We start from the raw sequence: 57,671 nt of genomic DNA on the forward strand, positions 1-57,671 counted from the left end.
AAAAAGCCAAAACACAGAGGTACTGGACAACGAGTTGAAACTCCTAAATTTCATATCACTAATCAGTTTTTCAGCCTTAACTGAACCGTATTGATCGATAATCACCATTTTACCGATGTTTTCTTCTCGTTCTACTTGTTGACGAATGCTATTTTCATATAATTCTTTCGCACGTCGTCCAACTTCTTCGCGGCTTAAAAGTATGCTTTGCACGTCCTTGCTCCTTTGTTCATGTTGTGTCCTAATTCTACTACCAAGCTATAATACAAGGCGGTTTAGTAAACGATATACTAACGCAGACCGAAAAAAACGGTAGAGCAATAAATACTCTACCGTTTTCTAATTTTTTATTTGAGATTTAAATCTCAAACCTTAAATCTTACTCAACACCTTGGGGTAACAATTCCCGGCTCTGTTGAGAACTAACTTGCACAACGCCATTTTCATCCACATCAACTAAGGCTGTATCGCCATCCTTGATACGACCAGACAGAATTTCTTCTGCTAGGCTATCTTCTAACAGGCGCATAATTGCCCGACGTAATGGCCTTGCGCCGTAGCTGGGACTGTAACCTTCTTGGATCAAACGATCCTTGAAGCGGTCTGTGACTTCTAAGGTGATACCCTTTTCGGTCAGGCGACCAAATACTTCCTTGAGCATAATTTCGGCGATTTGGGTCACTTCTGGCTTGCTCAACTGACGGAAGACGATAATTTCATCAAGTCGGTTGAGGAACTCTGGACGGAAGTACTGTTTGAGTTCTTCGTTAACCAAAGAGCGAATCCGGTTGTAAGTTGACTCGCTGGCATCTTCGGAGAATTCAAAGCCGATACCGCTACCGCCTTTTTCAATTACCTTAGAACCAATATTGGAAGTTAATATCAGCAAGGTGTTCTTGAAGTCCACCGTGCGACCTTTGGCATCAGTTAACCGTCCGTCTTCCAAAATTTGCAGCAGCATGTTGAATACATCGGGGTGTGCTTTTTCGATTTCGTCGAACAACACCACGGTGTAAGGACGCCGCCGCACGGCTTCAGTCAGCTGACCACCTTCGTTATAACCAACATAACCTGGAGGGGAACCAATCAGCTTGCTGACGGTGTGACGCTCCATGTATTCGGACATATCTAAGCGGATCATCGCTTCTTCGGAACCGAAGAAGTAAGCAGCTAAGGATTTCGCCAACTCGGTTTTACCTACACCAGTAGGCCCAGAGAAGACAAAGCTAGCTATGGGTCGATTGGGATTCTTCAAACCGACACGAGCGCGGCGAATTGCCCGTGAAACTGCCTTCACAGCTTCGTCTTGACCAATTAAACGCTGGTGCAAGGTGTCTTCCATGTGCAGCAGCTTTTCAGATTCAGATTCGGTGAGTTTGTTCACCGGTACACCTGTCCAAGAAGCGACAATGTGGGCAATGTCTTCTTCTGTAACTACAGGTTCTTCATGTTCTGTGCCAGTTGCATTGGTCTTGCTTTGAGCGATCGCCCGGATTTCGGCTTTGATTTCCATTTCGCGATCGCGCAATTCTCCAGCTTTGTCAAAGTCTTGAGAGCGCACCGCGTCATCTTTTTCTTTTAATATCTGACGCAGTTCTTTATCTAACTCTTTGGCTGCGGGTGGCAGTTGAGAGTTAATCAAGCGCACTCTAGAACCAGCTTCATCAACTAAGTCGATGGCTTTATCTGGGAGGTAGCGATCGCTAATGTAACGGTCTGACAATTTCGCCGCCGCTACTAATGCTTCGTCGGAGATTTTCAGTTTATGGTGTTGCTCGTAGCGTTCGCGCAGACCATATAAAATTTCAATTGTTTCATCAACTGTAGGTTCACCAACCATTACTGGCTGGAAACGTCGCTCTAGCGCTGCATCTCGCTCGATGTGCTTCCGGTATTCATCTAAGGTTGTAGCACCGATGCACTGCAACTCACCTCTGGCCAAAGCTGGCTTGAGGATATTTGCTGCGTCAATCGCACCTTCTGCTGCACCCGCACCAATTAAGGTGTGTACCTCATCAATCACGAGAATGACATTACCCGCCGAGCGGATTTCATCCATGATTTTTTTCAAGCGTTCTTCAAATTCACCCCGATACTTGGTTCCTGCTACGAGCAAACCAATATCCAAGGTGACGACGCGTTTATCTTCGAGGATGTCAGGGACATCTTTGGTGGCAATGCGTGAAGCTAAACCTTCAGCGATCGCAGTTTTACCAACCCCTGGTTCCCCAATCAGCACTGGGTTATTTTTAGTCCGGCGACCCAATATTTGGATCACCCGCTCAATTTCTTTAGCGCGTCCCACCACTGGATCGAGCTTATTGTCTATTGCCATCTGAGTCAGGTTTGAGCCAAATTCATCCAGAGTCGGGGTTTTTGTGCGCCCGGATGAACCGCCTGGTGAAACTTCGGCAGTTTCTCCCAACATGCGGATGACTTGGGTTCTTACCTTAGATAGATCCACACCGAGGTTTTCTAGCACCCTGGCTGCGACGCCTTCCCCTTCGCGGATTAGGCCCAACAGCAGATGCTCGGTGCCAATGTAGTTATGCCCCAGTTGGCGTGCTTCCTCCAAGGAGAGTTCTAAAACTCGCTTCGCCCGTGGCGTAAACGGAATTTCCACGGCAACGAAGCCCGATCCCCGTCCTATAATTTTTTCAACTTCAATTCGGGCATCTTTGAGATTGACGCCCATTGATTTCAGCACCTTGGCAGCCACTCCAGTGCCTTCGCCAATCAGACCCAGGAGGATCTGCTCGGTTCCGACAAAGTTGTGACCTAAACGGCGGGCCTCTTCTTGGGCCAGCATGATTACCTTAATGGCTTTTTCTGTGAAGCGCTCAAACATGGCTTTATCCCATCATCTGCGGTCGTGCCGGTATGCTGATTTTAGCACAGGCAAAGCTTTTGGATGCCTGTATAACAGATTATAGACATCCTGAAGCTATGACTTGAGTTGATGGGCTAATTGTTAACTATTGACGACTCTTATCTGGCTAGTGTACTGAGGAGCTTGAGTTCACCAGCCTTTTTGGGATTTATTACAAACAGTTCACTGCTTAGATTAAGGGTTTCTTGACTCAATCCCAAACATTTATATTTAACATATATATTTTTTAATATCAAGCAAAAAATATTGATATAAAATTTACTTATACAATACATTTTTTATATAAAACATTTGAATAAAAATAAGCGCGGTAAAGTTACATTTTTTTGCTGAAGGCGATCGCAAGCCCCAATAATTCAAAATTAATCATGCCCAACTCATGTAAGGCACAAATAAACCTAACCATATAACAAAATATAAAAATTTCCAAATCCTTCCGATTGCTTCACTTAGAGAGGCTGCGCCAACGGGAACGCCAGGGGCGAACGCAATCACAATAATTATAAATTTTCTCGCCTACGTACTTACTTAAAAAGCAAGTGCCAAGAGGATTTTTCAAGGCGATCGCTAACCATAGAATACCATTGCTCTAAAGTTGTCTTAAATTTGCGGTGTTGTAAATCTGGGAGCCAAAGGATTAAAGCATCCTCATCATTATCTTGGTAGTAGCGCCGCCGCCGCCCTGCTGTTTTGAAGCCAAATTTTTGATATAAAGATATAGCCCCCAAGTTGGAAGCTCGGACTTCGAGGGTAGCTCGCTCCATTTTGCGATCGCAAGCTGTCTTAATAAGTGAATATAATAAAGCCGCACCCAAACCTTGACGGTGATATTGAGGATGAACCGCCAAAATTGTAATGTGGGCTTCATCTAAAATTGACCAAAAGCAACCCATTCCTAACAAACTTGTGCTGGAAGAGGGGGAAAATAAACCGAGTAAATCGCTGTTGGGACTATCTAATTCTCGCTTGTAGCCCTCCAGAGTCCAAAGTCCGCCAAAACAGGCTCGATCGAGTTCCAGAATAGCACTGAGATTTTCTAGTGTCAGTAATTTAATTTCTAAGTCTAATGCGATCACATTTATTGAATAACGTTACAAACCCTTTGTACACTGGGAATCGGGAGACAAACTCAAAGCCCGTAATTTAAACAAGGAAAACTTTTATAGTTATGGTATCGACTCACCCCACTGGGGTTCAACATTCTGGAAGTCAATATTTACCTCAAAGTTGGGACACCAACACAAATTCATCGCCTAATCAAGAACTTTTACCCTTGACTGCCAGAGTTCACGATCATGACCTCTTGGAAATTGGTGGGTGTGATGTTACGACCCTAGTTGAGCAGTTTGGTTCACCTTTATATATTTTAGATGAAGAAACCCTGCGTTCGGCTTGTCAGCAATACCGAGATGCTTTCAAGCAATACTACAAGGGTGAATCTCAAGTATTGTATGCCTCAAAAGCTTGGAATTGTTTAGCAGTTTGTGCGATCGCCGCCTCTGAAGGACTGGGTATCGATGTCGTTTCTGGGGGCGAACTTTACACCGCCTTGCAAGCGGGTGTCAGTCCCGATAAAATTTATCTTCACGGAAATAATAAATCTCGTGAAGAATTAATTTTAGCGATCGAGTCAGGTGTTACCGTTGTGGCGGATAACTGGTATGAGTTACATACCCTTGTGGAAATCGCACAACCCGACGATCGAGCAATCCGCATTATGCTACGGTTAACTCCCGGTATTGAGTGCCATACTCACGAATATATTCGCACGGGGCACTTAGATAGCAAATTCGGTTTTGATCCCAATGATTTAGATGAAGTTTTTACCTTTGTCAGCCAACAACCTGCCCTTAATTGTGTAGGAGTACACGCTCATATCGGTTCCCAAATTTTTGAGCGCCAACCGCATCAAGATTTGGCCGCCGTTATGGTGCAGTGGCTCCGGGATGCCGGGAAGTATGGTTTAAAGATTACAGAGTTAAATGTTGGTGGCGGTTTAGGGATTAAGTATATAGAATCAGACGATCCCCCTAGTATTGAAGAGTGGGTGAAGGCGATTTGTGAAGTAATTCAAGCAGCTTGTGCAGCCGAAAATCTGCCTTTGCCAAAATTACTGAGTGAACCGGGGCGATCGCTAATTGCCACGGCTTGCGTCACTGCTTATACTATTGGTTCATCCAAAGTTATCCCAGAAATTCGTACCTATGTAGCGATCGATGGGGGAATGTCTGATAATCCCCGCCCGATTACTTACCAATCAGTTTATCGGGCAGTAGTTGCCAATAAAATGTCTTCACCTTTAACCCAAACAGTCACAATTGCTGGTAAACATTGTGAATCAGGAGATATTCTGATTCACAATGCTCTACTCCCAAAGACTGAACCAGGGGATATTCTCGTAGTTATGGGAACTGGTGCGTACAATTACAGTATGGCATCTAACTACAACCGCTTGCCTCGACCGGCAGCAGTCGTAGTGGCGAATGGCGAAGCAAATTTAATTTTGCAACGTGAAACTTATGAAGATTTAATTCGACAAGATCGCCTACCAGAAAGACTAAAGAAATAGTCATTTGTCTTTGGTCATTGGTCATTAGCCAGAAACTAATAACTAATGACTAATGACTAATGACCAACTGTAAATTAGAGGCAAAAGTTTAATCCAGATGTCATGAGAGATTGGTGGAAGCAATGGCTGACAAACCTGGGGTGGTCACAGTCCTTGCTACTTGGGACTCTGGATATTGTGTTAGTGCTGGCGCTGACGTACATGATACTAGTTATTATTAGTGAGCGTCGGACACTATGGATGGTGCGGGGATTCATTATCTTAATGCTAGCCTCAGCACTAAGTGGCAGATTCGGACTACCTCTGCTAAGTTTTGTACTAGAAAAATTGGTGATTGGTTGTGCTGTGGCGATGGCAGTTGCTCTACAGTCAGAATTTCGGCGTTTTTTGGAGCAATTAGGGCGTGGCGAATTCCGTCAGCTGTTTCAACCCGACCGTCTGGCAATCCCCAAATCTGATAGTGTAATTGATGAAATTGTTGAGGCTGTTAAAGAATTGTCAAAAAACCGTATTGGAGCTTTACTAATTGTGGAAACCACAGGGCCAATTGATGAGCGAGATTTTTCTGTGCCAGGAGTAAAGCTAAATGCGGAGGTTTCTAAAGAACTAATCCAGACAATTTTTCAGCCGAAAACTTTGTTACACGATGGGGCAACATTGATTCGCGGATCGCGGATCGTGTCATCAGGTATAATTTTACCACTTTCGGGACGCACAGCCTCGCGCCAGTTGGGAACACGCCACCGGGCAGCAATGGGAATTACTGAGCGGGTCGAAAATTGCATTTGTGTCGTTGTCTCTGAAGAAACGGGTTCCATTTCCTTAGCGGAACGGGGAACCCTAAATAGACCGCTGACGATTAAGAAACTAAAAGAGTCATTAGAGGCTCTTTTATCACCAACCGTCGATAGGGAAGCTGTTGCTCCTGGTCTGTTGAGTTTTATTCGTCGGATAGGTGGGAAGACACTAGCACTAGTTTCACGTTTACTCAGATTACCATCGACCGCTTCTCGAGATAAAAAATGACAGCACAACAAACTAAACTGCAAGATTTACCTACTGATTTAAAACGAGAATTATTGCCGCACCACGTTGCGGTAATTATGGATGGTAATGGTCGATGGGCTAAACGTCAGGGTCTACCCCGAATTATGGGTCATAAACGAGGAGTAGATGCTCTTAAGGATTTACTTCGCTGTTGTCAGGATTGGGGAATTCAGGCGCTGACAGCTTATGCTTTTTCAACGGAGAACTGGAAAAGACCGCAGGAAGAAGTAGATTTTTTGATGACTCTGTTTCAAAGAGTTTTGCGCCAAGAACTGCGGGAAATGGTCGAAGAAAATGTTCAAATTAAGTTTGTAGGAAATTTGCAAGACCTACCGCGATCGCTTCAACAAGAAATTTCCCGTTCAATGGAAGAAACTAAGAATAATCGTGGTATCCGGTTTTCAGTAGCAACTAATTATGGCGGACGGCAAGAGATTTTACAAGCTTGTCAGGCGATCGCAAAGCAAGTCCAGCAAGGTATGCTACAACCCAATGAAATTAATGAACAGGTGTTTGAGAGCCACTTGTACACAGCCGGAATTACTGACCCAGATTTATTAATTCGCACCAGTGGAGAAATGCGCCTCTCAAATTTCCTGCTCTGGCAAATGGCTTATGGAGAAATTTATATTACCGATGCTCTCTGGCCCGATTTTGACCGTGCCGAATTTCACCGCGCCTTGTGTGCTTACCAGCAACGGGAGCGGCGATTTGGGAAAGTCTAAATTTATTTACGCAATTATGACTATAAAAACAATACCTAATTAGTATAAAACAGTAGTTAAATAAAATAAAATCAACTATTTTTCGGTCGTCGCAGTTTCTTGGAATTCATTGGGCCGAGAATTTGATTCAGGCTACGCAATTGCTCTGCTGTACCCATACCAATTAGCCGATCTCCCGGCATTAAAATTGTATCGCCAGTGGGGCCGCCGATTAAAGTTCCATCAACGCGGCGAATTGCCAAAACTAACGCTCCAGATTGCGATCGCAATCTCGCTTTTTGTAAAGTTTGACCGACAAAAGGACAGAAAGACGGTTCGAGTAAAAATTCTTCCATATACAACTGGCGGTCTGCACCTGTCAAAATCCCGTCTACAAAGTCCAAAACCTGGGGTCTGAGTGCGGCAGCAGCCATCCGCTTCCCACCAGTAATATAGGGGGATATCACTTCATCTGCGCCACCGCGTCGTAACTTCTGCAAGGCTTCTTCTGTACTTGCCCGTGCGATCACCCGAATTCCCGAATTCAGTGTTTTAGCTGATAATACGATGTATAAATTTTCAGCATCAGAAGGAAGGGCTGCAACGATACAAACCGCTCGCTCAATACCAACTTTCAAAAGTGTGTCATCTAATGTAGCGTCGCCTTGGTATGCTGTGTAACCTTCAGTCTGCGCCCTTTGTACTGATTCAATCTCCGAATCAATCACCACAAAAGGTGCCTCTTCTGCCCGAAATTCCTTGGCAATTTGGCGACCAGTCCGACTAAATCCACAGATAATGTAATGTTCTGATAGGGATTCCATTAACCGCCTCTGTTGCTGTAGCCGAATTCCTTCTTGAAAGTACCCTTGAATAATCGCTTCTGTAAATCTGTTGACAATGTAACCGATATTGACTACACCCAACAAAATCAGGGCAATTGTAAATAATCGTCCTCGACTACCGAGTGGATGCGTCTCTCCGTATCCCACAGTGGCTAAAGTGATAACTGTCATGTAAGCTGCATCTTCCCATGACCAGCCCTCCACTAACCAGTACCACAAAGTGCCAATAAAGAACACACCGCCAAGAGCGATCGCCCCAGCCATCAACTCTTTTTGGATACGTTGATATTTTTGCTCAAGTGTTGAGAATGAGGTAAAAATAGTACTTTAAACCTAATTTTTCTAGTTTTCTAGTAACTTTTTAATATTCGTCCTTTTTAGTATATTTAATCTAAGTAAGTGGGCAAGAATAAATCAAACTAAGTTACACCATGTAAAATTAATTTGTCTCTTAGTACAGCTTTGCGCGGAAAAATCAAGGTTTAATTTTTTTCACCACCGCCAGGCCTTTGAGGTTATATAAGCGTTAGCCTAAGAAGAAGTACGAGTTGTGCTAAATAAAAAGTATTTTTTAGGGATTTCTAGGAAACTAGTAAATAACTATATAATGAAAAACTTTCAGGAGGAGCGGTAGTGAGCCTACAAACTCTCGTTGACCAAGCCACCATCCCCCCAGATTCAGGGTCTGTAGCATCTAGTCCCTTTGATACAGATAGCTTTAATGAAGCTGTCATGTCTACCTACGCCCGGTTTCCCTTAGCCCTAGAACGGGGTGCTGGATGCCGGGTTTGGGATACGCAAGGGCGGGAATATCTGGACTTTGTAGCGGGAATTGCTACTTGTACTTTAGGACATGCCCACTCAGCGATGGTAGCAGCGGTAACACGCCAAATCCAAAAGCTGCACCATGTCTCTAATTTGTATTACATTCCTGAGCAAGGTGAATTGGCAAAATGGCTTGTCGATCATTCCTGTGCCGATCGCGTATTTTTCTGCAACTCTGGAGCTGAAGCTAACGAAGCCGCAATTAAACTGGCGCGGAAATACGCCCACACAGTATTAGACATTGAAAAACCGATTATTTTAACCGCCAACGCCAGTTTCCACGGACGGACTTTGGCAACCATTACCGCTACAGCACAACCGAAGTATCAAAAGTACTTCGATCCTTTAGTTCCTGGGTTCCACTACGTAAATTACAACGATATTAACGCTGTGGAAGTAGCGATTAGCGAGTTAGATGAAGGCGATTATCGGGTAGCAGCAATTCTGATCGAGCCATTACAGGGAGAAGGCGGTGTTCGTCCAGGAGATATTGCCTATTTCAAAAAGCTCCGGCAAATTTGCGATGAAACTGGCGTTTTGTTGATTTTTGACGAAGTGCAAGTTGGTATGGGACGCAGCGGCAAATTATGGGCTTACGAACATCTCGGCGTTGAACCCGATATTTTCACCAGTGCCAAAGGCTTAGGTGGAGGTGTCCCCATCGGTGCAATGATGAGCAAGAAATTTTGCGATGTTTTTCAACCAGGGGAACACGCTAGCACCTTTGGCGGAAATCCTTTTGTGTGTGGTGTAGCACTCAGTGTTTGCCAGACATTGGAACGGGAAAATATTTTGCAGAATGTCCAAGACAGGGGCGAACAGTTGCGATCTGGATTGAAGGCGATCGCTGCAAAATATCCTCAGCACATTGGCGAAGTTCGGGGTTGGGGTTTAATCAACGGTTTGGAGTTACGAGCCGACATCGAGATAACCGCAGCCGATGTCGTCAATGCTGCCATCAAGGAGGGTGTATTGCTGGTACCAGCCGGGCCAAAAGTAATTCGGTTTGTGCCACCGTTAATTGTTACAGAGGCAGAAGTCAATGCTGCCTTGCAAGCTGTGGACAAGGCGATCGCAATTCTCACCAAATAAAATATTGTTTATTTTGTGTAGAGACGTTGCATTGCAACGTCTCTTTTTCATTCTGGGGAAATTTCTCGATAAGCTTGCCGACACTGCTGATAATTGTCTGGCAAAATCTCAGCATTACCAAAACATAATTGCTCGTGAGTAGTAATTAAAGTTTCATAAGGCTGTATGGGAGTCACAGAAGATCGCAGCAATTGCAAATATTCTCCATCAGTACGGCTGAGTTTGTGGGGTGCGATCGCACTTTTATCCAACTGCTGCAACATCGCTAAATAAATACAACGGCAAGCCTCACGGTAGTTACCCTGACGATAAAATTCTTGCGATCGCTCCAACAAAATGGCTATGGATGACTCATTGGAGCGAGTTTTGACGCGAAAATCAGTGAGATTGCCACTTCTATTTAGCCAAGAATATATATAGGGACTGAATTCTCGCCATAATCGCCAACCCACCCACGTTATAAATAATCCCAGTACCAGCCAAAATAGGAATTTCAGCAATTCACCAAGCCAAGGACTAATTGACCATCCAGTAGGCAATTCTGGTAGAGCTTTTTCAAAGCGGTAAAACTGGTATTCCCACCATTCACCCGCTTGTTGTTGGAATTGAGACAAATGCCAACTCCAGCTAGTTTTTTCAAAAGTATCTGTCATAGGAGGGAGTGGGGGAGCAGGGGAGTGGGGGAGCAGGGGAGCGGGGGAGAAGTTGCAGTAAGTTTTTTCCCGTCTGCCCCCGCTCCCTGCCTCTCTGCTTCTAATGACCAATGACTAATGACTAATGACTCTTGACTCTTTTTTTATCATTAGCCAGCCGATGGCAACAAGTAGCGCACCGAATGCCAGAAATCCTAGATCCCAAGCTAACTCATTTGGGCCTGGTTTGACATGATGGACACCGAGAATTTGGTGGTCAATTAAACCTTCAACCAAGTCGAATAACCCAGTCCCAATCAGTATCGATCCAATAAAGGTTTGTGATGACCAAGGAACATCATCACGTCTTCCAGCACGCCATAATAACACAAGTCCTGCCACGGTGAATACCCAATTTAAGGTATGAAAGAACCCATCCCACACCATGTTCAAATCTATATTCGCCCTGTTTGTCAGAGGTCTAATGTTACTGAGCATGTGATGCCACTGGAGGATTTGATGCAGTAAAATTCCATCAATAAACCCTCCAAGACCCACACCAAGAAAAATTCCAGCAGTAATTAGTGGTGCGCGTCGGTTGAGGGTTTCACTTTTCGCCTCCATTGTCAACCTCATAGATAGGCTTTCTTACCAAAATACAACTCTTTTGAGAGAAATATCTTCTATCTTGAGGCAAGTACCATATTTAACTTAAATTAATCAATCTTCAAATTTAATCTGCATACCCGCTTTCACCGGGTCGAAATCTTGGGGAAAATGGGTATTGCGATCGCAGTCTGCTTTTTCTAGGTTTGCTCCTTTAAGAGCGGCTTGGCGGAGATTTGCTGACATCAATAATGCTCCCCTAAGATCGGCATCCTTCAGATTAGCTTGACTAAGATCGGCAAAGCTCAAATCAGTTCCTCTTAAATTAGCGCTACTCAGGTTAGCTTCACTCAGGTCAGCATAACTTAGGTCAGATCCTTTTAAGTTAATGCCTTGCAAATCAGCATTACCCAGTTCTGCTTTACTAAAGTTCCGTTTTCCTGCTGCATAACTCTCCACGAGAGTAGAGGCACTATTTATAGGCTGTTGAAAATTGACTTCAGGCATATAACAGCGTCACAGGTTGTCTCGTCATTACTTTCACGTATCCTTTCTAATTACGAATTAGTAATTATACTTCCTAAATGTAATACATTAGTTCCTTCTGTTGTCGGATCGATCTTCGTTCACAAAGGTCTTGGAGTGTATATTTTTCCAAAACAGAGTTAGCAGCCTGACGTGCTTCTTGCCAAACTTCCTGAATTAGCTCACCTTCTACTGTATTAGGAGTCGGCTCAGAAGAAGAGACAACAATATCTGACCCTTCCATGCAGCTAAAAGCATCCAACACTGTAATTTTTCCGGGATCTCGTGCTAGAACATAGCCACCTTTGGCTCCGCGTATACTCTTAATTAAACCTCCACGTCTTAATGTTGCCAGGAGTTGTTCTAAATAGCGGTTGGGGATGTCTTGCAATGCCGCTATCTCTCGAATTTGAAGGGCTTCACCGTTAGGGTAGCAGGTTGCCAACTCTAACAGGGCTAGGAGTGCGTATTCTGATTTGTTAGAGATTACCACAGGCGTAATATTTTAAGCTCATATTTAAAGATACAAAGTCTTTGAGTTTGTTTCCCTAAGCTACTGCGAAGAAAAACTTTACAATCAACTCATTGTTGACCGGCTTACTCCACTTTAAAGACCTTCTAGCATACAAGCAATTACTTTTGTTTTTAAATTCGATAAATAAAAGTGATTGGTTAACTATACATGGAACTTGAAAATGGCAGAATGACTGTAAAGGTAGTTCCCGCATCGATCGCACTTTCAACTGTAATTTCGCCGCCGTGTAAATCTACAGCCTGCTTGACAATGGACATCCCTAATCCCATTCCTGGGATATTGGCTGTATTACTAGCGCGATGGAAGGGTTCAAAGATGTGTTCAATGTCAGCAGCGGGAATGCCAATACCAGAGTCTTGAGTCTGAAATATAGCTTGCTCGTTGGCAGTGGTTAGAGAAAACCTAACTGTACTGCCAATGGGAGAGTATTTTAGACAATTTGAGAATAAATTACTCAAGATTTGGCGCAGTAGTTTCGCGTCTAAGTTAGCTTCTGTGCATTGGCACTCACTGCTAAAAACGATCGCATGTTGTGAGCGATCGCTCTGTTGTAATTCTTCTAATAAATCGCGGCAAAATTCCACTAAATTTATCGGTGTTGGATTAAACTCTAATTTGCCTGTTTCATCCTGACTGACCACCAATACATCATTTAATAAGTGGGTTATATGCATAACTGATTTTTGAATGCGATGTAGGTGGGTCTGTTGTCGCTGTTCGCTCCAGAGGTGGCGATAATGTTCTAGTAATTCCGCAGAAGAGTGGATAGTAGCCAAAGGGGTGCGAAACTCATGGGAAGTGATGGTGAGCAAGCGGGATTTAAGTTCGCTAAACTCCCTTTCTTTGGCAAGTGCTTGTCGCATCGCCTCTTCTGCCCATTGCAGCTTGGCTTGGGTTCGCTTGGTTTCGCTAATGTCGCGCAATAACCAGCGCAGACTAACTAACTCACCAGATTGATTGCGGATAGCAGCAACCTTAACCGCAGCCATAATAGGTGTTTTGTCACGCGGCCGCAGGGTTACTTCCCACTCTTGCATTTTCCAATCTGGGAATTGGGCGCGATCGCGCAGATAAGTCAGTTTCAAATGAAAAGCAATTATTTCTTTCTCAAGTACAAAAATCCCTATGGATGTGCCCAACAGCAAACTTTTAGAAATGTTGAGCAGAGCGGTGGCGGCTGAGTTAGCTTCCTGAATTATCCCTTTTGTATCGGTCACAAAATAAGCGTCTGGTACTTCCTCAAATAATTCTTGGTAGCGTTGACTTTCTGCTACCAAAGCCTGTTGAGTTTTGGATAATTCTTCATTCTGCTGCTTTAAATCTTCATTTACTAGTTGCAGTTCTTCCAAAGCTAGGTAAACTTCTTTGAATACTGCATTGACGAGTTCAATATCTGCTTGTGCTTTTTGCTGTTCGCTCTGGCGTTGCAAGAGGGCGACGCGCTTACGCATGTTCTCTATCTGCAAAGCTAAATCGTCCAAATTCACGCTCTTGCTCCTAATTTCTAAAGTGGGGTTTTGTTTTAGATTCCCTACTTAGACGATCTTAGCTTTTGGAGTTTAGCAGTTATCAGCAATTTCAGCGTAGTTTTAGTTATTTGGGGTGATTAGGACTTAATACAGCAGAATGCAGGATTAAGAATTGGTGAATGGGCTACGCATAACAGAAGAAAAATACTCTTTCTACCTGGCTTTAAGACGAATCTTTGTGTATTTCACCTTCCTGGAAATCTGCTGTAAGCAATCAAGCAGTTCTCGTTTGTTTAATGTTTTCGTTTGGAAATGTTACTCAATTGCTCTCGAAGGTCAGCCCATTTAATACCTTCTAGGCTGGGCAAAACAATATGAGCGGCTCCAACTCGCTCAACCGGGCCGAGTCCTACTGCCCACATCCCAGCAGCGAGAGCGGCTTCAACACCGGCTGCGGCATCTTCTACAACCACAGATTGCCCTGGTTCGATTCCTAGCTGCTTGGCTGCGTACAGAAATAGGTCGGGTGCTGGCTTGGGTTCTTGTACGCTGTAACCATCAGCGATCGCATCTACCTTGTCCGCAATGCCCAATCGCTCGATTACTGTCTGGGCATTTTTGCTCGCTGAACCAATACCGATTTTAATACCAGCTTGCCGCAGTTCATCCAAGAAGGCGATCGCACCTGGTAACAAATCGTGGGATGTCATGTTTTGGATTAATTCCACATAGTAGCGATTTTTGCGCTCCATCATCTCCTCAATTTGTGCTTCCGAATACGCTCTATCGCCAATAATCAGCATCAGAGAAGCACGACGGGATACACCCCGCAGGGCTTCGTTAGCTTCTCGATTAAACGGTATACCCTCTTCATCAGCTAGCTTTTGCCAAGCGAGATAGTGAAGTTCTGCTGTATCTGTTAGCACACCATCTAAATCGAAGATGAATCCTTGGATGTTGGGATTGTGGGGAGTGGGGAGTGGGGACGATGAAGAAGCAGGGGAGGCAGGGGGAGAAGTCTGGTGTTCAGAAGCTTGTGAGTGTGAATTTGGGGGATCGGGGGAGAGGGAAAGTTGGAGAAATTCTTGTTGACGAGTTATGTCTTGGGCGACTTTTCCCTGATGTAGATCGAAGTCGTGCCATTTCCCGCGCCAGTGCAGTCTAAACTTTAGACGCGTCCAGCCAGGGGGTAGGTGGGGGTTGGCTACAGGGCCATTTTCAGTTAATTGGATGCCGCCGAATCCAAAAATTACAGCTTGCCAAATTCCACCAGCACTAGCGCCGTGAATTCCGTCGTTGGTGTTACCTCGGTTATCTTCAAGATCCACCATTAACGCCCGCATAAATTGTTCGTAAGCTTCAGCTGATTTGCCCAAATCGGAAGCTAAAATGGCTTGAACTGCTGGGCCAAGGGACGAACCATAAGTAATATCAGTGCGGGGTGCGTAGTAGTCCCAGTTTGTCTGCAATGCTTTTTCGTTGTAGGGAAAATCTGCTGATTCCCGCATTAAATATAGGAGCATTAATACGTCTGGCTGTTTGAGTACTTGAGATTTGTTGGTTTTATCAATACCTAAGATCGGTTGCATGGAGCGATCGCGTGGTTCATAATCTGCTAAGTTGATATCTTCTAATTGGAAAAATCCCTCGAACTGCTCGATTAATCCTGTTGATGGGTCATAGAAAAACAATATTTTGGCGACGATCTCTTGCCAGTGCGATCGCTCCTCTGGGGTCAGCTTTAGTTTCTGTTCTAGTTCGGTAGCTCGTTCGGGGAATTTATCAGCCAACCAATCATAGACGGCGATCGCTTTCTCTAGATGCCATTGCGCCATCCGGTTTGTAAAGGCGTTGTTGTGGACTAATTCATGGTATTCATCTGCTCCGATTACTCCCTGAATTTCATACCGCGAGCGCTCAGAATTGAATTCGACTCGACTACCCCAAAAGAGCGCGGCATCTAAGATAATCTCTGCGCCGTAGTTTTGCATCCAGTCATCATCACCAGTGGCTTGCCAGTAGTTCCAGACTGCGTAGGGGATATCTGCATTGATATGAATTTCGCGATCGCGACACCAAATCCGCACGTCTTCACCATAAAAATCACTGCCGATAGACCAACGTGGTGTCACTTCATCTCCAGTATCAGCACTTTCCCAGGCAAACATAGCCCCTTTATACCTGTAATGGCCTGCCTTGCGTCTAGCTCCTGGTAAGGTGTGCCAACGGTAACTGAGTAAGTTGCGGGCGATCGCTGGTTGGGTAAACAGAAACAAGGGCTGCATAAAAATTTCTGTATCCCAAAAAATATGACCGCGATAGCCAAATCCTGAAAGGGTTTTAGCAGGAATGCTCACTCTGTCATCATCCCGTGGGGCAGCAATCAGCAGTTGAAACAGATTGTAGCGAACAGCAAAAGTAGCTGTGCTATCCCCCTCAATCAGGATGTCACTTTGCTGCCAAACCTCATTCCATGCCTGCTCATTGGCTTTTAGTAATGTTGCATAATCTGGCAGCTGTGCGAGTTTTTCTCGAGCTGCTGGAACTGGTGCTTCAATCTCCCGCGAGGTAAAAACGGTCACGAGTTTTTCCACCGTTACGGTCTGCTGCGCTTTAGCCAAGAAGGTTGTACTCAAAGTAGGATAACCAGGTGCGGTATTGACTTGCAAAGATGCTTCAGTGCCTAATATTGTCAAATTAGCTGCCATACCGACTTCAATCCGAGAGTTGCGCGTGCGACGTTGCAACCAGATTCCTTGGTTAATCTTGCCTTGATCTAATTCTTCCCAGTGATTAAAACCCTGATTTTCGGGATAGCCATTGATGCTAGCTTGAACTTCGATTAATCCCTCAAAATCTATTGGTGTTAGATGGCAGCGTAACGCCAACACGTGCGGATCTGCAAGACTAGCAAAGCGTTCAAAGCTTATATCTATGGTGTTCCCACTGGGAGAGCGCCAACGCACGGCCCGAGTCAGTAGTCCTTGGCGTAAATCAAGCTGGCGATCGTAGCGCAATATCTCACCTCGATCGAGACGGAAGCGATCGCCATTTACAATCACTATCAAGGGTAGCCAGTCAGGGCAATTTACCAGCTCAGTGTAAACCACAGGCACATCATCGTAGACACCGTGGATAAAAGTAGCTGGCAATGCATGAGGATAACCTTCCTCAAAACTGCCTCTGGTTCCCAGGTATCCATTGCCGATTGTAAAGACGGTTTCTTTGGAGTGCAATTGCTCAGGGTCAAACTGGGTTTCGATTAATATCCAGTCTGTGTAGATAAAATGACGAGAACAACCTTTTGTTTGCATAAGTTGGGAGTAGAGATTTTGAGTCTTTGAGCTAGATGAACGAGTATCTAAGGTGGATGAATGGAGTTCTGAGGTGGATTCATCCAGTTCAAAGGTGGATGAATGGAGTTCTGAGGTGGATTCATCCAGTTCCAAGGTGGATGAATGGAGTTCTGAGGTGGATTCATCCAGTTCAGAGGTGGATGAACGGAGTTCCGAGGTGGATTCATCCAGTTCAAAGGTGGATGAACGGAGTTCCGAGGTGGATTCATCCAGTTCAAAGGTGGATGAACGGAGTTCCGAGGTGGATTCATCCAGTTCAAAGGTGGATTCATCCAGTTATAACTCTCCCCTGCTCCCCTGCTCCCCTGCTCCCCTGCTCCCCACTCCCTCATCCCCCCTTATGCTTTTCCAAAATCTTTTCGACTCTGGGTTTATAAATGAGATGGAATAAGGTTTCCATGTAGCGATCTCTAGCTTCGTTATTTTCGGGAGCAACAAAGTTCCAAAAACTAAACATTTTCGCAAGCAGTAGTAATTGATTACTATGTAAATGCCAATTATATTTGTGATGAATTCGTTGACTCATCCATTCTGAAACTTCGTACCAGTATTCAGTATGAGTATCGCATTGTTCCAGGAAGTCTAAAATTTTCGTTGCTGTTCCTTCTAAGTCTGTAGGATTAACATTAAATTGGTTTTCTTTGTTCTCGATAATTTCTAAAGAACCGCCAAATTGAGTAGCAAAAGTTGGTAAGCCAGAAATCATCGCTTCTAAAATACTCCGACCGAAGGATTCAAAACGAGCAAAATGGACATAAATTCCTTGAGAATCTGCAACTACTCGGTAGGCTTCGCCGATATCCCTGCTAGGGATACGCATCCCCACCCAGCGAATCTTGCCATCGAGATGATATTGGTCGATAATGTCGTGGAGTTTTTGAATTTCTTCTGCTTCTTCTGGGTTGCTAGCTTCATGTAAATGCAGTTTAGTAGTTAATAGAATCAGGTTACAACGCTCTTGCAATGCCTGACTTTTACCAAAACATTCAGCTAAACCAGTGAAATTTTTGATTGAATTGATGGTATCAAGGGCAAAGATTGGTCGATTACTGGGGCGTTCTAAATAACCAAGAATTTGTGGATCTTCGCGGGTAAAGAGTAAGTCGTGGACTTGCGTGCAAAGTTTAGAATCTCGGTTTTCTTTTTGGCTGTAGGGAAAGAAAAGATTTTCATTTACTCCCGGCGGCACTAAGTTAAATTTAGGACTAAACAAATCAATGCCATCAACTACATGATACAACTGCGGCATCGTAAACCACTTATACGACTCGTATTGACCTATGGTATCAGGCGTGCCAACAATTTCTTGATAGGACGATGTGATGATAAAGTCAGCTGCATTCATGCTAATCAAATCGGCGGTAAATTGTGCCGAAAAATGATATTTCTCTTCTAAATCTTGCCAATATAAATTGCTAAATAGATATTTAGGTTTTTCCAAAGAATGGGCAATGTTACACTGGGTGACTTTCATGCGGCGAGATAGCAGAAAGGCTACTAAATTACCGTCGCTGTAATTGCCAACAACTAAATTAGGTTTGCCTTTGAATTGAGCTAGTAATTCTCTTTCTGCATCTATTGCAAATTGTTCTAAATAAGGCCAAATCTCAAATTTAGAAATCCAATTATTCGTAATCTCTGGATTGAATTCACCAAAAGGAACGCGCAATATCCAAGCATTTTCAGTATCTTGGACTTTTTCTAAGGGCAGGTTACAAAATGTGCCTTCACAGTTAGGAATTAATCGAGTCAGAATAATTATATGGGGTTTAATACCTAGCTGGTCGAGTCCAGCGAGTTTGATTTGTTCGCGCAGTTCGTTTTCTAGACTGCGAGCTTGTTCGAGGACGTAGATAACTTGACCGAGTGTTTCATCTCTTCCCAAAACATCCTCCTGTCCAACCCAGCCGTGGACAGAAACGAGGACGACGCGAAAGATGGCGGGGACGCGGGCCACAAAAGCTTCTAAAATGGCAGGTTCTGGAGAGTAAATGAGTCGATCGAGAAGTTCTAAAGTTTCAGAGACTCGCGCCGCAGTGTTACCCCAACCTGGCTCAAAGCCGAGTTCTTGGAGGTCAAAGCGGAATTTTTCATAAGGTTCATCAGGCGATCGCTCACTCAGGAATTTGAGCGCTAGCTTAATTTGTTTGGCTAACTGAATACCGGAGGAAATGCGATCGCTTAACAATAGGCGAATACCATTGCATTGCAGCCTATGTAATGCTTTAAATAACATTTCTACCCAATATTCAGAGTCAGTCAACAATTGATTGCACAGGTAACGGTTGAGGAAGGCTAAACCTTGACCAATATTTCTCGCATCGTCAATTCTTGGAGAACTCTCATAGAAGGGGTGGAGGTCGATTTCGAGAATATGGGGTTGGTAGCGGTTGACTAGACGATCTCTCACATCTAACAGCGCTTGAGGCGTCATCTGCTCGAACCTGCTAAAGTCGGCTGTCAGTTGCCAAACTTCTTGATTAGCAATCCTCGGTCGAATCACGAACCAAGTTCTTTCCTCTTCGAGAATGATTTCGTGGGTATATTGTATTAGTTTGCCAACAGAAGAAGAGTGGTAAAAATAGGCTGGCTTTTGGGATTGATGACAGTAATCAGCAAAGGCTTGCAAAATCTCATTTCTTAGGAAGTAATGCTTACCTGAAACACTCAACGCATAAATCAACTGATGTAGAGCAGTTTTTTCATCACCGTTGGAGAGAGCTTGAACTAGTTCATACATGATGACGAATTCCAGAAATTTAGCTAGGTAATAACCTCATTTTTCTTTCCAGTTTTCGGTTTGCTGAGGTATATTCCCCAAACGATCCTAAATTACTATAAAAATCTTCGCGTCTAGCTCTGGGATGAAAGGCTGTGATAACTTCAAATCTATGGGAAGAGGAAGTAGAGGAAGACAGACAAGGGAAAATTATTGAACGAGTTTCTTTCTCAATCAAGTATAAAACACTATTTTCAATTAAGTACTAAAGCAAAATTGGAGCGATCGCTAGTAAGCTTGGAATATAATTTTTTTGACTTTTGGCTTTTGACTTCCGCCTTGCGGTACTAGTCTGATATCAAGCCTATATTAATAACTTTTTGTAGGGCTTTTTCAAAGCCTATACCCTGTTTAAGAGCGATATACAAAAATACTATTGCAGATGAGCGAATTGAATTATCACAATGTATCAGAGTCGGTTTAGGTAGTTCAGTGATGAGTTCATATATTTGGAGCATACATTGATGATTAATATCTTCAGATTTAGTTGGAAAATTAACATAATACAATCCCAAAAGCTCAGTCTTTTCCTGTTCATTAGCCAGCAAGCCTGTTTCGTCAGGCAAACGTAAGTTCAGTACAGACTTATAACCCAGATCGGCTATTTGTTGTAGCTGATCTAGTGTAATTTGCCCTGCGATCGCTAACTCATGATTAATTTCCCTAATAGTCTTCATTAGTCGGATTAACTCCATTTTGCCGACATTGCCCTAGCTTCAACCTTAGCAAAATAATTTGAGGAACCTGTGAGGAAATTATTAAAGTCTAAGGAATTGGAGCATTGGGCATGGGGCGTTTAGCCCGTTCCGAGTTCTGAATTCCGAGTCAATATAGCGATAGCCAGTACAGTTAGGACGTAGACTAGTAATGCCAAACCCCTACAGTTACAATTTCCCGCAAAAGGTGATTGAAGCGATCGAATTGAATGCGCTGAAGAAGGAATGGCAACTGAGTTAATGCGTTTAGATGTTCCTGCAAGTGATATTGTCTTGGCTTTTCAGCCTCCAGAAGTGAGGAAATACACTGAGTTTGCAACGGTTTAAAGCAGCAAAGCGGATTCAAATTTAAGGAGGGTTAGGGATAATCAAGCCTTAACCCAAGAGTATTATTTGCAGATAATTAACTGCGGTTATCTATCTGAGCGCGTTGCAAACTTCCAGAGAAGTCAACATAGACACTTTTCCATTCTGTGAAAACGTCCATTGCAGTAGTTCCAGCTTCGCGGTGTCCGTTACCGGTTTGTTTCACACCACCAAAGGGTAAATGTACCTCTGCGCCAATAGTAGGGCCGTTAATATAGGTGATACCTGCTTCGATGTCGCGCATAGCAGTAAAAGCCCGGTTGATATCGCGGGTGTAAACTGAAGAAGAAAGACCATAATTGCTATCGTTGAGAATTGCGATCGCTTCCTCAAAGGAGCTAACCTCAATTAATGCCACCACTGGCCCAAATATCTCTTCACGGGCAACTCGCATATCAGGAGTTACATCATCCAAAATAGTTGGTTGAAAGAAGTAACCGTTTTTCAACGAGCCTTCACTAGCAATTTCTCCACCAATTAAAACCTTTGCTCCTTCTTCACGAGCAATATCCAAATACTTTCTCACCTGTTGGAGTTGCTTTTCATTGATTATCGGGCCAATATCTGTATTAGAGTCAGTGCCAGCACCCAAGCGTAACTTACTGGTACGCTCATAGAGCATAGCGGTAAATTTTTCCTTGATATCACGATGCAAAATCAAGCGACTGGTAGCCGTACACCGTTGTCCAGTTGTCCCAAAAGCTCCCCACACTGCACCATCGAGAGCAAGTTCTAAATCCGCATCTTCCATCACCACTTGAGCGTTTTTACCACCCATTTCCAAACAGACACGCTTGTGAGTGCGGCCGCAAGTCGCACCGACAAAAGCACCTGTTTCTGAGGAACCGGTAAAGGATACTAAATCTACATTGGGATGCTCAACTAAAGCTTTCCCCACCTCCTCTCCCACACCATGCACCAAGTTAATTACTCCTGGTGGTAAACCTGCTTGTTGAAAAATTTCAATCAATTTAGTTGCACAGGCAGAGGTATCTTCGGCAGGTTTGAGAATGACTGTATTGCCACATACCAAGGCTGGCATAGCTTTCCAGCAAGGAATTGCCACCGGAAAATTCCAGGGAGTAATTAAAGCACAAACTCCGATGGGCATCCGCACAGTCATGGCAAACTTGTTGGACATTTCCGAAGGTGTGGTTTGCCCAAATAGTCGCCGTCCTTCGCCAGCACTGTAAAAGGCACAGTCAATACCTTCTTGGACATCTCCCCTAGCTTCTGTCAAGGGTTTACCCATTTCCCGACTGATTAATTGGGCAAGTTCTTCTTTATGCTGAAGTAATATTTCCCCAACACGAAAAATGTATTCTGCCCTCGCTGGGGCCGGGACTTTGCGCCAACTGCGGTAGGCTTTCCGGGCGGCGGCTACTGCTGTATCTACATCTTTAACTTGAGAACGGGGAAATGTGGCCACGACTTCGGTTTTGTCGGCAGGGTTGCGACTTTCTAGGGTTGCTTCTCCTACAGCACTCAACCATTGACCATCTATATAATTGCGACAAGATAGCGGAGTTGTCATCTTGAAAATCTCCGACTGATGATCTACTGAAACTTGTGTATTAACTTTGCTTGCTTTCTAGGTTATCCTCAAGTTTACAAAATTGGGGTAAGAAGCAAATATCGATATAAAAATTAAGGCACTAACGCCAATACCCCCACAGGAGAACCAGAACCACCACGTAATCTTAGAGGTGCGATCGCTAGAGTAGTACCTTTAGGTGGCAGTTGATCCAAATTTGTCAGATTCTCTAACACAATACGCGATTGTTCTAAAACTAGGCGGTTAATCGTAAAACTGTTATCCTGTCCGGGGTCTACACCATGAGTATCAATTCCTACCCCAACTATTTGCCGTTCCTCAAGTAAAAATTGAGTTGCATCGCTGCCAAACCCTGGAAAGTGTGGAATCCCTTGAGCATCATGATTGAGGAATGCACTTTTATCAAACCACTTTTTTTGCCAACCAGTATTCAGTATAACTACGCAGTCAGTAGGAATTTTACCGTATTCTGCTTCCCAAGCCAAAACATCAGCAACAGTCAGGGCATAATCAGGATTAACTGCTGTAGCTTGACAAATATTTATAACTACCGCAGGTACAACCAAAGACTGGGCTGGATATTGGTCAATTCCCACAGCAGAACTATGAAAACTATTAGGGGCGTTGATATGGGTAGCGCTATGTTCCCCCAAGGAGAAACGCCGCAAGTAATAACCATCATTATTGAGTTCAGCCACAGTTTCAAATTCTACTGTGGGATCTCCAGACCATTGGGGAATATCTATGTCAATTACATGACTTAGGTGGATAACGCGTGTGTAGGTGATACTATTTTGACTTTGGGGTTGTATCATCCCAGCCTTCTATTTTATTTGTACTCAGAGATTTTTTTTGTTCGGTGCGTAGATGCAGTTCATTGTGTACATTGTCTGGGTTGGCTACGCCTACGCAAAGATAGTACTACCATTACAACGTTTTTCAAACCTAATTCCCTATATTAGAAGAAATAATCCCCTCAATTCCTGTAAATTTTAGGTTATTGAGGGGGTTAAAATGTTGCAGCAAAAAGTGAGTTGATCTTAGTTAACAACTATTAGGTTAAGCTTTGATTAAGTTTAGATTAAGATTAGATATCTCTAGAAGTTAAATATGCGTTATCCAGAACCCCTCTAGAGACGTAACAGTGCTACGTCTCTACATTAGACTTCTTGGCATTTGTAGGGAAAAGGGTAAGGGGGAAAGGGGAAAGGAATAATAAAAAACCTTTTCCCTTTAACCTTTCCCCTTTTCCCGCCTCTTGTAAAAATTACTTTTGCAAGAGACCTCCATGAGCCTTCGGCTCACAACCAAGGATGAAAGTAGACTTTCAAGACAGGTCTATTTTTTCACTTTTATCTTTATTGTGTGATATCTAGGTTGAGGGTTCTTGCTTTAATGGAATCATTACAACAAACTCAGCTCCTTCTCCTGGTGCTGAAATACAATGGATCTTTCCACCGTGTTTTTGGACTACAATTTGGTAGCTAATTGATAATCCCATACCTGTACCTTTACCCACAGGTTTTGTCGTGAAGAAGGGGTCAAATAGGCGTTTGCGTACTTCTTCACTCATCCCTGGGCCATTGTCAGCAACTCTAATAATTACATAGTCTTCTTGAATGAGGCTGCGAATGTGAATTTGTGGAGAAGTCATTTGTCCTTGGGAGGCAGTGCGTTGGACGGGTTTCCCGGCTTGTACCCCTTCGGGGAAGCAAGCTACGCGCAGCGTCTCCGACAGGAGAAGCAACTGCCGTTCATTTGTCCTTTGTTCAGTGTTGTTTACTAATGACAGATGACTATTGATATTGGCGCTTGGCCTTCCCGCAGAGTATGACTCTTCTAAAGCATCGATCGCATTTGTCAACACATTCATAAACACCTGATTCATCTGTCCGGCGTGACAGACTACTGGTGGTAGATTGCCGTAGTCTCGAATTACTTGGATTTCGGGATGTCCTGGTTTGGCTTTGAGGCGATTTTGCAATAGCAGTAAAGTGCTATCCATCCCTTCATGGATATCCACTGCTTTTGTACCGTCTTCATCAAGGCGAGAAAAATTGCGCAAAGATAGGACAATCTGCCGAATGCGTTCGGCTCCCATCTTCATCGACTCCAAAATTTTGGGTAAATCTTGCTTGAGAAATTCCAAATCAATGGTATTGATTTGTCGATCGATCTCTGGTGTTGGTGGGCAGTAGCTCTGTTGATAAAGTTCTACTAAGTGCAACAAATCCTTAGTATATTCACTGGCGTGGCTAATATTGCCGTAGATGAAATTGACGGGATTATTGATTTCGTGGGCAATACCTGCAACCAATTGTCCTAAACTGGACATTTTTTCAGTTTGAATCAGTTGCGTTTGAGTTTGTTGAAGTTCTAGCAGTGCTGCTTCTAGTTGCTGGGCTTTGTCTTGGGCAGTTTGGGCGGTAATGCGACTTTGGGTGTAAAGTTTAGCTTGGTCAATGGCGATCGCTAGTTGAACTGTAACTGCTTGTAGTAATTCTACTTCGTTGTTCAGCCAAGGGCGAAAGCCACTACAATAACCACAGCTAAATGCACCAATTTCACCAGATTGAGTGTGTACGGGCAGCGCCATAAAGGCAGTGAAACCAAAATCCTGCAAAAATTGCTGTGCTATGGAATCGCCCACAGTCTCAGTATCATCAATGCGGATGATTTCTCCGTTCAAGGTTTTGGCTGCGATTAGTTTAATTTCGGCATGAATTGCTTCTTGTTGATTAAGCAGACATGGTAAAAAGGAACTTTTCGCCTCATAGACTCTTTCCCAGTATGGTACATCAGCGTCTTGCCGATACCAAAAGAAGGCGCAGCGATCGATCTGGAATAAGTTGCGAATCTCCTGTACTGCGGTTTCCACAATGTAATTGAGATCCAAAGAAGCTCGAATTTGGCTAGAAAGACGATTGAGGAGTGCTTCTCGCTGGGCGCTTTCTCTGAGTGCAATTTCTGCTTCTTTACGGTCAGTAGTGTCATAGCAAATACCAACGAAGTACAAAATATTGCCATTAGCGTCTTTAATAGCAGATGAGTTGCTTGTATGCCATCGCCAATTACCATTTTTGTGTTGGACTCGATATTCGATTGCTTTTTGTTTTTCGCTTGTTGTCAAAATTCTTTGAAAATAATCGACACAAATATGCACATCGTCAGGATGTATAAAGGGAATAAAAGATTTGCCTTCAACCTCTGCAATTTCATGCCCCAAAATTTCAGTCCAGTTAGGAGAAACGTAAGAAAATATCCCCTCAAGTGTCAGCGCAAAAATAATGTTGTTGGCGTTTTCCACAATGCTGCGGAACTTGGCATCGCTTTCTATTAAGGCTGCTTGGCTCTTGTCGCTGGTGTCGCGGACAAGAACTATAATTTGCTGCTCTGGTAATGGTAATAACCTAGCTTCAAAATTATTGTTTTCTCCTAATTGCGGTAAACTATATTCAAAACTGACTTCATATTGAGTTTCAAGTACTTGATTTATTGCTTGATGGAAGCGATCGCCTACAGCAGTCGGTAAGCATTCGGGCAAACTCTTGCCCTGATAATCTTCTGGTGGAATATACAAACTCTCCATCAACCCTTGCTTATAATCCAGAATGCTTCCAGCAGCATCAATGCGAAAGTAGGAATCAGGAAGTACTTGCAAAATCGCCGCAAATTCTGATGTTTTTTGGCGTAACTGTGCTTCAACTGCTTGGCGTTTGCTAATTTCCGCTTGCAGTTGCTCTAATGCTTTTGCTAATTCTGTTGCCCGTTCTCTATCTGTAATTTTACGTAAGCGGCGAGAGGAATTTGTCGATAGCGAGCAGCTTTCTGTTAGGGAAGGTTGATCGATCCCTATCGGCACTTCTGTTAGATCGATACAATAACCGATGTAACCGACAAAGCTACCATCTGCCGCAAATCGTGGTGCGGCTGTATCTAAAATCCAGCGATATTCACCATCAGCTCGACGCAGGCGATATTGCCTCTGGAAGGAATCATACGTCGCAAATGCTCTCAGGTATATATCTTCGCATCGCTGTCTATCTTCTGGATGGACGCTGCCTGTCCAAATATTGCCTATTTCCTCTTCTCGCGCAGATGCAGACGCGGCTTTTGTGAGATGTGTTCCAGTAAATTTCAGCCAATTAGAATTGAAGTAACAGTAAAGTGCATTATACCCAGACATCCAAATCATCAGAGGAGCAATATCCGCCTGCTGGCAGAATACTTTTTCATCCTGTTGTATTTCTTCCTCTTCTACTATGATTTGTTTAACGTAGTTCTGCACCTTTTTAGAAAACACTTTTGCCTGCCTGCTCTGCCTAAATTATTAAGGGAATATGCTGAAAATACAATTTCTTAATACATGGATATAATCTTGTTTATGCCAACCTGCTACCGATCTTAATACTTTATTTATTTTTATATATGCAGCAATTCCTCTTTTACTGTAAATAAATTGAAAAAATGCTGAAGTTATCATTAAGATTAACTTCAGCATTTTGTGTGAAATTTAAACTATATATAGGACTCTTCTTTGATTTTTGAACCAGACTCAGTACGGATCTATTCCTTCCTTCCTATTCCCTGTTCCCTACCACGCAAGTAAATTCAAGAATCCAACCGTATTCCTATATATATCAGAGAGCTTGTTTGACTTTGTTTATTTTTGAAGTCACTGATAAATTCATCTTAGCTATGTAATTGCATTGCTCAAAAACCTGATTTAGCTTTACGGAAACTATATGATTCTCTGCAAGGCATTTACATCTTTATAAGAAATTCACAATAATCAAGAATTTCATCCAAAATAAATATTGATTTTTTATCAAGAAGAATTCAGCATGAATTAAAATCTGGCTGATGGATCTATCTTGCTTAAAATAAAGGAGTATAAAAAAGTTTGAGAGCTACATCTGTATTCAGCAGACTTGATTGAATGATGGGTATAAAAACCAACCCTATTTATTTGTAATTTGGGGTAATGATGAATTTATTGTTTTTTATTGTTCTCAACAAAACCCAATTTTTTAAAATTGTCTTGACTAGTCAAAATGCCTTATATAGCAATCATATCTGAGTGACGATCGATCTAGGTGATAACGAACTGTCTATCTACGAGACACTACACATAGCTTACTTCCTCGTAGAGTACGCGCGGCATCTTGTAGAAAAGTATGCCAATAAAAAGAGAACAAATCTCACGAATGATTTAGGATTGCTGTAGCAAAATCGCAAATTAAATGAGAGAAATGCTAAATGTGATATCAACTGGTTGTAACCATGCCTGGTAATCGCATTTTATATGTTATAAAGCTCACAGAAATTAATGTTAGGCGGAAACTACTTTATGGAACCAGATAAACTGGGCCGTTTTAAGGAGTACGGCGAATTCATCCTCCGAAAGATAGATTCTGTGCCCCAGTACCCTTCTAAACAAGAAGATTGGGTTCCAGCTAGTCTTGATGACTGTCTTCTTCGTTTGCGATCGGCTGCCCAGAAAACTGTAGACCTGGCAACTTCGCCTGTCAAAATTGGTGTGATGGGAGAATTTAGTAGTGGAAAAACCTTACTTTTAGGCAGTCTAATTGGATATGCAGATGCTTTGCCAGTCAGTGAAAACCCCACTACAGGTAATGTTACCGCCATACATATTATTCCGCAAGATGATTTTGCAACGACGCAATTAAGCAATTTTACGGTAGAGTATCTTTCTCATGAGGGAGTACACGAGTGTCTACGCTTCATGCTAGGGGAAGCCAATAAACGAACCACAGCAGCAGGGCTTCCTCCAATACCAGTATCGAAACTCAACTCTGGCACAGACATTATTGGTTGGTGTGAAGAAGCATGGAATAGCAGTAACAATTTAGAACTGCGTTATTTGCTCCGGGAGTTGGTATTATTCCTGCGGGCTTATCAAGCTTATGGGGAGGTTATGTGTGGTGGGCACTACCAGATTGATGCGGTGACTGCCCGTGAAGGGCTACAGCTAGTCGAACAGCCAATGGCAATCCAAACTCTGAAATTTGAGGATCTACCGCCAGCACACATCAGATTACCGAGTCCACCCCAGAGGCTACCAACAAAGTTATTGCAAAACAGCTTCCCACTAATTCGCCGTGTCGATATTGATGTGAAAATTTCACGGGAAATTTGGGATTTTGCAGATGCAGCTAAATTTATTCTCATTGACTTTCCAGGATTGGGGGCTGCTAATTCCGGGGCTAGGGATACCTTTTTGTCACTGCGGGAATTGGCAGAAGTACAGACAATTTTGGTATTGCTAAATGGTAAATCTCCTGGGAGCGATCGCGCCAATAAAATCTTCACCATGATGCAGCAGCAGCGACCAGGACAAGACCTGAAAGATTTAATTCTCGTCGGTGTGGGTCGCTTCGATCAACTCCCTCTAGATAGCGAGGGTGGCGAAAGAGAACTTGACCACCTGATTGAAGATAGCCATTTAGAAGAGGAAACGGTTCTCCAAAAACTCAAAGTTCTGCAAACTACCATTGACGGTGCAGCTGCGTTTACAACCCAAAAAGACCGCATCGTTTTACTGTCGCCATTGTTGGGATTAGCTGAATTAGCAAAACGTTCTAGTAAAGTCAAAGCTGGTTCACCAGAGTTTTTGGCTAACTTAGACTATCCTGATTATTTAGATCGGTCTAAACGGCTACAACAGAAATGGGAGCTATTAAGTGAACGGTTGATAGAATCTAACACCCGCAGCTATTTGGGCAGACAGTTGGGTTACTTTAGTCAAGATGGCGGACTTAGTAAGCTGCGGGAATTGATTCAAACTCACGTAGCTACTCATGGTCTGAAGCAACTGCATGAAGATACCAAAAGAGCTGCTGATGTGGTAAGTCAGCAACAAGATCACTTGAAAGACATCATAGATGAAATTCACGAGCAAGGTATCCCCACAGGCGATAGCCCTGCTTTTATCGAATTGCGCTTTGTGGTCGAAAGCTTAGATAAAATCTACAGAAATTTCCAAAAAGATATCGGCAAAGAACCACTTAAAGATCGGCGCGGTGTTGTTGTCAGTGATGTAGTGAAAGACGAACTCACCTTTAGAATCCTCAATTGGAACCAGTGGACTTTACTCTTCAACAAAGCTAATAATGGAGCGATCGCTCTGGCAGAATCTAAAGGTGCAGCTGGGAAATTATTCGATCGGGGAAACCGCGTAAATACTTCCCTTCCGACTAAGAGCGATGATTTTTATCCAGTATTTGAGAAAACCGTTAAAGAAGTAGAAGATTTTGCCCGCGATCGCATCCAGCAAGCCGTGGTAGATTTGTTAAACCAATTATCAATTCATGTAGCCCCAGAACGCGAACAATTGCAGGCATTTTTCCACCCAGAAATGGAACAAGAAATCGAAGAAAAATTTGGTTTTGAAGATGCCGATCTCTTTTATAAATTATTACTAGGATGCGATCCTAACGAATGGAAAGAAGCAATTATCTCAGAAATTAGTAGTAAAGACAAAACTGTTGCACCCGAAATTATCTTTCCTTTAGCACGTCAAGACGATAAACACAACGTTGGTCAAATATTTGACTGGGCCCCAGAGAAAAGCCAAGGATTACCCAGATCGAGCAATCACCAACTTTTAGTACTGCGACTGCGAGATGAAATTACAGCTAGCGCCAGTCTCCATCTTGTGCAGTATGTCAGTGAAGTTAATCAGCAAATTAATTCCGAACTAGAAGGCATTTTGGATCAAATTATTCCTAGTCTGCAAAACCTTTCCAAAAAAGAAACTTTGCTAAGATATTTGGCAGCTGGGGAATTGCCATCTGAGATAGAAATTCCTACTTGGTTGCAGATTATTTCTGAAATGGCGGCTGTTTCTCCCTCAGACGATTTGGATTTGAGATGAGGCGATCGCTTCGAGATATGAGGATGTATTTGTGAGACGTGATGCAATTTTTTATACAATTTTCAAGCGTGTCCCAGGATTATTTTTCGAGTTAGTAGAACAGCCACCGCCTGAAGCTGCTAGCTATCGCTTTGAATCAGTAGAAGTTAAAGAACCAACATTTCGGATTGATGGGGTATTTTTACCTCCACCGGATGCAACATCTCAAACGATCTTTTTTGCTGAGGTACAATTCCAAAAGGATGAATTACTGTACCATCGCTTTTTCTCAGAATCCTTGCTGTATATGTATCGTAACCCGTCACTTTACGATGACTGGTACGGGGTAATTATTTTACAGTCTCGCAGCTTGGAACCAGAAAAAACCACTATTCACAGATCGTTACTGAACAGTTCTCAAGTACAACGAATTTATTTAGATGAGTTAGGTAGTCCTGATGAGTACAAAGTAGGTATCAGTTTGATGCTGTTGACTATTGCCTCAGAGACTCAAATGGTTCAGGATGCGAAACGTTTAATTGAGCGAGTGCAACAAGAGCAGATAACTGTCTTGGCTAAGAAGGAGATAATAGATGTAATCACAACAATTGCAGTTTATAAATTCGCAAACTTAAGTCGTGAAGAGGTAGAAGCAATGTTAGGAGTTAAGTTAGAAGAAACTAGGGTTTATCAAGAAGCTAAACAAGAGGGACGAGAAGAGGGACGAGAAGAACTAAAACTTGAACTTGTACCTCGGTTCTTAGCTCGTGGTATGTCGATGGAAGAGGTTGCACAGTTACTTGATTTAACTATCGAACAAGTAAGACTTGCAACTGAGCAAGAGTCTTCAACATCAACTTAGTTAGTAACTACCGTAATTTTCATAGCAATGCCTAATTTGAGCTACGCCTACGTCCTTTCATATAAAAGCGTAGGCGTAGATATTGTGCTAAATAAAAAGCCAGCGCTAAAAAGAATCAGTGGTACAAGAGCAAAAATTAAAAGTTTCTACCATAAGGATTCTCTAAATTTGTAATTTTATGATAGAACATTACAGTTTTTAGCCAGCTATAAAATAAACAACATAAAGTGATACTATAATGAACCCTTTTCAACTCAACAAATATAGCGAGCAAGAACCAAGCGAGAAACAACAAAAAAGATTTCCAGGATGGTTTGCTTTAGATTTTGGTACATCGAATTCGACAGTCACACTTTTCGATCCAATTGAAGTACCGATCGCAGAAATTTTACCCAAAGAGCAAGAAATGCGGTTGCGCGATCGCTTATCGCAATGGCTCAGTTCTCCCGCCTCAGTGGCTTTACCGGATGTCAGCGCTGATGATTGGGCAAAGTTTATCATAGAAATTAGCAAAAATTTGGAGATAGAACCCAGCCGATTAAGTGAAGTTTTTGAAAGTGATAATAAAGAGCGATTTTTAGAAGCAATTCGCCAAATTGAACTTTCTTTAGGGAACAGCGAGAGGTTCCGCCGGGCTGTCAGCAAAAAACTTTACCAAATCTATCATGAGGTGTTCCGCGTCCCTACTCTAGAGTCGCAAAATCTGATCCCAGTTGTGCTGGATATCGATCGCCGCGATACGGAAATTCCCAGCGAGTCGGAAATTTCACACTTAGGGGACTTAAAACTGCGGATGGGAAGGGAAGCTAGAGATAACCGAAAAAAAGCGATCGCTCAAGGTACAAGCGGTTCTTTAAAGGAAATTATCAGCAGGTTTCACCATTCACCCAAACGCTATTTTGGCCAGGAGCGAGCGTTTTCAGTTATTTTGGATGGCGAAGAAGAAATAATTACCGCTAACCAGTTAATCCAATCTGCTTGGGCGCATTTAATCGAGTTAACTGAAGACTACCGCCAACACGCACGACGCAGATTTTCGGAAGGAGATTTTTTAACAGCAGTTGTCACTTACCCAACAGTCGCCCCACCAGTTGTTCGCAAGGAAGTTAGGGAATTAGTTGAGCAGTTAGGAATCGATGATGTGCAAACTGCTTATGATGAAGCCGTTTCTGTGGCAATATTCTTTTTATGGCGAGAATTTGGCGGTAATCTCAACATTGGGATCGAGTCATTCAAAACCCGTTGTCGCCAAGTAGGAAATAAATGGTCACAAAATGTCCTCGTCTTGGATATTGGCGGGGGAACCACAGATTTAGCTTTAATTGAACTGACTTTAGAAGATAAAACCCCAGCCTTTGCCGATTATGAAGACCGGGGTTTGGGAGGACGTTACTATAAACTTACCCCCAAACTATTAGGTTCATCTGGTCATTTACAGCTAGGCGGCGAGTTAATTACACTGCGAATTTTTAGATTATTAAAAGTTGCGATCGCCGATTTTTTGTTGACAGCAGTCACAATAGGCGATCTAGAAAACGAAAAGTTAGAAGACTTAATTAACTCTGAGTTAAACGAGCGCTTTTTAGAACAAGGCAAATTTAAAACTGGCAGTCTTTTAAAATGTCTGGATAGAGAGAATCCTGAAGGCGATATTTCTTATAAAGATGCCCTAGATACAGCCGAGAAAGTATTGCCCACCCGTTGGCAACAAGCACCTCAACGTCTGCAATCTTTTTATATTCTCTGGGATTATGCAGAAGCCGCAAAACTGAAACTTGGGCAAAAGCCACCAAAAGAGAATTCTCTATTAACCTTCACACTTTCTGAGCAGCAAATTTCCGAATTGCTTACCCAAAGCGCCGTTAAATTACAAGTCAAAGATCCCAATAACATCTGCGTCACCCTAGACAACCACCAATTTGAACGAGCCGCCGCTTCGGGAATTAAAGAAGCGATCGGAATTGCCAAAGGATTAATGGAAAGTCGTTTGCGTCCCGACGATCTCACCAAAGATTCTTGGAATTCCCAAAAGGTTGATTGGTTAATTTTGTCTGGTAAAACTTGTAATTTAGACGTAGTGCAGCGCCAAATCTACCAAGAATTTAGTAAATCTCCATATTTTGTCTGGAATCCAGAACGGATTACCTTTGTGTTGGAATTTACCAAGCTAGCCACCTCCGCCGGTGCTTGCTATGCCGAAAAGTTACGAAGATTGAGATTCGATCCAGAAGAGTCTAAAAGCTTGCTGCGTAAGGGAGCCAACCAGCTAGAAATTGATGTCAAAAACCTGTTTTATTATTTGCCCTGCAACTTCAAACGCAAAACCCAAAGCAACGATTTACTAACTATATTCAAAGCTGGACAAGAACTCTATCAACTCGCACCTTGGGAAACTGTTGCTAAAGTTCGTACTCATTGGCAAGGCATACAATTAACTAATATTATCTACCGTCAAGATTACGAAGAGGGAGATTTACGACTATGGGGAAGCTTTGACGGCAAAAACCTCATGAATCAACTGGAAATGCCAGAAGCAGAATTTCTGAAAAAAATCAAAGTCCAGTTTGAGATTGACCAAACCCTCGAATTTAACGTATTGCTTTGTCAAGGAAATCCCCATTATTTGATTGACATTTCTGGTATTGATTTAGAATCGGTAGTTTCAGAAACTTCAGCGCTATTTGCTGATGGTAAATTAAACTGGAATATTGCAGTAGAACGCTTCAATAAAGATTTAAATGATGGTGATATTGCCGTGAATGTGATTGAGTCTGCAACTGTCGATCAACCAGATGCCTATCATCTTGTATTTGAAGTCGGAAATGATGGTAGTAAAACGTTTCACAAATTTCACTATTTGCGCGATGGGGTGACACAACCAGGAATTGGGTTAATTAGTAATCCCTTACCTCCATTCCCACAAACTGGCCAGCACACCTTCTATGTTTATCAAACAGATGCCGAAACGAACAGCAAAAAATGGATCAGAATTGGCGCACTCAGTAAACCAGATATAACCACAGATTACCCTTGCCAATATCGTGTAAGTCTCGACGATCGAGGTATTCTAAGGATGCACGCTGGTGAAGTGCCTTACTGGACATCACAAAATCAAGAATGCCTCAAGGAAGAAGGATGTGTTTATCGTGCTGAATTAGAGTTGCAACCTAATGAAGTTGATAAAGAACGCGATCCATTTTGCGGCATACATTAACTTTTGCATTAAAGCTCCGCGTTCCTTTGCGTTTACTTTGCGCCCCTCTGCGTTTAAAATATTAATTTTTTCAACGCAGAGGAACGCAAAGGTTAGCGTAGAGTAACGCAGAGGTTTGCCAAGTTTAATTCGCTACGAAAATATTTGGAGGTGATATTTATGCAGCACTTGCGTCAATTATTAGAGATAGAAAACTCGGAGTTAGCCCGGTTACTGCGGTTTAGTTTGTATGGACTAGAAGCTACGTTGAATCAGGCTCGTGCAGAATTTCCTCTAGATCCAGGAGTCGAGGTATGCGATGATGTGCTGCAAGAACTTCATAACCTCTTACAACCTGAACCACCACAGCAAAATACTGGTTGGGAAGATGTGCCAGATGAGTTGAAACTAACTCACCTCCGAGAAGCTTTTAATTCTGACTCAGAACTCAGTTATTATCTGGGTAATTCCCAACTGCAAAGCCAAACAGACTCAGACTTGTGGAATGAGATTCAACGCAAACTGTTACGAGTCCCAGAGGATTTGGCTGCAACTTGGCGACAGCGCACTTTAGATTTAGCTCAAGAAGTTGGTGCGATCGCAGATAATTCTAACCTTTATCAACTTCCCTTTATCCGCGACGAAATTATCTACCCAGGACTTAGTGGTACTATTCAAACTCAGGGATTGAGCTTGTATCAACAAGCACTTTCAAATACTCAAAATGCTCAAGGTAATGCATCCGATTTACCAGCAGCATTCCTATTTTTATATATGAATTTTATCGAAATAGACCCAGATTTACATCATGCTTTAAAGAGCGTTTTTAGCTTCGATGTCGTTTCCTTACACTCCAAACCAGAACAGCGCGATCAATATATTGATGCTTTAAGCGATCGCTTCCAACGCACCCAAAAAGCTGAGAAGAACACCGATCCCCTGTCAATTCTCCGTGCTTGGATTGACATGGACGAAGCGATACATTCCCTAGTATTCGTACCACCGGCTGAACGCTATTCTTGGTGGGGAAAGCTACAACATGAATCACGGCGCATTCTCAAGAAAGTCGCTGATGAAGCTATTAATGCAGGTAATGAAGTGCGAATTCGCCAATTATCAGGGCTTTATGCAGATATCTGTGCTTTATCGAAGGATGACTTACAACTGGACTGTGGTGGTATTCCTGGCGAAGTCTTAACTTCTCTTCGAGTGTATGCGCGAATTAATCAAGAAGAATCTCCCGGCCGTGTAATATTTCGCTCATCACGGTAGTTGCTGGCGAGTTTTCTAATTCTTGAGATTACGAGGCAAGGCAGACAATTTTACTAATCCCCGCCTTGCCTCATAATCTAATGAAGCTAAAAACGTTTAAATTTACAGAATGCCCCAGAAGTGTAAAATCCCTTGACCAGAAAACACTTCAAGTGCAACAGCAGATAAAAAACCAATCATTGCAAAACGACCGTTCCAGTTTTCGCTCTGAGGAGTGAAGCCCCAGCGCAAAGCATTAGGATCTTCTGAAACCGAAGGCGTAGTCTTCTTAACGTCTGCCATAAATAATACTCCGAGCTTTTATGTTGTAACAGTTATAACTGCCTGTAAAGTAATGTAACAGGTTTTTACAAAATTGCAACATAAACTCTAGATAAAATTCAGTAAGAGGTATTACGGGTACGTAGTTTTATGATAGTAGGTTTGCGATCGCCTATGAGGGCAAGCTATGCCCCAACAGCCAATTACTTCAGAAAACTGTAGCCATTCAGGAGTAAATTAACTCTTGCTTGGTCATTTCTATGCTTTAATAACCAATGCTGAACTAAACTATGGCAAAGAGAAATATTAAGAAAAATTTGGATATATGGCAGAAATTCTTCATTTTACAGGATTTATCAAAGGAGTGACCTATAAAACTTACTTAGATGATAATTTAAGTAGGATTAGTTTAGATGTATTTGATGTCAATAAAGAAAGGGGTTATGGATTAATCAAGTCACCTACAACTGAAATTGCTTATTCCAAATGGGTATCACCTAAGAGAACTAGAAGTTATCCATTTGCCAGAATTTATAATACATATAATTCCTCGAAAGTTATAACTATTATCCCGGTGATTAAAGATGAAGGCAAAGATGGCGATATAGATAAGATTCAATACTCTACAATTTCTTGGATGAATTTGCTTAATATCTATATAGTACTTGCTTATTACGAAACAGCAAAAAAAAGTACTAAAAAGGGGCAAATTAATAAGAATAAGTTGAGTAATCAGAAATATGCTAATGATTTCGTTAAGTTTCAAATCAGTGAGATACTAGCATATCGCCAAAGCGCACTTCATTGGAATAAGAATCTATTTGAAGAAAGATTTACACAAACTTTTGAAAAAGCTCTAGATTCTTATGATTCTATTTTTCATCAAACTGGAGTAATAATTCACTCACGAGAAGGATTAGATAAATATTTACATAAAATCAGAGAAGAGTTTGAGGAATTTAAGAATATTTCTCTTAAAGGTTCTCAGAGTGCTAGTAAAAGAGAAGCGCTGACTTCTCATAAACTAGAATATTTAGTAGATGGATTAAAAGCAACTTTTAGTATTGAAAACTATCTTGGCGGAATTTACTATTTGACTCCTGATGAGATAATATTCGAGAACAATATGTATATTATACAAGAGTCGAAAAATACTTCAACAGCATCTTTGCCAAAGCTGCCTGATATTCAAGATGGTTTATTCAAGCTAATTTTATTTTCTAATTTAGATTCTTTAATATTGAACGGTGAGCCAGTATTATTTGTTACTAAGTTAAAACTTACAGGTAACAACGTTGTTGGTTCTATCGTTTTTCCAGATGCGTCTCTAGAAAACCTAGAATACTTTTTAGAAGTTAATATTAAAAATTTTAATACAAATCAAAAAGTAATTATAAAAAAGTTGGCTTTAGAAGCTCAAAATAATCATAAACTTAAAATAGAAATATCCAGTAATTTTTAAACATTATAATCTTGATTATGATTAAAAGCCCTCTCCGATATCCTGGTGGCAAATCAAAAGCAATAAATCAAATAGTTGAATATTTACCAGAAAGCTTTTCGGAATTTCGAGAACCTTTTGTAGGTGGTGGTTCCGTATTCATTTATTTAAGACAAAAGTTTCCCGATCTCAAAATTTGGATTAACGATTTAAACCCTGAACTCTTCTTATTCTGGAAAATTGCCCAATCTGATATCGCTCAGTTAGTTAAAGAAATTCGCCATATTAAAGTAAAGTCTACAGATGGCAAATTATTGTTTTCAGAATTGACTGGTGTAGATGTCAATAAATTATCTGATTTAGAAAGAGCCGTTCGTTTTTTCGTCCTCAATAGAATTACTTTTTCTGGAACTGTAGAATCAGGTGGTTTTTCCCAAGAAGCTTTCCATAAAAGATTTACTGATACTTCAATAGAACGACTTGAAAAATTAGAAAATATCTTATCAAAAAACGTCCAAATTACTAATTTAGATTATAGCCATCTATTAAAATCAGAAGGAGAAGATGTATTTATATTTTTAGATCCACCATATTTTAGTGCTACGAAATCAAAGCTATATGGTAAAGATGGTCACTTGCACACTTCTTTTGAACATCAGAGATTTGCTAAACTTTTGCAACAATGTCATCATCGCTGGCTAATTACCTATGACAATTCAACGCAAATTATAGAAAATTTTCAATGGGCTAATATTTCAGAGTGGGAATTACAGTATGGGATGAATAACTATAAGCAGAGTGGTGCGGCTAAAGGAAAAGAGTTATTCATTACTAACTACGAAGTTAAACTTTTTTTGGATAAAAAATCACAAGTTCAGGATCTTGCTAATCCAGCTTTGCAATTAAGCCTTGAGATTTAAACCTAACTTTGATAGCTTCCAATTTTCCGGTAGGATAACCCCATAGCTCTCAATATAGCTACAACATACAAATCTTAGCTATGATAACTTCTCCAATCCCTGCTCAAGAATCCTCTGCTAGCTGGTATATCCTGCTGCAACAATTAATAGACGGCCAATCATTGTCTCGCACTCAATCTGCGGAATTGATGAAGGGTTGGCTCAGTGAAGCGGTTCCCCCAGAGTTATCGGGAGCAATTTTAACAGCGCTGAACTTTAGAGGCATTTCTGCCGACGAGTTGACCGGCATGGCTGAAGTATTACAATCTCAATGTTCTCCACTCAGCACTCACCACTCAGCACTCAGCACTGTAATAGATACCTGTGGCACTGGTGGAGATGGGTCATCAACCTTTAATATTTCCACAGCAGTTGCTTTCGTTGCTGCTGCATCTGGCGTACCTGTCGCCAAACATGGCAATCGTTCAGCATCAAGTCTTACGGGAAGTGCAGATGTATTGGAAGCCTTGGGTGTAAACCTAAGTGCCTCAAGTGAAAAAGTACAAGCAGCACTACAAGAAGTCGGGATCACTTTTTTGTTTGCCCCTGGTTGGCATCCAGCGCTCAAGGCGGTTGCGTCATTACGGCGGACTTTGAAAGTGCGAACAATTTTTAATTTGCTCGGGCCGTTAGTAAATCCCTTGCGTCCAACTGGGCAAGTGGTGGGCTTATTTACTCCCAAACTTTTGGCAACTGTTGCCGAAGCTTTACAGAATTTGGGCAAGGAAAAGGCGATTGTGCTGCACGGGCGAGAAAAACTTGATGAGGCTGGGTTAGGAGATGAAACTGATTTGGCGGTGTTATCGGAGGGGGAAGTACAGTTAACTACTATTAATCCCCTAGATTTAGATTTAACGCCTGCTTCCATAGGTATGCTTCGGGGTGGAGATGTCCAAGAAAATGCGGAGATTCTCAAGGCTGTACTCCAAGGTAAGGGAACTCAGGCGCAACAGGACGCAGTAGCTTTGAATGCGTCATTGGCGCTGCAAGTCGCGGGTAAAATCGCATTCCTCGATCACGCCGAGGGTATTAAAATCGCTAAGGATATCCTACAAAGTGGGGCTGCTTGGACGAAGTTGGAGCAGTTAGTTGAGTTTCTGGGGAATTGATTTGCGATCGCAATTGCGGACGAAACTCTACGACATTACGCTTAATGGTGACATCGTAGTTACCAAAAAAGTCATGTCCTAAAAGTCCAGTTTCTAGTTCCGCACCTGCGATCGCTACTGGTATTTTATTCACTATTACCCCGCCAACAGCCATCGAATTAACATAGCCCACAGGAAATTCTACAGCTCTGGAACTTGCGGTGTTTGCCTTGGCTCTTCCCACTGTCACAATTCCCAAAGCATTAGCCATCTCTTGGGTGATGACAGTGCCACTTGCTCCCGTATCCACAATCATCTCAAATTGTTGCTGGCCATTAAAGGTAACTTCCACAATTGGCGTACCACCAATTCGTCTTTTTATCGGCGCTGTAAATACTGCTTCATCGGGAATCACCACTGCTGATGAAGGCAAAGCTGGCGCTGGTGATAACGGTTTTGTTTCTCGTGGAGGTAAAGTGAACTTTGGTGTAGTTTCTCTTTGAGGAACAACAACGACTACTTTCTGAGGTTCTCTAACTGCAACAGGGCGAGGATTAGCTTGCTGTTGGGCATATTTAACTTGGCGGCGATATTCCGTGATTTTGGTTTGAGCGATCGCAAATTCTGGGCTTTTCCGCCGCACTTTTTGCATCAGCGCGATCGCATCCTGATACTGACTCGCCACCAATTTCCAATCATCTGGAGATTGAGCCGATTGGCTGATACTCCAAGCGCCAACAGCTTTGTCTCGTCCCATCTCAAAAAGACTTGGTTCACTTTCAAACGGATCTAGCGGCTGCGCTTCTGGGGTAGCTGCTGGTCTTACTGGTTTAACGCTAGGCTGGACTGGTGCTAGATCCCCAATTGGCATAGGTTGCTCATCGCCACTAGTAGCGGTGTTCAGTTTGTCTTCACTACAGGCAACGCACAAAACCGCTAGAGTGCTTGATACAAAAATTAGGGTTGCACGGGATAAAAAAGACTGAAGCATAATTAATTTTAACTGCCCAAGCTTTGCCAAATCCACTCCCGCTACTTTAATTCCCTTTTAATTTTAATTAACTATCTTAAAAACTCCCAATTGCTCAACTCATGGGATAATTAACAATCGCAGTATTAAGGAATAGGGAACAGAGAGAAGAGTTTTCCCCTCTGCACCCCGCCCCTCTGCCTCTTTTCAATGCCCCATGCCCAATCCCCAATCCTATCACCTATGCCCCTGACTGACTCCATACCAGCTTTACTTGTCCTAGCAGATGGAACCACTTATCGCGGTTGGTCTTTCGGTGCGACGGGAACCGCGATCGGAGAAGTGGTGTTCAACACTGGCATGACAGGCTATCAAGAAGTCCTGACCGATCCTAGTTACCGCGGTCAGATTGTGATTTTTACCTATCCTGAATTGGGGAATACTGGCGTCAATTTGGAAGATGAAGAATCAGATGGGCCCCAAGTGCGGGGTGCGATCGCCCGGAATATTTGTCACCGTCCAAGTAACTGGCGATCGACACAAACTTTACCTGACTACCTCAAACAAAACCAAATACCAGGGATTTACGGCATCGATACCCGCGCCCTCACCCGCAAAATTCGGATGTTCGGAGCGATGAACGGTGGTATTTCTACAACCATTCTCGATGAAGCGGAATTGCTGGAGCAGGTACTAGCAGCTCCCAATATGGCAGGATTGAATCTGGTTCGTGAAGTCACCACCTCAACGGCTTATGAATGGTCCGATCCCACAATTCCAGCTTGGGAATTTAACTCTGAAGCTGGGGAAAATCTTGGGGAAGCCTTTACCGTTGTTGCTCTTGACTTTGGCGTAAAACGTAATATTTTACGTCGCTTAGTAAGTTATGGTTGCCGGGTAATTGTTGTACCTGCTGATACACCACCAGAAGAAATTCTCAAATACAATCCAGATGGTGTGTTTCTTTCTAATGGGCCTGGCGACCCTGCTGCCGTCACTGAAGGGATTGCAACTGCCAAAGCACTCCTGTTAAGTGAAAAACCCATCTTTGGTATTTGTATGGGACACCAAATTTTAGGTCATGCACTAGGGGCAGAAACCTATAAACTCAAATTTGGTCATCGTGGTTTGAATCAACCTGCCGGTTTACAACAACGAGTAGAAATTACTAGTCAAAACCATAGTTTTGCTATTGATCCAGATTCTTTACCTACGACAGTTGTAGAAATCAGCCACCTAAACTTAAACGATCGCACCATTGCCGGGTTACGTCACAAATCTCTACCTGTGTTCTCCGTACAGTATCATCCAGAAGCTAGTCCTGGCCCACACGATGCTGATTACTTGTTTGAACAATTTGTTCAAGCCATGCGAACAGCACGTCAAGCCGTGGCTGAGGTGAGGTAAAAATAGAGAATGGGGAATGGGGGTTAGGAAAGAGTTTTCCAATGCCCAATGCCCAATCCCCAATGCCCTATTCCAGCAGATTGTAGACAACTTGCTCAAAAACCATCTATACTTGAGCGTTCACTTTAACTCATGAGGAGGGAATTATTGCTGAGCCACTGAATCTAACCGTTAGCCTGAGGGGCACTCGTGAAGTCCGGGATAACTGTCAGCTATTCCGCCTCACAGGTTTGTTAGATGCTTTTTCCGAGCCGACATTTCGCAAGACACTTGGCAGCAAGATAGACGAGGGTCCTAAGCACATTATTTTGGATCTCTCACAAATTGACTTTGTTGATAGCTCTGGCTTGGGCGCTCTGGTGCAGCTAGCCAAGCAGGCTCAAACTGCTGATGGCACTTTGCAAATTGTCACGAATGCCCGCGTAACTCAAACGGTCAAGCTTGTTCGCCTAGAGAAGTTTCTCTCCCTGCAAAAATCAGTTGAAGACGCTCTAGAAAACGTCAAGTAGTCTTGATTGCTCGATCTGAGAGGTAAATTTAGCTATCCAGATTCAAAATCGGGTAGCTTAATTTTTAAAACTTCTGGCAGAAAACCTCTCTCCTTGTGGGAGAGGCACAAAGCCAGTTGAGCTATTATGTTTAAAGTTAAGTAATAACTAAAGATATAGACACCCAATTTTTGGGTATGTAATCGTTGGCTAGAATATTGGATAAATAATCAAGTCTGAGATATTTATTGTAAGAAATACAAAGCTAGCAGATTTGTTTATAGATAGACTTGACTTGATGCTGTATAGTTAAAAGTTGTCGTTTACTCAGTAAGTATAGCAATGCTACCAAGTAGAAGGGTGAATTTGATGTCAAAATTTTACCCTATCTTAGGAGCAGACCACAAGAAGTAGGCGAAATTTGGTTTATAGATGTTGACATCAGGGTGATTTTAAATGCCAACTCTCAATCAAAAAGATGAAATTACGAAGTAATTTTGATAGTATTGATTATGCTAAGTATACTATCACGGCATACTTCAGAAAAATCAGTCTTTGCGAAGAATGCCTGCCAAATGTAGCCCGTCAAGGAATGATTTATTTGTGAAGTCACAGGAGGAAGAGCTATTAGATGGACAAGATGAAACTCCCAAACAGAGCTTGTCTTGGACTGAAGCACTCTTGGCAACCACAGGGCCATTCCAACAGATTTCCCTCTCACAAGTGCAACAAATTTCTCCTAGTGCTTTAGCATATTTAGGGGATGCAATTTATGAGTTGTATGTTAGAATGTTCTATCTGCTGCCATTGCAGCGGTCAGGAATTTACCATCGTCTGGTAGTGGAGCAGGTAAGAGCAGAAACACAAGCGCTACATTTGCGATCGCTAATTCCTCATCTCAGGGATACCGAATTAGAAATTGTCCGACGGGGTAGAAACGCCGCAACAGGACGCCCTAAGCGACTTAATCCCGAAATTTATCAACAGGCAACTAGTCTAGAAACTTTAATAGGCTACTTATATATTACCGATTACCAACGTCTAACCGAACTGTTGCAAATACTTCATCTAGAAAAAGAGTGAAAACTCAATTTCGCAGTGGCCACAACACTAGATTAGGTTCAAAAAATTGAGGTAATCGGAACGATCGACCATACGCTATATTCATAACTCAAATGCAGGATAAACCCAAAAAAGTCAAGACTTCTAGCGAACCAAATCGCGGACAACCCGTAAAAATTAAAGGTAAACGTGTTGTTACTAATCCGGCTCGCAATCCCAGGAAAATAGATAGCAACCCCATCTCTGGTGCGAATCCAACTCGCAATCCCAGGAAACTAGATAGCAACCCCATCTCTGGTGCGAATCCAACTCGCAATCCCAAAAAAATAGATAGCAATCCCATCTCTGGTGCGAATCCAACTCGCAACCCCAGAAAAGTAGATGGCAACACCATCTCTGTTGTTAATCCGAATCGCAATCCCAGGAAAATAGATAGCAACCCCAGCTATGGGAACTCGCGACAACGAAATAGCAACTTCTCCCAGCCGTCTGTATCTACACCGACAGAAGAAGATAACGATCTCATCTACGGTCGTCATCCAGTATTGAGTGCATTGCAAAATCAGCGCAATCTCAACCGTCTGTGGATTACTACCCGTCTGCGATACGATCCCAGCTTTCACCATTTCCTCTTGCAAGCAAAGGAAAATGGCACAGTTATTGATGAGGTTGAACCCAAGCGTTTAGACTATCTCACCAACGGCGCTAATCACCAAGGTGTGGCAGCACAAATTGCTCCCTACGCTTACATGGAATTGCCCGATCTAATTGAGCAATGCAAATCTGTAACCGATGCTGTAATTGTCGTAGCTGACGGAATTACCGATCCCCACAACTTGGGAGCAATAATTCGTACTGCCGAAGCAATAGGCGCTCAAGGATTGGTGATTCCTCAAAGAAGGGCATCTGGGATCACTTCCACTGTTATGAAAGTGGCAGCAGGCGCTTTAGAAAATTTTGCTGTAGCTAGAGTTGTCAACCTCAGCCGTTCCTTAGAAGAATTAAAAGAAGCTGGCTTTTGGATTTACGGTACTGCTGCAAGTGGCAGCGAACCTTTGCATACAGTCAATTTTACTGGCCCAATCGTTTTAGTAATCGGCTCAGAAGGCGAAGGTCTGGGTATGTTGACTCAGCGCTCCTGTGATTTTTTAGTATCGATTCCTCTACAAGGTAAGACTCCCAGCCTAAATGCTTCTGTAGCAGCGGGTATGGCGCTTTATGAGATTTATCGTCAGCGATCGCTAAATACACTGCACTTAGATAAATTGCAAAAAATCTCTTTGAAAAAATAACAGTAACAGAGTATAAAGAAATGTAAAAGATAATAAAGCAGCATATCGTTTAACACCCTGTAGACGTTTATAAATCGGCTAAAACCATGAAAACCATTTGGCATAACCTCAAGGAAGTGTTAATTAACACATTCGACTACATCGGCTTGGCTTGGTGGGTAGAGATTGTCACACAGAATCCACGTTGCACGTATTACTTCGGGCCATTTCTAACTTCTTCTGATGCAACATTAGCAAGCAAAGGATACATAGAAGATTTGGAGCTTGAAGGAGCGCAGGGAATTGTTGTGAATGTCAAGCGCTGCAAACCTAGTAACTTAACAATTGCTGACGACTTGGGGGAAAGATTTGACCGCAAAGTACAGCCTGCCTTTGGCGGTCAAATTTAAGTTAGGCCAGAGAATGAAAAGGATGTTCTGATGCAAAGACGTAAAGATATTAAAGACACAGAAAATCCTTTTATCGGGGGGTATTGCGTCTTTTTCACTCATTGCGTCACTACATCTTCCCTCTCCTTTTTTTCTTCGTCAATAGTCAAAAATTTTTTAAATATTTTTTTTAAATATTAAATATTTAGACTATTGACTACCAACTACCTGCGGATGTTCTTTCAGCCAACGATCGATATCATTTAGCACCTGCTGGGGAACTTCCCACGGAAAAAGATGGGCGGTGTTGGGATAGCACTGCCACTGAGAATTGTTGAGGTGTTGAGCAGTTTGTAGGCTGGAATCAGATGTAATGTGGCGGTCTTTTTCACCAGCAAGTACTAAACTAGGACATTGTATTTGTTCTAAATCTAGAAGCCGATTGTATCCTGATTGAATTGCACTATAGAGGGCGCGAGTAGCAGCCGGAGAGGTTTGCAAATAAGCCGGTACTGCTTCCTTGGCGATGTAATTGTAACTGGTAGATGTATGTTGTTGGATTAGGTAGCGGAAAAGCGATCGCTTACCAAAAGTTTCAATATTCCATTGCCAACTCGGTTTTATATAGTTCAATAGGGCAGCAATGCCAGTATATAAATTATCCTGCCAAGTAATAGGAGGATGACTGCCACGGGGTTTTGCAGCTGTCGCCACCAAAACCAGCCCAGTAACACGCTCTGGCAAACGTAATGCCATCTCCATTGCCAGAATACCCCCAAGTGACCATCCCAATACCAAGCACTTTTCAATCTGCAAACGGTCTAGAAGCGCTTCTAAATCAGTCAAATGGTCATTCATATCAAAATTGCCTTTGTAGCGACTTTTGCCGTATCCGCGTAAATCAGGGGCAAAAGTTTTGTAGCGTTTTGATAAATGATTAGTAAAAACAGAAAGACTACGACCAGTACCAGGATGACCATGTAAGCCCAGAATGGGGAATCCTTGACCTTGGATGTAAACATTGAGACGTGCAGTAGTTGTGGTGTGGCGATCGCTCATTATTTGCCATTCTCCTGTCTGCCAATACTGCCAACTGCATCGATCGCAGCTTCCAAGGCGATCGCCACATGAGTCCAATGAGTCCCACCCTGGCAATAAACCACATAGGGTTCACGCAAAGGCCCATCTGCTGATAATTCCAAAGTACTCCCTTCAATAAATGTCCCCCCAGCCATGACCACCTGGCTCTCATACCCCGGCATATCATCTGGAATAGGATCTAAGTAGGAACCAATAGGAGAATGCTGTTGTATAGCTTTACAGAAAGCAATTAGCTTTTCGGCAGAACCGAGTTTAATTGCCTGAATCACATCTCCACGGGGAGCTAGGGGAGCAGGATTTACTGGATAACCGAGTTTATCAAATACATAACCAGTAAGATAAGTCCCTTTCATCGCCTCTCCTACCATTTGCGGCGCTAGAAATAAGCCTTGGAACAGCAGGCGATTTTGGTCAAAAGTAGCACCGCCATAACTACCGATACCGGGAGCAGTCAGGCGACAGGCGGATGCTTCTACTAAGTCGGCGCGACCAGCGACATAACCACCAGCGCTGACAATAGTACCACCAGGATTTTTAATCAATGACCCAGCCATTAAATCAGCACCTACATCTGTGGGTTCCCTAGTTTCAATAAATTCGCCGTAACAGTTATCTACAAAGCAAATGGTATTTGGGTTTTGCTGTTTAACTAAATGAACGATTTTTTCAATATCGGCAATTGATAAACTAGGACGCCAAGAATAGCCACAAGAGCGCTGAATTAAGACTAAACGAGTATTTTCAGCCACACTAGTAGTTAAAGCTTCCCAATCGATAGTTCCTTCTGGGGTTAGCTCCAATTGGCGGTAATTTATGCCAAACTCGATAAGAGAGCCTTGACCTTGACCCCGTAAACCAATGACTTCTTCAAGCGTATCGTAAGGAGAACCGACCACTGCTAACATTTCATCTCCAGGACGGAGAACGCCAAACAAAGCACAGGCGATCGCATGAGTTCCCGAAACAAACTGGACTCGCACAGCAGCAGCTTCAGCACCCATAACTTCGGCAAAAACTTTATCTAAAGTTTCTCGTCCTAAATCATCATGACCATAACCACTTACACCAGCGAAGTGGTGTGCGCCTACACGGTGATTACGAAAAGCATCCAGCACTCGTTTTAGATTATGCTTGACCTGAGTGTCAATTCCAGAAAAAATTTCTAATAGTGCATGTTCTGCTTGCCGCAGCTGTTCTAAGCTGTTCATCAGTTCCTCTTTCAAAAAAAATTAATTATAGATATGCGGATTTTAAGATCGCGCAGACTAGGCTGGAAAATTCAAATTCAGGTTACTGCATGACAATTGCTACTTCAACCAAACCTCAAGTTAACTGGGTTAATACCCTGTTTTTCATTGGACTGCACATCGGCGCTTTATTTGCCTTTGTTCCTGGGAACTTTAGCTGGACAGCAGTTGGCGTGGGTTTCTTGCTGTATTGGATAACAGGTGGTTTAGGAGTTACTCTCGGATTTCACCGCCTTGTTACTCATCGCAGTTTTCAAACTCCCAAGTGGCTAGAGTATCTTCTGGTTTTCTTTGGCACACTCTCGTGTCAAGGAGGCCCAATTGAATGGGTCGGGACACATCGCATTCATCATTTAAACTCTGATACTGATGCCGATCCCCATGATTCTAATAAAGGCTTCTGGTGGAGCCACATGGATTGGCTGATTCACTACTGTCCCGCTCACGCTGATGTTCCTCGTTTCACCAAAGACATTGCCGAAGACCCAGTTTATCAGTTTTTAGAAAAATATTTCATTCTGATCCAGGTTGCTCTAGGCGTATTGCTTTTGTTTCTAGGTGGCTGGTCATTCGTTGTCTGGGGAATTTTTGTTCGCATTGTCTGGGTTTACCACTGCACTTGGTTGGTGAACAGCGCGACTCATAAATTTGGCTATCGGAGCTATGATTCTGGCGATCAATCGACTAATTGCTGGTGGGTAGCCGTACTGGTTTTCGGTGAAGGCTGGCATAATAACCATCATGCTTTTCAATACTCAGCTCGTCATGGGCTGGAATGGTGGGAAATCGATTTAACCTGGATGACAGTTCAATTGCTACAAGCAGTTGGTCTGGCTACTAATGTAAAGTTGGCCCCAACAAAAAGTAGTTAGAGGTAGAGACGCGACGCTAGTCGCTACAACGGGGGAACCCCCCTTCGGGTTCGGGGGTTCGCAATCGACGGGAACCGCCAAGACTGCGACCCCCTCACCGCAACGCGCTGGCTCATTAATCGCGTCTCTACAGGAGTTAGGATGTGTAGCCTTTTTAACTCATAATTCATCACTTCTAACTCCTAACTTTTCAAAAAGCTATTTACTTACGGGTGCGCTTGTGTCGGTTAGGTTGCTATAATCCGAAGCGCTAATGTGAAGAATTTTTGCGGCAAGTTACTTTTTGGTGACTTGGTGGAGGAGTTTGTTGTTTTTTAGGTGTCCATGACTACATCAATAATTAATAGCCAGAAACTAAGTGATGAGCCTAGTAATTCCGACTTTCGGCTCAAAGATATTGTCAAAACCCTGCCACGCGAATGTTTTCAGCAGAACCGTCGCAAAGCTTGGACACAAGTCCTGCTGAGTGTCTTGGCAGTCGCCTTGGGCTATTACAGCCTGATTATCACTCCTTGGTTTCTTTTGCCCCTAGCTTGGATTTTTACGGGCACTGCTTTAACAGGTTTTTTTGTAATTGGCCATGATTGCGGTCATCGGTCTTTTGCCAAACGTCGTTGGGTAAATGATTTGGTGGGGCATTTCTTCATGATGCCGTTAATTTACCCCTTTCACAGTTGGCGGATTAAGCATAATTATCACCATACTCATACCAACAAACTGGATGAGGACAACGCTTGGCATCCAATCCAACCAGAAGTGTTTGAAAATTGGGATAAAACCCGACAGTCTGCTTTTGAACTGTTCATGCGTAAACGGTTCTGGTGGGTAGGTTCCATTGGACATTGGGCTGTGGTGCATTTTGATTGGCGGAACTTCAAAACTAAAGACCAATCGAGTATCAAGCTTTCTGTGGCTGTAGTAGTTGTGTTTGCTGCGATCGCTTTCCCGCTTCTTATCGCCACAACTGGTATCTGGGGCTTTGTCAAGTTTTGGCTAGTACCCTGGATGATTTACCATTTTTGGATGAGTACTTTTACTATTGTTCACCACACTGCCGCAGATGTTCCTTTTGCGACAGCCAACAAGTGGAACGAAGCTCTAGCACAGCTATCTGGAACTATTCATTGTGATTATCCGCGTTGGATAGAAATATTGTGCCACGATATCAATGTTCATGTACCTCATCATATTTCCACTGCTATTCCTTCTTATAATTTGCGGCTAGCTTACAGCAGCATCAAAGAAAATTGGGAGCCTTATCTACATGATGAGTGTCAGTTTTCCTGGCCTTTAATGAAACAGATTACAGACCAGTGTCAACTATACACAAGTGATATTGGCTATAAGACTTTCGACGAATATTATACAGAGCGATAAATAGCGCTGTGACTACACTCACGCTCTTGAACTCAACGAGAGCGTTTATTATGCTGTGTTGAAATAGAATTTGGCGACTTTTTACTAACTAAAAATTGTTAGGTAAATTGCCAAAAATTATCTTCTTTGGTGTTAGCGATCGCTAATTTCGTGGGCATCCTAGAGGTGAGATTATCTTGTCTCAAAATCAAGTTCCGATTTATATCTAACAAAAGAATCCAGTGCAATTAGATACCATCAGTTTCAACAATCCTCTTAGCGGTGAAACGTCTGAGGATACAACTAAATTACCTTTCACTCTTCAAGATTTAAAATCTGCAATCCCTGCTGAATGCTTTCAGCCCAATGTAACAAAATCACTTTTTTACTTCTTTCGTGACATCCTGATTATCGGTCTGCTTTATGCAGTAGCTAATTACCTGGATTCTTGGCTTTTCTTCCCGATTTTCTGGCTAATGCAAGGAACGATGTTTTGGGCTTTGTTTGTAGTCGGGCATGACTGCGGACACCAATCTTTTTCTAAGCAGAAATGGCTCAATGATTTGATTGGACATCTTTCTCACACACCAATACTTGTTCCTTATCATGGTTGGCGGATCAGCCACAGAACCCATCACAAAAATACTGGCAATATCGATAACGATGAAAGCTGGTATCCTGTGACAGAATCACAATATAAGGAGATGCCCTTAGCCCAAAAGATCGGCAGATATTATGTTTTTCTATTGGCTTATCCTGTGTATTTATTTAAGCGTTCTCCTAATAAAGAAGGCTCCCATTTTATACCCAGTAGTTCACTTTTCAAGCCATCAGAAAAATGGGATGTCCTCACTAGTACTGTACTTTTGATTGGCATGGTAGGTTTGCTCGGTTTCCTCACCTACCAATGGGGTTGGATGTGGTTGCTGAAATATTATGCTGTGCCCTACCTTGTGTTCATAGTTTGGCTAGATTTGGTGACATTCTTGCACCACACTGAGCCAGAGCTTCCCTGGTATCGTGGAGAAGATTGGACTTTCCTGAAAGGCGCAATTTCTAGTATTGACCGTGATTATGGTTTGGTTAATCATATTCATCACGATATTGGTACTCATGTTGCTCACCATATATTCCTTAACATCCCTCACTACAATTTACTGAAGGCAACTGAGGCAATAAAACCAGTGATGGGTGAGTATTTCCACAAATCGGAAGAACCTATTTGGAAGTCATTATGGCGTTCATGTGTCAGCTGTCATTTTGTACCTGATACTGGTAGTAAGGTTTACTATACATCCAATAACAAGTTAGCTAAACACTAGAGCCAATTTCAAAAGCCCTCTCCCAAGCTTGGGAGAGGGCTTTTTATTTATGCAAGAAGTCTAATAGACCTCTTGGCATTTGTGCTTTTTGCAAGAGGGGGAAAAGGGAAAAGGTTAAAGGGGAAAGGGACTTTTGCAGAACCTTTTCCCCTTCCCCTTTCCCCTTTTCCCGACAAATGCCAAGAAGTGTAATAACTTAAACTGGCTTGTTGATGTTGTTCACCATGATGGTTACAGCCATCTTAATGATTATGGTGATGATGACCAGGCCCGTGGGAGCAGTTTTGCAAATCTTGCTTCAAAAGCTTGTCGCTGATTTCTTGCAAGGATTCATCCACAGCTTGTAAGCCAATCCAAGTATCAATCTTTTGGACATCAAATCCTACCTCACGGCGATCGCCTACTTCTAACAAAGGACGGCGAATTAACAGTGGTTCTTTCAGCATCAACGTCAAAGCGGTTTCGGCATCGATTTTTTCAGGAACCACCTCACCAGATTTTATCTTGGGAGCGGAAAGATTAAACCATTCGGCTACGGGGCGATCGCCAAAAAAAGAACGCAAGCGCTCAACTGTCCAAGGTTCTGTTAGCAGATTGTGTGGTATCACTTCATGACCGGCAGCTGTTAGCAAAACTTTTTGCTTAGTACCACCTTTACAGCCTGGTTTGCTATAGAAAATTACTCTTGCCATTTAACTACCTCTTAGTAGAATACGATTCGTTTATGTCTTGTTCCCAGTCTCCGACTGGGAATGCTGTCCTAGAGGCTCCGCCTCCCTTGCTGGCGGCAGAGCCGCAATTGAAGTGCATTTCCAGCCCAGAGGCTGGAAACGAGATTTGAAAAGGCTTTCAGCTTAAGTTGACACCAATGACGGCTGTGTGCGCCTACTGCGTGATGCTAAAAGTTTTTAGCACTATACTTAATCGGGTCAAACTCAAATCTCTCATTCGGATCGGTTTCACCGTAGATATTAAAAGTCACAGTTGGTTCATCACCCACTGCTTCTACACAGTGAATTGCATCCGGGGTAAAGCTAATAATATCTCCTGGAAATAGAGTTAGCTCTCCCGTTTGTTCAATTTTGTCCTGAAATTCTGGGCTATTAGTGCGTTGCCAAAAAGTATTTTTTTCCTGACCTTTTAACACCGCAACTATTCCCCACGTCCCATGATTATGAATGTTTGAACGGGTTCCCGGTGCAAAGGTTACTGTTTGCACAGTTAAGGGAAAACCCAATTCATCGTATAGGAGTAAAACAGAGGTTCCTGTTTTGGGTGAAGGCTCTAAATGTTGACTTCGTACCCAGTAGGAATTTACTATTAAGCGCCTTACGAGCATCCGAATTTCTGGCAGACAACTGACTTCATCATCTGCACTATTGAGAACATCTTCCACCTCAGTTAAAAATCGATAGAGGCGGTAATTTTCTCTTAATAAATCCCATGCTCTTACAGATTTACAAGCTTGATGCTGACCATCCCCCGTTAGTAGCCAATCCCTACCTTTCATAACTTTTAAATTGATAACGGATAAGATTGGACGATCAGGATCGGAGAGACATTAGGTATATTACCTACAGGAAATTGAGTAGGTATCGTGATAGGAGGAAAGATAGAGTTACTATCAGTAGATGCTCCTAATAGGGAGTAAGAGGAATACGATCTGGTAGATAACCAATTGTTCATGATTTTTCACAAAAAGGGCATTCATTGGGCATTGGACATTGGGCATTGGTTATTTCACAGACGCGATTAATGAGCCAGCGCGTTGCGGGGGTTCCCCACGTTGTAGCGACTGGCGTTGCGTCTCTACCCACCCCGACTCTTTCTTGTCAAGAAGTGCATTGACTAATTAATCATCTTCTTCTGCTGGACGTGTCAAAATATCCAGGAGAATTCCGGCACCAAAATCATGCTTTTCGTCTATCTCTTTGACTTTGGTGCTGATTTCTTTTGCTTCTTCAATTTCTCCTAACTTTGCTAGTACTAATCCAGAAGCAGCATAAGCATTTAAGTACAATCGAATTTGTGGTTCTTCTTTGCGATTGACTAGTATCGGCTTAAGTTGCTCCCAGTCATCAGGAAATTTTTCTAGTTCTTTAATTTTATCTAATAATTTGATTGTTGTTTGTAGTGCAAGAGAATAATTATTTTTATAATAGAAAAATCTATATGCTGCTACCAAGACATCTGTATTTTCACCAGTTTGTGCTAGAGCTTGTTGAATATATTTTTCGGATTCTGATGTGTTGTCCCAGTTTTGTGCAGCTAAAATTAATAAGTTTTTAATGTCCTCTGGAACCTGGAACCATGAGAATTGATTTGTATTAGCTTGCATAATAAATTCCTAGAGAGTTAGGAGTTAGGAGTTATGAGTTATACCATTTTGGATTTTAGATTTTAGATTTTGGATTGTGAAACATCCATTGGATAAGTGTCTCAGTTTTCCAGCTGTCTAATCATTTCTCAAATTGGTATTAGAAGTTGTGAATTACGAGTTAAAAGTTATAAATTCTTAACTCTTCGCTTCTGGCTCCTCACTCCTAACTTTTGTTAAAACAAAGTGAGAATGTACACCAAGGTGAATAATACAATCCAAATAATATCTACGAAGTGCCAGTAAATTTCTGTCATTTCGATGAAAGTATGATTGGTTGCAGAATATTCACCAGGAAGACGCGATCGCCACAATGCACGTAATATCAATAACAGTCCCACAAAAACGTGCAAACCGTGGAATCCTGTCATGATATAAAAGCAGTTGGCAAAGACGTTGGTAGTCAGTCCGTATCCTAATGTTGAATACTCATAAACCTGACCACCTAAGAAAATTGCCCCCATGAGTGCAGTAATTGCATACCACAGTTGCATTCCCTTAACGTTATTCTTTTTAATCGCCGTATCACCGAAGTGAATCACGAAACTACTAGACACCAGAATAATGGTGTTAATTGTCGGCACAAGTAGTTCTACTTCGCTTCCTTCTGGAGGCCAAACTGCTGTAGTACCTCGGAAAAATAAATAGGTGGCAAAAAATCCTCCAAACATCAGGGATTCAGAAGCGAGGAATGTCAAAAGTCCCCAAACTCTTAAATCTGGATGTTCTTCGTGTCCTGCACTGCGATCTTCGCTTGTGGTTGTAGCTATAGTCATAGATTTTTTGACAATATTATCCACTGTGTCTGTTGTGGAAGGTTGAATGAAGAATGAAGTCTGAGGCGGCAAAATTTTCATTCTTCATCCAAAATCCTTGTTGAACCGGACTCTTCACTTGTTCAAGAATTCTCAAAATCCCAAGTTCCGAGTTCTGAAGCTGAAGTTTCGAGTTCTGAAGCCCAAATTCCGAGTTCTGAAGCCCAAATTCCGAGTTCTGAAGCTCAAATTCCGAGTTCTGAGCTAGAAATTTCGAGTTCTGAAGCTCAAATTTCGAGTTCTGAAGCTTAAATTCCGAGTTCTGAAGCTGAAGTTTCGAGTTCTGAAGCTCAAATTCCGAGTTCTGAGCTAGAAGTTTCGAGTTCTGAAGCTCAAGGTTCGAGTTCCAAGCTCAAAGTTCCGAGTTCTCAAAGCAAATGACTAGAAATTGCAGTCACCTTAACAGCGATCGCATCACTCACTCTACGAACTAAGCACTAGCTTCCGGCGTCGCTGATGACTGTAATTCAGTTCTATGCTCCTGACCGTAGTCATAAGGACCATGAGTGACAACCGGCAACACTTCCCAGTTTTCAATTGCAGGTGGTGAGCTAGTTGTCCATTCTAAGGTCAAACCTTGCCAAGGATTATCACCAGCCAAAGGCCCTTTCAGCCAACTGTAGATCATGTTGATGGTGAAAGGAATTACCGATACCGCCAAAACAAATGAACCAAAGGTACAAATTTGATTGAGGTCGATAAATTGGGGGTCATACATTGCCACTCGTCGCGGCATTCCTTTTAAACCCAACTCGTGCATGGGTAAAAAGGTCAGATTAGTACCGATGAAGGTAAGGGCAAAGTGAATGCGTGCCAAGTTTTCATTCAGCATTCGTCCGGTCATTTTGGGGAACCAGTGATAAATGCCGGCGTAGATGCCAAACACGGAACCGCCAAACAGAACGTAATGGAAATGTCCTACTACATAATATGTGTCGTGGACGTGAACATCAAAAGGGGCTGTTCCCATCGTCACACCACTTAAGCCGCCCATGACAAACATTGATAACAAGCCAATGGCGAAAAGCATCGCACCTGTGAAGCGGATTTTACCACCCCAAAGGGTAGCAACCCAAGCAAAAATCTTCACGCCAGTGGGAACTGCAACTATAAGAGTGGAGATAGTGAAGAACATCCGCATCCAGCCAGGTGTGCCACTGGTGAACATGTGGTGTACCCAGACGAACAAACCGACAACGCAGATGGCTACACTAGAATAGGCGATCGCTTTATAACCAAAGATTGGTTTGCGGGAGTGAACTGGAATTACCTCGGACATGATGCCGAAGATGGGCAGAATCATTAAATATACTGCCGGGTGAGAATAAAACCAGAATAAGTGTTGATAAATTACAACGTTACCGCCTGCATCTGGTTTAAAGAAGGAAGTGCCAAAGTTGAGGTCAAACAACAGCAGCACTAAACCGGCTGCTAATACAGGTGTGGAGAGGAGTGCCAGCAGAGAAGTAGCCAAGATTGCCCAACAAAACAAGGGCACTTGATCCCATTTCATGCTGGGAACCTTCATCATCAAAATGGTGATGACAAAGTTCAGCGAACCCAAGATTGAGGAAGTTCCCACCAAAACGATCGCAAGTATCCACATACTTTGAGCGATTGGTGCTGTCACTAAGCTCAAAGGTGGGTAAGCTGTCCAACCAGATTGGGAACCGCCGAAAATGAAACTACCTAATATGAGCGCACCGGCTGGGGGATTTAACCAAAAGGCGATCGCGTTCAGCTTTGGAAACGCCATATCCCTGGCACCAACCATCAAGGGCACCAAATAGTTACCAAATCCCCCAATGGCGCTTGGGACAATCCACAGGAAGATCATGATCGTCCCGTGATTGGTCATGAAAGCGTTGTACAGATTGGGGTCGAGTACGTCTGCATCTGGTGTTGCTAATTCGACACGGAGAGCAACAGCCATCAACCCGCCGATGAGATAGAACACAAACGCCGTCACTAGGTATTGGATACCAATAACCTTGTGATCGACATTAAATGTAAAATAGTCCTGCCATTTCCACGCCTTCGGATGAGAGGTGTGGCTAACCACCATTTTCGGTTTATTTTCTTCTGGTGGAGTATTCCGTGGAAATTCTACCTGCGTCATATTTTTATCCTTTGTCATTTGTCATTTGTCTTTTGTCCTTAGTCTTTTGTTTTTTGTCATTTGTCAGTTACCAATGACTAATGACCAATAACCAATGACTAATGACTAATGACCAATGACTCTAAAGTTGCTGCACTAATTCCCATTTCATGGGTGTGGGGCGCGAGAAACTCTGATGTTGATAAGTCGGCTGGATTGACTGCAACGACTTGATTTAGGTTTTGTTGTTGAGCAATCTGGTTTTCTGTCCGCCAGCTATCATATTCTTCTGGTGTGTGGACAATTACCTGTGTCCGCATTGAACCGTGATAACCACCGCACAACTCAGCACAAACTACGGGATATGTACCTGGTTTGGTGGCGACAAATCGTAGTTCGGTAGGGATACCGGGTAGTGCATCTTGCTTCAACCGGAAATTTGGCACCCAGAATGAGTGAATTACGTCTTGTGCTGAAAGGTTGAGTTGCACATCAGCACCAACGGGTATGTGCAATTCCCCAGAGCTAATGCCACTATCAGGGTAATTAAATAACCAGGCGTACTGTATGCCTTTGACATCAACAACTAAGTCGGCTGGTTTGTTTAAGGTTTTGGGAGACGCGCCAATGCCAATTGTCGGGGCTATTGCTGGGGCAGTTGTTGCTTCAGAAGCATCGCTGAGTGTAGCTGCGTAGGCGTAGCCCGCCGTAGGCATCGCACTTCCCGACTTATGAGCAACATGAGCAGCTGAATGAGGATGACCAGCAGGCTCAAAACCGCCCATTTGGTTAAAAACATCTACGCTGTAGATGCCCAAACCGAGGACAATCACTGTGGGAATTGCTGTCCAAAAGATTTCTAAGGGAACGTTGCCTTCTATTGGCAAACCATCGGTATCATCACCGCGACGGCGACGAAACTTGACCAAAAAAACTACAATTGTTCCTTCTACCACCAAGAAGAGTGCGATCGCAATGGTAAACATGACATTGAAAAAGCTGTCTACCAAAGGCGCTTGTAACGATGCCTGCACCGGCATGAGAGTGTGGTTGTGACCGATCCAAATACTGGTTGCTGTAACTACTATGCCAGCAACCAGAGTCCATAGTGAAACAGGAACTTGTTGCATACATGCTACCTGTGTAAACAGTCTTTTGAGGTGTTATTTTCTGAGAATTGGGCATTGGGCATTGTTACCTATTTCCCATTTTCTATTTCCTTTTCACTTATTAACTTTCTAACGTGCAGCCATAAAAAATGGGGGAAACTTCCAGATTTTTTCCATATCTTTCCCCCAAAAAATGACAAATTATAGTTGAACTCATACCACAAAGTTAGCCCCCTGCTTTTAGAAAAGCTAGTTGTTCTAAGAGGGCACTGTTAGTCCTAATATTGATTAGGCTATATTAGCAGCAAGTTTAAATTTGTTAAT

45 protein-coding genes and 1 pseudogene are annotated in these 57,671 nt (G+C 42.7%); 20 read left to right on the forward strand and 26 right to left on the reverse strand.

The window, feature by feature from the left end:
• From V7K45_RS23965 to rimI, 3 genes and pseudogenes are all read right to left on the reverse strand, one after another.
• A pseudogene (locus V7K45_RS23965) lies at positions 1-213 on the reverse strand (hypothetical protein); the annotation flags it as partial.
• A gap of 166 nt (positions 214-379) precedes the next feature.
• Positions 380-2,848 carry an ATP-dependent Clp protease ATP-binding subunit gene (locus V7K45_RS23970; RefSeq protein ID WP_335007464.1) on the reverse strand — a complete coding sequence of 823 codons (2,469 nt, stop codon included), beginning with the start codon at positions 2,846-2,848 and terminating at the stop codon, positions 380-382.
• A gap of 566 nt (positions 2,849-3,414) precedes the next feature.
• Positions 3,415-3,966, reverse strand: coding sequence for a ribosomal protein S18-alanine N-acetyltransferase (rimI, locus tag V7K45_RS23975; RefSeq protein ID WP_335007465.1), 552 nt, complete (start codon positions 3,964-3,966; stop codon positions 3,415-3,417).
• Between the two features lie 92 nt (positions 3,967-4,058).
• On the opposite strand from rimI, the gene lysA reads away from it, so the two are divergent.
• The 3 genes from lysA to V7K45_RS23990 all read left to right on the forward strand — a co-directional run bounded on the left by lysA (position 4,059) and on the right by V7K45_RS23990 (position 7,231).
• Entirely contained in the window at positions 4,059-5,459 is a 1,401-nt protein-coding gene (gene lysA / locus V7K45_RS23980; protein WP_335007466.1) for a diaminopimelate decarboxylase, read from the forward strand.
• A gap of 102 nt (positions 5,460-5,561) precedes the next feature.
• The gene (gene cdaA / locus V7K45_RS23985; RefSeq protein WP_335007467.1) at positions 5,562-6,485 is read left to right on the forward strand and encodes a diadenylate cyclase CdaA; all 924 of its coding nucleotides are present in this window, start codon (positions 5,562-5,564) and stop codon (positions 6,483-6,485) included.
• The gene (locus tag V7K45_RS23990) at positions 6,482-7,231 is read left to right on the forward strand and encodes an isoprenyl transferase (protein ID WP_335007468.1); all 750 of its coding nucleotides are present in this window, start codon (positions 6,482-6,484) and stop codon (positions 7,229-7,231) included. The genes cdaA and V7K45_RS23990 overlap by 4 nt, the downstream gene beginning before the upstream one ends.
• A 71-nt stretch (positions 7,232-7,302) precedes the next feature.
• On the opposite strand, the gene V7K45_RS23995 is transcribed toward V7K45_RS23990, so the two are convergent.
• Positions 7,303-8,319, reverse strand: a complete 1,017-nt coding sequence (locus V7K45_RS23995; protein ID WP_335007469.1) for a potassium channel family protein — start codon at positions 8,317-8,319, stop codon at positions 7,303-7,305.
• Positions 8,320-8,688: 369 nt separating this feature from the next.
• Here V7K45_RS23995 and V7K45_RS24000 point away from each other — a divergent pair, with 369 nt between their 5' ends.
• Positions 8,689-9,972: an aspartate aminotransferase family protein gene (locus V7K45_RS24000; RefSeq protein ID WP_335007470.1), complete on the forward strand. Its 1,284-nt coding sequence runs from the start codon at positions 8,689-8,691 to the stop codon at positions 9,970-9,972.
• Positions 9,973-10,019: 47 nt separating this feature from the next.
• Here the strand turns inward: V7K45_RS24000 and V7K45_RS24005 are convergent, their stop codons facing one another.
• The 9 genes from V7K45_RS24005 to V7K45_RS24045 all read right to left on the reverse strand — a co-directional run bounded on the left by V7K45_RS24005 (position 10,020) and on the right by V7K45_RS24045 (position 20,551).
• Positions 10,020-10,625 carry a DUF4129 domain-containing protein gene (locus tag V7K45_RS24005; protein WP_335007471.1) on the reverse strand — a complete coding sequence of 202 codons (606 nt, stop codon included), beginning with the start codon at positions 10,623-10,625 and terminating at the stop codon, positions 10,020-10,022.
• A gap of 114 nt (positions 10,626-10,739) precedes the next feature.
• Positions 10,740-11,228, reverse strand: coding sequence for a DUF2243 domain-containing protein (locus tag V7K45_RS24010; protein WP_335007558.1), 489 nt, complete (start codon positions 11,226-11,228; stop codon positions 10,740-10,742).
• 96 nt (positions 11,229-11,324) lie between these two features.
• Entirely contained in the window at positions 11,325-11,717 is a 393-nt protein-coding gene (locus V7K45_RS24015; RefSeq protein WP_335007472.1) for a pentapeptide repeat-containing protein, read from the reverse strand.
• Positions 11,718-11,790: 73 nt separating this feature from the next.
• Entirely contained in the window at positions 11,791-12,228 is a 438-nt protein-coding gene (locus tag V7K45_RS24020) for an RrF2 family transcriptional regulator (RefSeq protein ID WP_335007473.1), read from the reverse strand.
• Between the two features lie 179 nt (positions 12,229-12,407).
• Positions 12,408-13,757: a PAS domain-containing sensor histidine kinase gene (locus V7K45_RS24025; protein WP_335007474.1), complete on the reverse strand. Its 1,350-nt coding sequence runs from the start codon at positions 13,755-13,757 to the stop codon at positions 12,408-12,410.
• Positions 13,758-14,032: 275 nt separating this feature from the next.
• On the reverse strand, positions 14,033-17,053 hold the full coding sequence (pgmB, locus tag V7K45_RS24030) for a beta-phosphoglucomutase (protein ID WP_335007559.1): 3,021 nt from the start codon (positions 17,051-17,053) through the stop codon (positions 14,033-14,035).
• Between the two features lie 47 nt (positions 17,054-17,100).
• The gene (locus V7K45_RS24035; RefSeq protein WP_335007475.1) at positions 17,101-17,427 is read right to left on the reverse strand and encodes a hypothetical protein; all 327 of its coding nucleotides are present in this window, start codon (positions 17,425-17,427) and stop codon (positions 17,101-17,103) included.
• A complete protein-coding gene (locus tag V7K45_RS24040; protein ID WP_335007476.1) occupies positions 17,424-19,835 on the reverse strand; it encodes a sucrose synthase in 2,412 nt (803 codons plus the stop codon). Before V7K45_RS24040 ends, V7K45_RS24035 begins: the two co-directional genes overlap by 4 nt.
• 326 nt (positions 19,836-20,161) lie before the next feature.
• Positions 20,162-20,551: a beta-lactamase hydrolase domain-containing protein gene (locus V7K45_RS24045; RefSeq protein ID WP_335007477.1), complete on the reverse strand. Its 390-nt coding sequence runs from the start codon at positions 20,549-20,551 to the stop codon at positions 20,162-20,164.
• A 264-nt stretch (positions 20,552-20,815) separates the two neighbouring features.
• Here V7K45_RS24045 and V7K45_RS24050 point away from each other — a divergent pair, with 264 nt between their 5' ends.
• Positions 20,816-20,917, forward strand: coding sequence for an element excision factor XisI family protein (locus V7K45_RS24050; protein ID WP_442942041.1), 102 nt, complete (start codon positions 20,816-20,818; stop codon positions 20,915-20,917).
• A 76-nt stretch (positions 20,918-20,993) separates the two neighbouring features.
• Here the strand turns inward: V7K45_RS24050 and V7K45_RS24055 are convergent, their stop codons facing one another.
• From V7K45_RS24055 to V7K45_RS24065, 3 genes are all read right to left on the reverse strand, one after another.
• Entirely contained in the window at positions 20,994-22,490 is a 1,497-nt protein-coding gene (locus tag V7K45_RS24055; RefSeq protein WP_335007478.1) for an aldehyde dehydrogenase family protein, read from the reverse strand.
• Positions 22,491-22,603: 113 nt separating this feature from the next.
• On the reverse strand, positions 22,604-23,326 hold the full coding sequence (locus V7K45_RS24060) for a cyclase family protein (protein ID WP_335007479.1): 723 nt from the start codon (positions 23,324-23,326) through the stop codon (positions 22,604-22,606).
• A gap of 557 nt (positions 23,327-23,883) precedes the next feature.
• Entirely contained in the window at positions 23,884-26,814 is a 2,931-nt protein-coding gene (locus tag V7K45_RS24065) for a PAS domain S-box protein (RefSeq protein WP_335007480.1), read from the reverse strand.
• Between the two features lie 1,047 nt (positions 26,815-27,861).
• Between V7K45_RS24065 and V7K45_RS24070 the strand changes: the two genes are divergently transcribed.
• From V7K45_RS24070 to V7K45_RS24085, 4 genes are all read left to right on the forward strand, one after another.
• A complete protein-coding gene (locus V7K45_RS24070) occupies positions 27,862-30,408 on the forward strand; it encodes a proteasome protein (RefSeq protein WP_335007481.1) in 2,547 nt (848 codons plus the stop codon).
• A 31-nt stretch (positions 30,409-30,439) separates the two neighbouring features.
• Complete coding sequence (locus V7K45_RS24075; RefSeq protein WP_335007482.1) at positions 30,440-31,249, forward strand: Rpn family recombination-promoting nuclease/putative transposase; 810 nt, start codon at positions 30,440-30,442, stop codon at positions 31,247-31,249.
• 238 nt (positions 31,250-31,487) lie between these two features.
• Positions 31,488-34,463 (forward strand): molecular chaperone, encoded by a 2,976-nt coding sequence (locus tag V7K45_RS24080; protein WP_335007483.1) that lies wholly within the window; start codon positions 31,488-31,490, stop codon positions 34,461-34,463.
• 159 nt (positions 34,464-34,622) lie between these two features.
• The gene (locus V7K45_RS24085; protein ID WP_335007484.1) at positions 34,623-35,714 is read left to right on the forward strand and encodes a hypothetical protein; all 1,092 of its coding nucleotides are present in this window, start codon (positions 34,623-34,625) and stop codon (positions 35,712-35,714) included.
• A 102-nt stretch (positions 35,715-35,816) separates the two neighbouring features.
• Here the strand turns inward: V7K45_RS24085 and V7K45_RS24090 are convergent, their stop codons facing one another.
• Positions 35,817-35,996: a high light inducible protein gene (locus V7K45_RS24090; protein ID WP_069071239.1), complete on the reverse strand. Its 180-nt coding sequence runs from the start codon at positions 35,994-35,996 to the stop codon at positions 35,817-35,819.
• 304 nt (positions 35,997-36,300) lie between these two features.
• On the opposite strand from V7K45_RS24090, the gene V7K45_RS24095 reads away from it, so the two are divergent.
• The 3 genes from V7K45_RS24095 (at position 36,301) to trpD (ending at position 39,484) form a co-directional block, all read left to right on the forward strand.
• Positions 36,301-37,437 carry a hypothetical protein gene (locus V7K45_RS24095; RefSeq protein WP_335007485.1) on the forward strand — a complete coding sequence of 379 codons (1,137 nt, stop codon included), beginning with the start codon at positions 36,301-36,303 and terminating at the stop codon, positions 37,435-37,437.
• A 17-nt stretch (positions 37,438-37,454) separates the two neighbouring features.
• Complete coding sequence (locus tag V7K45_RS24100) at positions 37,455-38,336, forward strand: DNA adenine methylase (RefSeq protein ID WP_335007560.1); 882 nt, start codon at positions 37,455-37,457, stop codon at positions 38,334-38,336.
• Positions 38,337-38,416: 80 nt separating this feature from the next.
• The gene (gene trpD / locus V7K45_RS24105; protein ID WP_335007486.1) at positions 38,417-39,484 is read left to right on the forward strand and encodes an anthranilate phosphoribosyltransferase; all 1,068 of its coding nucleotides are present in this window, start codon (positions 38,417-38,419) and stop codon (positions 39,482-39,484) included.
• On the opposite strand, the gene V7K45_RS24110 is transcribed toward trpD, so the two are convergent.
• Complete coding sequence (locus V7K45_RS24110) at positions 39,414-40,454, reverse strand: retropepsin-like aspartic protease family protein (protein ID WP_335007487.1); 1,041 nt, start codon at positions 40,452-40,454, stop codon at positions 39,414-39,416. The two genes, trpD and V7K45_RS24110, sit on opposite strands and share 71 nt — an antisense overlap.
• Before the next feature lie 222 nt (positions 40,455-40,676).
• On the opposite strand from V7K45_RS24110, the gene carA reads away from it, so the two are divergent.
• The 5 genes from carA (at position 40,677) to V7K45_RS24135 (ending at position 45,071) form a co-directional block, all read left to right on the forward strand.
• On the forward strand, positions 40,677-41,840 hold the full coding sequence (gene carA / locus V7K45_RS24115; RefSeq protein ID WP_335007488.1) for a glutamine-hydrolyzing carbamoyl-phosphate synthase small subunit: 1,164 nt from the start codon (positions 40,677-40,679) through the stop codon (positions 41,838-41,840).
• A 143-nt stretch (positions 41,841-41,983) separates the two neighbouring features.
• Positions 41,984-42,349, forward strand: a complete 366-nt coding sequence (locus tag V7K45_RS24120; protein WP_084227153.1) for an STAS domain-containing protein — start codon at positions 41,984-41,986, stop codon at positions 42,347-42,349.
• 582 nt (positions 42,350-42,931) lie between these two features.
• Complete coding sequence (locus V7K45_RS24125) at positions 42,932-43,411, forward strand: Mini-ribonuclease 3 (RefSeq protein ID WP_194044898.1); 480 nt, start codon at positions 42,932-42,934, stop codon at positions 43,409-43,411.
• Between the two features lie 92 nt (positions 43,412-43,503).
• A complete protein-coding gene (gene rlmB / locus V7K45_RS24130) occupies positions 43,504-44,682 on the forward strand; it encodes a 23S rRNA (guanosine(2251)-2'-O)-methyltransferase RlmB (protein ID WP_335007489.1) in 1,179 nt (392 codons plus the stop codon).
• Between the two features lie 86 nt (positions 44,683-44,768).
• Positions 44,769-45,071 carry a DUF1816 domain-containing protein gene (locus V7K45_RS24135; RefSeq protein WP_335007490.1) on the forward strand — a complete coding sequence of 101 codons (303 nt, stop codon included), beginning with the start codon at positions 44,769-44,771 and terminating at the stop codon, positions 45,069-45,071.
• A gap of 189 nt (positions 45,072-45,260) precedes the next feature.
• On the opposite strand, the gene V7K45_RS24140 is transcribed toward V7K45_RS24135, so the two are convergent.
• A complete protein-coding gene (locus V7K45_RS24140; RefSeq protein WP_335007491.1) occupies positions 45,261-46,109 on the reverse strand; it encodes an alpha/beta fold hydrolase in 849 nt (282 codons plus the stop codon).
• Positions 46,109-47,359, reverse strand: a complete 1,251-nt coding sequence (locus V7K45_RS24145) for a methionine gamma-lyase family protein (RefSeq protein ID WP_335007492.1) — start codon at positions 47,357-47,359, stop codon at positions 46,109-46,111. The genes V7K45_RS24140 and V7K45_RS24145 overlap by 1 nt, the downstream gene beginning before the upstream one ends.
• Positions 47,360-47,448: 89 nt before the next feature.
• On the opposite strand from V7K45_RS24145, the gene V7K45_RS24150 reads away from it, so the two are divergent.
• The 3 genes from V7K45_RS24150 (at position 47,449) to V7K45_RS24160 (ending at position 50,948) form a co-directional block, all read left to right on the forward strand.
• Entirely contained in the window at positions 47,449-48,270 is an 822-nt protein-coding gene (locus tag V7K45_RS24150; protein WP_335007493.1) for an acyl-CoA desaturase, read from the forward strand.
• 324 nt (positions 48,271-48,594) lie between these two features.
• Positions 48,595-49,647 (forward strand): fatty acid desaturase, encoded by a 1,053-nt coding sequence (locus tag V7K45_RS24155; protein ID WP_335007494.1) that lies wholly within the window; start codon positions 48,595-48,597, stop codon positions 49,645-49,647.
• A 221-nt stretch (positions 49,648-49,868) separates the two neighbouring features.
• Complete coding sequence (locus V7K45_RS24160; protein WP_335007495.1) at positions 49,869-50,948, forward strand: fatty acid desaturase; 1,080 nt, start codon at positions 49,869-49,871, stop codon at positions 50,946-50,948.
• 242 nt (positions 50,949-51,190) lie between these two features.
• Here V7K45_RS24160 and V7K45_RS24165 read toward each other — a convergent pair whose 3' ends face one another.
• The 6 genes from V7K45_RS24165 to V7K45_RS24190 all read right to left on the reverse strand — a co-directional run bounded on the left by V7K45_RS24165 (position 51,191) and on the right by V7K45_RS24190 (position 57,368).
• Positions 51,191-51,640 carry an ArsC/Spx/MgsR family protein gene (locus V7K45_RS24165; protein WP_335007496.1) on the reverse strand — a complete coding sequence of 150 codons (450 nt, stop codon included), beginning with the start codon at positions 51,638-51,640 and terminating at the stop codon, positions 51,191-51,193.
• Positions 51,641-51,846: 206 nt separating this feature from the next.
• Positions 51,847-52,458: a cupin gene (locus V7K45_RS24170; RefSeq protein ID WP_335007497.1), complete on the reverse strand. Its 612-nt coding sequence runs from the start codon at positions 52,456-52,458 to the stop codon at positions 51,847-51,849.
• Positions 52,459-52,800: 342 nt separating this feature from the next.
• Positions 52,801-53,286 carry a hypothetical protein gene (locus V7K45_RS24175; protein ID WP_335007498.1) on the reverse strand — a complete coding sequence of 162 codons (486 nt, stop codon included), beginning with the start codon at positions 53,284-53,286 and terminating at the stop codon, positions 52,801-52,803.
• 215 nt (positions 53,287-53,501) lie between these two features.
• Positions 53,502-54,101 (reverse strand): cytochrome c oxidase subunit 3, encoded by a 600-nt coding sequence (locus V7K45_RS24180; protein ID WP_335007561.1) that lies wholly within the window; start codon positions 54,099-54,101, stop codon positions 53,502-53,504.
• A 469-nt stretch (positions 54,102-54,570) separates the two neighbouring features.
• A complete protein-coding gene (gene ctaD / locus V7K45_RS24185; RefSeq protein ID WP_335007562.1) occupies positions 54,571-56,259 on the reverse strand; it encodes a cytochrome c oxidase subunit I in 1,689 nt (562 codons plus the stop codon).
• A 98-nt stretch (positions 56,260-56,357) separates the two neighbouring features.
• Complete coding sequence (locus V7K45_RS24190; protein WP_335007499.1) at positions 56,358-57,368, reverse strand: cytochrome c oxidase subunit II; 1,011 nt, start codon at positions 57,366-57,368, stop codon at positions 56,358-56,360.
• Between the last annotated feature and the right edge of the window lie 303 nt (positions 57,369-57,671).

It is taken from the genome of Nostoc sp. (assembly GCF_036917375.1).
GTDB lineage: Bacteria > Cyanobacteriota > Cyanobacteriia > Cyanobacteriales > Nostocaceae > Nostoc.

Coding starts and splice junctions, on each gene's coding strand:
- cdaA (WP_335007467.1), top strand. CDS start 5,562: ATGAGAGATTGGTGGAAGCAATGGCTGACAAACCTGGGGTGGTCACAG.
- V7K45_RS24055 (WP_335007478.1), bottom strand. CDS start 22,490: ATGACAACTCCGCTATCTTGTCGCAATTATATAGATGGTCAATGGTTG.
- V7K45_RS24100 (WP_335007560.1), top strand. CDS start 37,455: ATGATTAAAAGCCCTCTCCGATATCCTGGTGGCAAATCAAAAGCAATA.
- V7K45_RS24005 (WP_335007471.1), bottom strand. CDS start 10,625: ATGACAGATACTTTTGAAAAAACTAGCTGGAGTTGGCATTTGTCTCAA.
- V7K45_RS23990 (WP_335007468.1), top strand. CDS start 6,482: ATGACAGCACAACAAACTAAACTGCAAGATTTACCTACTGATTTAAAA.
- V7K45_RS24040 (WP_335007476.1), bottom strand. CDS start 19,835: ATGTATGAACTAGTTCAAGCTCTCTCCAACGGTGATGAAAAAACTGCT.
- lysA (WP_335007466.1), top strand. CDS start 4,059: ATGGTATCGACTCACCCCACTGGGGTTCAACATTCTGGAAGTCAATAT.
- V7K45_RS24150 (WP_335007493.1), top strand. CDS start 47,449: ATGACAATTGCTACTTCAACCAAACCTCAAGTTAACTGGGTTAATACC.
- V7K45_RS24045 (WP_335007477.1), bottom strand. CDS start 20,551: ATGAAGACTATTAGGGAAATTAATCATGAGTTAGCGATCGCAGGGCAA.
- V7K45_RS24170 (WP_335007497.1), bottom strand. CDS start 52,458: ATGAAAGGTAGGGATTGGCTACTAACGGGGGATGGTCAGCATCAAGCT.
- rlmB (WP_335007489.1), top strand. CDS start 43,504: ATGCAGGATAAACCCAAAAAAGTCAAGACTTCTAGCGAACCAAATCGC.
- V7K45_RS24010 (WP_335007558.1), bottom strand. CDS start 11,228: ATGGAGGCGAAAAGTGAAACCCTCAACCGACGCGCACCACTAATTACT.
- V7K45_RS24155 (WP_335007494.1), top strand. CDS start 48,595: ATGACTACATCAATAATTAATAGCCAGAAACTAAGTGATGAGCCTAGT.
- V7K45_RS24135 (WP_335007490.1), top strand. CDS start 44,769: ATGAAAACCATTTGGCATAACCTCAAGGAAGTGTTAATTAACACATTC.
- carA (WP_335007488.1), top strand. CDS start 40,677: ATGCCCCTGACTGACTCCATACCAGCTTTACTTGTCCTAGCAGATGGA.
- V7K45_RS24165 (WP_335007496.1), bottom strand. CDS start 51,640: ATGGCAAGAGTAATTTTCTATAGCAAACCAGGCTGTAAAGGTGGTACT.
- V7K45_RS24180 (WP_335007561.1), bottom strand. CDS start 54,101: ATGACTATAGCTACAACCACAAGCGAAGATCGCAGTGCAGGACACGAA.
- V7K45_RS24110 (WP_335007487.1), bottom strand. CDS start 40,454: ATGCTTCAGTCTTTTTTATCCCGTGCAACCCTAATTTTTGTATCAAGC.
- V7K45_RS24085 (WP_335007484.1), top strand. CDS start 34,623: ATGCAGCACTTGCGTCAATTATTAGAGATAGAAAACTCGGAGTTAGCC.
- V7K45_RS24145 (WP_335007492.1), bottom strand. CDS start 47,359: ATGAACAGCTTAGAACAGCTGCGGCAAGCAGAACATGCACTATTAGAA.
- V7K45_RS23970 (WP_335007464.1), bottom strand. CDS start 2,848: ATGTTTGAGCGCTTCACAGAAAAAGCCATTAAGGTAATCATGCTGGCC.
- ctaD (WP_335007562.1), bottom strand. CDS start 56,259: ATGACGCAGGTAGAATTTCCACGGAATACTCCACCAGAAGAAAATAAA.
- V7K45_RS24060 (WP_335007479.1), bottom strand. CDS start 23,326: ATGATACAACCCCAAAGTCAAAATAGTATCACCTACACACGCGTTATC.
- V7K45_RS24090 (WP_069071239.1), bottom strand. CDS start 35,996: ATGGCAGACGTTAAGAAGACTACGCCTTCGGTTTCAGAAGATCCTAAT.
- V7K45_RS24095 (WP_335007485.1), top strand. CDS start 36,301: ATGGCAGAAATTCTTCATTTTACAGGATTTATCAAAGGAGTGACCTAT.
- V7K45_RS23995 (WP_335007469.1), bottom strand. CDS start 8,319: ATGGCTGGGGCGATCGCTCTTGGCGGTGTGTTCTTTATTGGCACTTTG.
- V7K45_RS24080 (WP_335007483.1), top strand. CDS start 31,488: ATGAACCCTTTTCAACTCAACAAATATAGCGAGCAAGAACCAAGCGAG.
- V7K45_RS24050 (WP_442942041.1), top strand. CDS start 20,816: ATGGCAACTGAGTTAATGCGTTTAGATGTTCCTGCAAGTGATATTGTC.
- trpD (WP_335007486.1), top strand. CDS start 38,417: ATGATAACTTCTCCAATCCCTGCTCAAGAATCCTCTGCTAGCTGGTAT.
- V7K45_RS24015 (WP_335007472.1), bottom strand. CDS start 11,717: ATGCCTGAAGTCAATTTTCAACAGCCTATAAATAGTGCCTCTACTCTC.
- V7K45_RS24035 (WP_335007475.1), bottom strand. CDS start 17,427: ATGAGGGAGTGGGGAGCAGGGGAGCAGGGGAGCAGGGGAGCAGGGGAG.
- V7K45_RS24190 (WP_335007499.1), bottom strand. CDS start 57,368: ATGCAACAAGTTCCTGTTTCACTATGGACTCTGGTTGCTGGCATAGTA.
- V7K45_RS24175 (WP_335007498.1), bottom strand. CDS start 53,286: ATGCAAGCTAATACAAATCAATTCTCATGGTTCCAGGTTCCAGAGGAC.
- pgmB (WP_335007559.1), bottom strand. CDS start 17,053: ATGCAAACAAAAGGTTGTTCTCGTCATTTTATCTACACAGACTGGATA.
- V7K45_RS24070 (WP_335007481.1), top strand. CDS start 27,862: ATGGAACCAGATAAACTGGGCCGTTTTAAGGAGTACGGCGAATTCATC.
- V7K45_RS24140 (WP_335007491.1), bottom strand. CDS start 46,109: ATGAGCGATCGCCACACCACAACTACTGCACGTCTCAATGTTTACATC.